Below are 55,384 nucleotides of genomic sequence, written 5' to 3'. Positions count from 1 at the left end.
GGACCCTGCGCCGGTTCACAGATATTGCGCCAGCAGTTGATGCACTGCTGGTCTGGCATACGCACAAACGGCCGCTATCGGTCCTGGTGACGCCCTTTCCCATCGGCACCTGGATCGACCTGCAGATCGGCGCCACCGCGGTCGTTTTCGCCAATGATCCGGAGGTATGCCGACCGCCAGCTGCTGCGGCGCTAGCCGCGCTCTATAGGCTCACCCCGGCCGAGGCACGTCTGCTGGAAGCGCTGTTGCAGGGCGAGCGGGTGTCGGAATTCGCGGAGCGTGTCGGTATCCGCACCGACACGGCCGATGGCCGGGCCGCGCGGGCTGCTGACCACCGTGGGGACGACGCTCGGGATGCGCGGTGCTGGCGTTAGGTCACAATCACGCGAAATCTGACCTCGCGTCTACCAAAACGTAGGCCGCGGAGACATGCGGCGGGCACCTTCGTTGCAGTCGTAGCCGCCTTCGTTGCAGAGAAAGGAATGATCTTGCGTGCCTGTCCGCGGCTGTGAGTCCTTGGTGAGGGACCCCGAGTCCTTGGTGAGGGACCCCGGCGTCCGCCGCTCCTGCGGAGCGTGCCAGAGTAGCAGAGAGAACTCGGCGCCTCTTTCGCGGAAGGTGCACAGAGACCCAGCATTGGACATGGATGCCCAAAGTCACTCGCTGATAGGCAGGCTGATAGGCAGAATAATGTTCTCCTTGCGGTTCGTGCAGATTGCCGCCGAAGCCCCCTAGATCTAGTGCCGTTGCGTAGTCGACACGTAACACAGATATACTTTGTCAACATTTACAGACGGTCGATTGACTAGTGTATCTGTAGTGGAGCCTAATCGCCATTGCTTCAACTATGCGTTTCGTTCGGCAGGGAGCGATTAGGAGGCGCCAAACAGCTCATGGAGGATTGGAGGGGTTCGAGTCAGGACCTGGTTAGAGCGTTGTGCGCAATCCTGGGGCCGACGGTCGAACGCCGCGGTTACCTCAAACCGACGCGGCGCCCGGGATCCTCGTTCTGGCAGGCGTCAGGCAACGTAGACGGTGTTCGTCATAGGCATACCACTTGGACCACTGAGCAAGTGAGTGCAATGAATGCATGCATTGAATGGACGAGGATGCTGTATAAGGGCGAGACAATTCCCCGGCAGCGACACGTCGTGACTTGGACTTTCGTCGCCCTCGCGGAGGCTTACAAAGCCGACCGTGATGTCGGGTTATCGGAAGACGAGGCCAAGCGAGTTAACCGCCTCCTTCACTGGATTCCCAAGGGCAAATCGGCTGATGAGGTGGACGGGAGCTTCCTTACCGAAGTTGTATCCAAGAAGCGGTGGCCTAATGGGACGTCCTCGGCAAGCAGGCATCGCGAGGTCGTCGGCGTCGCGAAAGCAATCCGCTCATTCGGAGCCTCGAAAGGCTGGTGCAAACATCCTTCCGACTATCCCAAGTCACCGCCCTACAAGGGTGAGATTGAGTGGCTGGACCCCGATGAATTCCTGAGGCTGCAGGCGGCAGTTCCCCCTGACCTTGCGAGCTTCATGCTGTTCCTGGTCTCGACGGGTCCGCGGGCCGGTGAAGGCGTTGAGGTGGATCGCGCTAACTTCCGCTACGGCTGGATAACGATTGTGCAGACCAAGATCGGCGGGGAAAAGCGCCTGGTCCAGCTCTTCCCAAGAGCCCGTGAAGTCGTCCTCCGTCAGATCGCGGGCGGTCCGAGGGAGGGGCGCCTCTTCCCGACCGTTGATGGCACAAGGCTGCCGGACGGCACTGAGCAGTCCAAGAAAGTGGTAAACTGCTACCTCAGGCAGGCGGCGGAGAGGTGTAGAATCCGCAAAGCTGTCACGCTGAAGCTCTTCAGGTCCACTTGGACTTCCTGGCATCTGTGTGTCTTCCATGACATCATCTTGACCCAGAACGTCGGTGTCTGGAAAAGCATGCCGGTTGTCCTTCGGCACTATGCTGGCCTGATGCCGCCGGAGATGGCTCCCGACATCGCAAAAATCTGGGGCCTGGACCTCAGCGACTTAACGCGCTGGCGAACCCCCGGGAAGTTCGCGCCGGTCCCCCTCGGGGGGCAGCGTCCAGCCCATGGGGGAGGGCACCGATCGAGTTGAGGCGGGGGGCCCTTCGTGAGGGCTAGTCTTCCTCGGGCTGTGCGCTCTCGCGGCAAGGAAGGCGGTCTGCTCCCGTGTGTGCCCGGACGCGGTGGCGAGCTCTCCGGAAGGGGACGCTGTCACATTCCTGCCACAGAGGTCGGAGAGGACGTGGCCTTCAACGGGTTAAGCGGCTGAAAAATATGGTGTTGCACGACAGGATTGAACTGTCGATCTCTCCCTTACCAAGGGAGTGCTCTACCACTGAGCTACAGCAGCGCCGGGTGCGGGAAAGCGCGGCCTACCTAGACTCTCAGGGGCGCGGGTGCAACCCCCGTTTGGCGCATGCCGATGCAAACGAATGCAGAACGGGCGGGTTGGGCCGACGCCGTCCGGTGTTGCCTCAACCACGCCGCCGGCGGAAATAGCCGTAGAGGTCATCGAAGACCGCACCACCGCGTTCAAGCCGCCGGTTGTCCTCCCGGTTGGCGATGGCGATGCCCTCGATGAGCCGGGCGATTCCGCCGGCCTCCTCGCGGCCGAACTTGCCGTCCTTCAGGTCGATGTCGTGGACGATCTCGCCGATGGCGGTCAGGCCCGGGTCCGTCAGCCCGGTACGGGCCTGCAGCACCTCGAACGTGCAACGGTCGCCCTCATGGGTGAACTCGGCGTCGAACATGTCGAAGCGCAATTCACCCGCCTGGGGCGCATAGCCTTTGGCGGGGACGAACTTGAACCGGGCGTCCGGGTCGATGAAACGGCGGATGAGCCAGGCAGTGGCGATGCGGTCCACGTAGACGCCCTGCCGGGTGACCCATACGCGTCCCTTCAGGATTTCGGTATCGGCATCTGCCGGTGCGGCGTCCCGGTCGGGCGTGCTGGCGGTTTCCTCTTTCCGCAGTCGCTCCTCCAAAGCCCCGAGCAGGCCCTCCGCCGTCTCGCGCCCGACGGCGTCGAAGAAGTCGATGGCGACGATCCGGGCCAGGTTGGACCTGAGCCGCGCGAGCTTCGCCCGGATCTCGCCGCCGGCGGACGACGTATCACTCAGTTCCCGCGCCTCCTTCGCGAGATCGTCGTAATCGGCCTCGCGGGCGGCGTTGAACAAGGCGCGGGCCTCGTCGTCGGACAGGCCGTCGATCAGCCGTGCTTCGCAGATCAGGCCCTCCCCGCCGCCTTCGACGATTTCCTTGAGGAGCCATTCCAGGTCTTCCTGCGTCTGTTCGGTGGCAGGCAGCGCGTAGACCGAGTTCTTCACCGTCACGGCGCCCAGGCCCTGGAGCCGCCGCCAGATCTTCACCCGCAGATAAGCCGGCTTGGCCGGAAGCTGGTGCATCAGCAGCAGCCATCTCTCGGGTCGTCCAAGGGTGGAGGGCGTGGTTGCTGCCATTCCTCGTCTTCATCACATAAGCGACAGATTGGATGAAACGCTCGTATCATCGTTTATGAAAGATATAAAGTCCGTATCATTCGTCTACCAGCAAGGGCCTCATGCCCAGGACGCCGCCTCGCCGCCGTTCCGGCCGAGTGGCGCCGCTTACCGCAACATCGCCACGGAGAAGCCACATGACCAGGTGGGTTACTCGTGAACACCCCAAGATCGACCGGATCGCCTGCCCCTGGCTGATCCGGCGCTTCATCGATGCCGATGCCGAGTTCATCTACGTGCCGGCGGACAAGGTCTTCGCGACCGCGACCGAAACCGGCGCGACGCCTTACGACATTGCAGGGGCGGTGCCGTTCTCGCATGTGGGCGAGCTCTGCTCTTTCGATGCCTTCCTGAACCATTACGAGCTGAAGGATCCGGCTCTTCAGAAGCTTGCGGCCATCGTGCGCGGCGCCGACACCGCCCGGCCTGATCTGGCGCCGCAGGCAGCGGGGTTGCACGCGATCTCGCTCGGCCTGTCGAAGAACTATCCCGACGACCATGCCATGCTGGAGCAGGGCATGGTCATCTATGACGCCCTCTACACCTGGTGCCGGGATCTGCAGGCCGGCGCGCACGGGGCCAGGCCCGCAGAGCCTCCAGCACCCGTTGCGTCGTGAGGAAGATGGCCGCATGACCCAGGCGGTTCCCTCCTCCGGAACCCACGTTGCGGCGCCGTCGCGGCCGATGGAGATGGATACCGCGCACGGTGTCGGTCTTGCGGAGGCGTTCAAGGTCTGGGTGCGCGTGGCACTGCTCAGCTTCGGCGGACCGGTCGGGCAGATTGCGATCATGCATCGAATCATTGTCGAGGAGCTGCGCTGGGTGTCGGAGGCGCGGTTCCTCCACGCGCTCAACTACTGCCACCTGCTTCCTGGGCCCGAGGCGCAACAACTGGCGATCTACATCGGTTGGCTCATGCATCGCACCCTGGGCGGGCTGATCGCCGGCGTGCTGTTCGTGGTGCCGGGAGTGGTCGCGCTGATGGCGCTCAGCCTGGTCTACGTGACCTGGGGAAATGTGGACGTCGTCGCCGGATTGCTCTTCGGCCTCAAGGCAGCCGTTCTGGCCGTGGTGGTCGAGGCAGTGCTGAGAGTGGGCCGAAGGGCGCTGAAGTCCCGAGTTGCGGTGGCCATCGCGGCCGCGGCCTTCGCCGCACTGTTCTTTTTCGCCGTTCCGTTCCCGGTCGTCGTCCTGGCAGCCGCGGCAGCGGGCTTCGTTGCGGATCGGTCCGGCTACACGGTGGGATCAACCCATTCGCGCGGTGAGCATGGCGATGACCTGCTGGGCGAGACGATGCCCGCACACGCGCAGCCATCCACCAGCCGGGCACTGCGCGTTGCATCCGTGTGGCTGCCGCTGTGGCTCGGCCCCGTGGTCCTCCTGCTCGCGTTGCTTGGGCCCGGGAACGTGTTCACGCAGCTGGCCCTGTTCTTCAGCGCGGTCGCCGTGGTGAGTTTCGGCGGCGCGTACGCGGTGCTCGCCTATGTCGCCCAGGAAGCCGTCCAGACGTATCACTGGCTTGCCCCGGGCGAGATGCTGACCGGATTGGGCTTGGCCGAGACGACGCCGGGCCCCTTGATCATGGTCGTCCAGCATGTCGGATTCCTGGCGGGGTATCGTGCCCCTGGCGCGCTGCCGCCGTTGCCAGCTGGCGTGCTGGCGGGTCTGCTTGTGACCTGGGTCACGTTCACGCCGTGCTTCCTCTGGGTCTTTCTGGGTGCGCCGTATGTCGAGGCGCTGCGCGGCGTACGCGCACTTGGCGCCGCCTTGTCGGCCGTGACCGCTGCCGTGGTCGGCGTGATCGTCAATCTTGCCGTCTGGTTCGGCGTCCATGTCATCTTCCAACGAACGGTCAGCTGGCACGGCTACGGCCTGGCGCTGGACATACCGGTACTGGGTAGCCTGGACCCGTTCGCAAGCGTGCTGGCGGTCGCCGCCGCCTTGGCGCTGCTGCGCTTCAGGATCGGCGTCATTCCGACATTGCTCGGCTGTTCGATCGCCGGAGTGGCATTTCAGCTCGCATTCGGGGGTGTCCGATGATTCGGCGCCGGCCCACCATCGCCCATTTCCTGCCGCAGGGAGATATGCCATGCGCACGCTGTTCGCGATCGCAATTGCTGGCCTGTTGCTGACCGGCGCACCCGCGACCGGCGCCGAAGTGGAGTGGAGCAAGGTTGACCGGGCGCTCGGCAAGGTGGGCACGGATCAGCCAGGCGGCGTGCATAAGTATGGGCTGCCGCGGTCCGACCTGCATGTCACCGTCGATGGCGTCGTCATCAAACCCGCCTTCGCGCTCGGCGGCTGGCTCGCTTTCAAAGCGATGGGCACTGGCGGCATGGTTATGGGCGACCTTGTCCTGACCGAGGACGAAGTCAATCCGGTGATGGCGAGGCTGCTCGCGGATGGCATCACGGTGACGGCCGTTCACAACCACCTTCTGCGCGCCCAGCCCGCGACCTTCTACATGCACGTCGCCGCGCAAGGAGATCCGCTGAAACTCGCAACGGCACTGCATGACAGCCTGGCGGCCGCCAGCAAGACGCCGTTCGGGGCTTCGGTCGCCGCGGCTCAGCCGGTGCCGGCGACGCAAACGGATCTCGACACCGCAAAGCTGGAGCAGACGCTGCGCTACAAGGGAACTGCCAATGGCGACGTGTACCAGTTCGGCATCCCCCGCAACGACATCGTGGCGGACAAGGGCATGCCAGTGCCGCCGGCGATGGGTACCGCCATTGCCATCAACTTCCAGCCGACAGGCGGGGGCAAGGCCGCGATCACCGGCGACTTCGTGCTGCTGGCCGAGGAGGTCAACCCCGTTCTTCTCGCCTTGCGCGAACACGGCATCGAGGTGACGGCCTTGCACAACCACATGCTCAACGACCAGCCACGGGCGTTCTTCGTTCATTTCTGGGCCAACGGCGACGCTACGAAGCTGGCAGAGGGTCTGCGTGCCGCCTTGGATAAGGTCAATGTCGTGAAGAGCTAGAATACGACGTTGCCGAGAAGCTGAACTGACGCTCGCCTGACCTGCGACTTTCGGGAGATGCATTATGGAACACACGCTCGGGAGCATCGCGCTGATCTCCGGCCTGGCCGCCTGCTGCCTCGCCGCGGCCCCCCGCGGCGGCCACGCGGCCGGGTCCGATGCATCACTCGCGCTCGAAGCAACCATCCCGCTGCCCGATACCGGCGGGCGCATCGATCACATGGCGGTCGATTCCGGCCGGAACCGATTGCTTGTCGCGGAGCTGGGGAACAACACCGTCGACGTTGTCGATCTGTCCGTGGGCAAGGTCGCACACCGCATCCAGGGACTGCGTGAACCCCAGGGCGTCGGCTATGCGCAGAAGGGCGACCTCGTGCTTGTCGCCAACGCCGGCGACGGCTCCGTCCGGTTGTTCCGGGGAGAAGACCTGATGCCGATCGGGTCGATCCCTCTGGGCGACGACGCCGACAATGTCCGGATCGATCCTCGCACGGGCGCGGCCGTCGTCGGCTACGGCAGTGGCGGCCTGGCCATCATCGATCCCGTGAGCCGGACGAAGACGGCGGACATCAAGCTGCCGGCGCATCCCGAAGGCTTCCAGATCGACCCGGACAAGGGCCTGGCCTTCGTCAACCTGCCGGATGCGCACCAGATCGCCGTCGTCGACCTGCGCGCGGGCCATGTGTCGGGCACCTGGAGACTTTCCGCCGCCAGAGAGAACTTCCCGATGGCGCTGGACCGCGACGCGGGATTGCTCGCAACCGCATTTCGCCGCCCGCCCGGGCTCGCACTGCTTGCGCGCGACACCGGCGCGACGCGCAACGAGATCACGATCTGCGGCGACGCGGACGACGTGTTCTTCGACGGCAAGCGCCAGAGACTCTATATCAGCTGCGGCAGCGGCGAGGTTGCCGTTCTGCGGCGGGATGGCGACACCCTCCGTCCCCTGCCGTCCGTCGAGACCGCTTCCGGCGCGCGGACGTCGTTGTTCGTGCCGGAGCTGGACCGCCTGTTCGTGGCGCGGCGCGCCGGCCTGCTCGGCCACGATGCGGCCATCCTGATCTACCGGCCAGTGCCTTGATGCAACCCAGCGCCGCCGCAACGGACAGGCCTTCCGCCGGGCACGACGCGCATCACGACCCTGCCGGCATCCGCCGCATCATGGCGGCACGCGGGACCCGGGCCTTCGGCGACGGGCTCGTCGCCATCCTGCTGCCGGTCCATCTCGCGCGGCTCGGGTACGGCGCGGTCGAGATCGGGCTGATCGCGACCAGCACGCTGCTCGGCTCCGCGCTGTTGACCCTGGCCTTCGGTCTCGTCTCGCACCGTTTGCGCCTGCGCCGCTGTCTGCTCGCCGCCGCCTTGCTGATGGCCGGCACCGGTGTCGGCTTCGCGTCCCTGGAAGCGTTCTGGCCGCTGCTGCTGATCGCCTTCGTCGGTACGCTCAACCCGTCGGGCGGCGATGTGAGCGTCTTCCTGCCGATCGAACATTCGCTCATCGCCCGGTTCGTCCCGGCCGATGCGCGCACGGCCGCCTATGCCCGCTACGGCTTCATCGGCTCCATCGGCGTGGCCCTGGGGTCGCTGGCGACCGGCGCCCTTGACTGGCTCGAACGGATCCTGCCAGCCGGCACCGCGGTCGACGCCCTGTTCCTGCTCTATGGCGCCCTCGGGCTGGCCACGCTGTTCGTCTATGCCGGCCTGGAAGAGGTCCGGGCTGAGGGGCCGCAGCCGACGGCCGGCCTCGGCCCTTCGCGCCGGCGCGTCTATAGCCTGGCGGCCCTGTTCTCGCTCGATGCGTTCGGCGGCGGCTTCATCGTGAACTCCCTGCTTGCGCTGTGGCTGTTCGAGCGGTTCGGCCTGTCTGTCGCCACCGCGGCAACGATCTTCTTCGCGACCGGGGTTTGTTCGTCGTTCTCGTATTTCGTTGCGGTGCGGCTGGCGGCGCGCTTTGGGCTCGTCAACACCATGGTGTTCACGCATCTGCCTTCCAGCGTCTTCCTGATCCTGGCCGCCGTCGCGCCGACGCTGCCGCTTGCCGTGGCGCTGCTGGTGCTGCGCAGCCTGCTATCGCAGATGGATGTTCCGACGCGCTCCTCCTACGTCATGGCAGTGGTTGAGCCGGCGGAACGCCCCGCCGCCGCCAGCCTGACCGCGGTGCCGCGCAGCCTCGCATCGGCGCTCTCGCCTGCGCTCGCCGGGTGGGCCCTGTCCGTCAGCCCGTTCGGCTGGCCGCTCGTTTGCGCCGGCGTGCTCAAGATCGTCTACGACCTTGCGCTGCTGCGGCAGTTCCAGGCCGTTCGCCCTCCCGAGGAAGCACGGCGCGAGCCTGCAACCTAGCCCGCGGGAATAGGCGGGGCTCCATCCCGATGGTCACTGTGCCGCGGCGGCGACACCAGGTTGCCGCTCGGTCCCAGAGGCCGGTGCGTCCTCCTGCTCTCCCATGACCGGCAGCCGGCGCACTTCGGTGATGTAGGACAGGATCAGCGACACCCAGACGATGCCGTAGAGGAACATGAAGCAGCTTGAATAGACGCCGAAGAGGTCGAGCAGGATGCCGTAGATGATCGGCAGCAGGAACCCGCCCAGGCCGCCGGCAAGGCCGACGATGCCGGAAACCGGGCCCATGTTGTCGGGAAAGTCGTCGGCAACGTATTTGAAGGTCGAGGCCATGCCGCAGGCAAACGAGACACCGAGGATGAACAGCAATCCGGCGAAGGCCCAGGCGGGCAGCCCGATATGGAACGACACCGGGCCGCGTATGGTCTGAACGATGAGGTCGGTCTGCGGATAGGAGAGGATGAACAGGCAGATCCAGGCCGCCCACAGCACCCACCACGTCACGCTATGGGCACCGTAGCGGTCGGAGAGCCAGCCGCCGAAGGCGCGCAGCACGCCGCCGGGAAGCGCGAAGCAGGCGGCCATCAGGGCCGCCTGCGCGATCGGGAAATGGTACTCGTTGACGAAATACTGCGTCATCCAGATCGACAGCGACGTGAAGCCGCCGAACACGATCGAGTAGTACTGGCAGTATTTCCAGACTCGCGGGTCCTTCAACACGGCAAGCTGCTCGCGGATCGGCACCGCGTTGCCGGTCCTGCCCGGGTCCGGCAGCGACAGCACCCAGAACAGCCCGGCCGTCACCAGCAAGACGACCGCATACACGCGCGGCACGGCCTGCCAGCCGAACTGCGAGATCAGCACGGGCGCCACGAACATGTTGATGGCGGCACCCGTCGTGCCGGCGCCGAACACGCCCATGGCGAAGCCCCGGTTCTTCGGGAAGAACCGCGCCACATAGGGCGTGCCGACCGCGAAGGAGGCACCCACCAGGCCGAGCGCCAGGCCGAGCACCAGGAATTGCCAGAACTGCGTTGCATATGAAGAAAGCCACAGCGGCACGGCACAGACGACGAGCAGCACGAACATCACGATCCGGCCGCCGAACCGGTCGGTCCAGATGCCCAGCGGCAGCCGCAGGACCGCGCCGGTCAGCACCGGGGTCGCCGTCAGCAGGCCGAACTCCGAGGCGTTCAGGTCGAGCTGCGTGCGGATCGGGATGCCGGTGACGCCGAACATCATCCAGGCGGCGAAGCAGACCGCGAAGGCGAAGGTGGTGACGAACAGCACAGTCAAGGCCCGGGCCTGCGAGGTCTCGCGGGACGTCGGCATGGTCAGCTCCTGTTCTGCGGAAGTGGGGCGATCGGTTCGGGGCCGTCGATCAGTGGGTCGAGCGGAAAGCGCGCCCGTGCGGCGCCGGCGTCCTCGACCTGCAGCATGTCGCCGGAGATGCGCAGCCCATGGCGGGCCATCGCCGCGAGCGCGCGGGAGAACGTCTCGCGGGTCATGCCGAGCTGGGAGGCGATGAGGCGCTTTTCCATCGGCAGCCGGACGGCTTCGGCGGTCCCGGCGCCGTCGATCAGCGCCACCAGCCAGGCGCCGACGCGCTCCTCGGCGGAGCGCAGCTTGACGTTCTTGGCGTGCTTCACCTGGCGGCGGAACTGGGCCGCCTGACAGCTCAGGACGGCCAGGCACAGCGCGTGGTCGGCAACGATTGCGCTGCGGAAGGCTTCGGCCTGGATGAGGAGAAGCTGCGCCTCCTCATGCACCCGGGCCCGCATCAGGTACGGCTGGCGGTTGAGCACGGCCGCGGGGACGACCAGATCCACCGGCCGCAGCAACTCGATGAGCGTCTCGTCCTTCCCCCGCACGCCCAGCAGCTCGATGCTGCCGGCAAGCAGGAATTGCGCGAAGGACGGCGTCTCGGCCTGCTCGAACAGCAGGCTTCCCGGCGGGACGCGATGGAGGACGGATTGGCGGGCAAGCCCGTCGAGCGTCGCGCCGGGCACCCCCTGAAGCCACCCAACGGCGGCCAGTCCCTGCCGCGGATGGGACATCCGGGCCGTTTCGGGCGTTGCGGGCGACGTGGTCGACGGGTCCGCTTTCATTCGCTCCCGCTCCCCGCGGCGGCCCCGGTCGCGTGCCGGGGCCGCGCGCATCATGTGATTCATGTCACGCAGATAAAGCGCCTGGGTCACGGCGATCATTGATCCAGATCAATGCGACCGACCTGCCGCGTGCGAATAGTGCGGGCAGCGCCCTTCGGGGAGCGATGCCCGGGATCGCCGCTAAACCGCAGGAATTCAACGATGAGCCACTTCCTCGACCGGCTGACCTTCTTCAAGAAGCAGGTCGGCACCTTTGCCGACGGGCATGGGATCGTGACCAACGAGCCCCGCGCGTGGGAGGACGGCTATCGGAAGCGCTGGCAGCACGACAAGATCGTGCGCTCGACCCACGGCGTGAACTGCACCGGGTCCTGCTCGTGGAAGATCTACGTCAAGGGCGGCATCGTCACCTGGGAGACGCAGCAGACCGACTATCCCCGCACCCGCCCCGATCTGCCCAACCACGAGCCGCGCGGCTGCTCGCGCGGCGCCAGCTATTCCTGGTACCTGTATTCGGCGAACCGGGTGAAGCACCCGATGGTGCGCGGCCGCCTGCTGAAGCTGTGGCGGGAGGCGCGGGCGATCCGCACGCCGGTTGCGGCCTGGGCGTCGATCGTCGAGGACCCCGACAAGCGGGCCAGCTACACCAGCAAGCGCGGGCTCGGCGGCCTAGTCCGCGCGAGCTGGGACGAAGTGAACGAGATCATCGCCGCGGCCAACGCCTATACGGTGAAAACCCATGGTCCGGACCGCGTCATCGGCTTCTCGCCGATCCCGGCCATGTCGATGGTGAGCTATGCCGCGGGCGCGCGCTACCTCTCGCTGCTCGGCGGCGTGAGCCTGTCGTTCTACGACTGGTATTGCGACCTGCCGCCCGCGAGCCCGATGACCTGGGGCGAGCAGACCGACGTGCCGGAAAGCGCCGACTGGTACAACGCGGGCTTCCTCCTGCTGTGGGGCTCCAACGTTCCGCAGACCCGCACGCCGGACGCGCATTTCTACACCGAGGTCCGTTACAAGGGCACCAAGAGCGTCGTCGTGTCGCCCGACTATGCGGAGGCGACGAAGTTCGCGGATCTCTGGCTCCACCCCAAGCAGGGCACCGATGCGGCGCTCGCCATGGCGATGGGCCACGTCATCCTGCGCGAGTTCCATCTGAACCGCCGGGTCCCCTATTTCGACGACTACGTCCGCCGCTATACGGACCTGCCGATGCTGGTGCGCCTGGTGCGGCAGGGCGACCATTACGTCCCCGAACGGCAGCTGCGCGCCGACGATTTCGCCGACGCCTTGGGCGAGACGAACAATCCGCAATGGAAGACCGTGGCGCTGGACGCGGGCGGCAAGCCGGTCGCGCCGCTCGGCTCGGTCGGCTTCCGCTGGGGCGAGCAGGGCAAGTGGAATCTGGAGGCGAAAGAGGGCGCGGGGCGCGACGTTTCGCTCACGCTCACGCTTGCCGGCGACAACCCGACGGCGCGCGTCGCCTTCCCCTATTTCGGCGGCACGGCGCCGCATGATTTCGTGGCGACCGATCATCCCGACATCCTCACCCGGAATGTCCCGGTGCGTTGCCTGGAACTCAAGGACGGCAGCACGCCGGTCGCCACGGTGTTCGACCTGCTCTGCGCCAATTACGGCCTCGACCGCGGCCTGGGCGGCGACAACGTCGCCATGGACTACGACGAGGACAAGCCGTTCACCCCAGCCTGGGCCGAACGCGTGACCGGCGTGCCGCGCAATCACATCATCCACGTCGCCCGCGAATTCGCCTCCAACGCGGAGAAGACCAACGGCCGGTCCATGGTCATCCTCGGCGCCGGGTTGAACCACTGGTACCACATGGACATGGCCTATCGGGGGATCATCAACCTGCTGGTGCTGTGCGGCTGCGTCGGCCAGTCCGGCGGTGGCTGGTCGCATTATGTGGGCCAGGAGAAGCTGCGGCCGCAGACCGGCTGGCTGCCGGTCGCCTTCGCGCTGGACTGGAGCCGCCCGCCGCGCCAGCAGAACGGAACGTCGTTCTTCTACGCGCACACGGACCAGTGGCGCTACGAGACGCTGAACGTTGCCGAGATCCTGTCGCCGACGGCGCCGGCGGGCGACTGGAGCGGGTCGCTGATCGACTACAACGTGCGCGCTGAGCGCATGGGCTGGCTGCCGTCAGCGCCGCAGCTGAAGCAGAATCCGCTGACGATCGCCGCCCGCGCCAAGGCGGCGGGGCTGGAGCCCAAGGACTACGTCGCTGGGGCCGTGCGCTCCGGCGAGCTCGAACTGTCCTGCCACGACCCGGACGATCCCGCGAACTGGCCGCGCAACATGTTCGTCTGGCGTTCGAACCTGTTGGGCTCGTCCGGCAAGGGCCATGAATATTTCCTCAAGCACTTGCTGGGAACGAAGAACGGCGTGCTGGGGAAGGACCTTGGCGCCGAGGGGCGCACGCGGCCGCAGGACGTCGCCTGGCACGAGCAGGCGCCGGAGGGCAAGCTCGACCTGCTGGTGACGCTCGACTTCCGCATGTCGACGACCTGCGTCTACTCGGACATCGTGCTGCCGACGGCGACCTGGTACGAGAAGAACGACCTCAACACCTCCGACATGCATCCCTTCATCCATCCGCTCACCGCGGCGGTGGACCCGGCCTGGGAGGCGCGGTCGGACTGGGAGATCTACAAGGGCATCGCCAAGGCTTTCTCCGATGTCGCGCCGGAGGTGCTCGGCCGCGAAACGGACGTGGTGCTGACACCCATCCTGCACGACACGGCGGGCGAGCTCGCGCAACCCTACGACGTGCGCGACTGGAAGCGCGGCGAGACCGACCCGTTGCCGGGCCGGACCATGCCTGCGGTGACCGTGGTGGAACGCGACTACCCGAACCTGTATGCCCGCTTCACCTCGCTCGGGCCGCTGATGGAAAAGCTTGGCAACGGCGGCAAGGGGATCGGCTGGAACACCGAACACGAGGTGGCGTTCCTGCGGGCGTTGAACGGAACGGCGTCAACCGGCGGTCCCAAGTTGGAGAGCGACGTCAACGCCATCGAGACGATCCTGAGCCTCGCGCCCGAAACCAACGGCGAAGTCGCGGTCAAGGCCTGGGAGGCGATCAGTCGCGCCACCGGCCGTGACCACACGCATCTGGCGGTGCACAAGGAAGACGAGAAGATCCGCTTCCACGACGTCGTCGCGCAGCCGCGCAAGATCATCTCCTCGCCGACCTGGTCGGGCATCGAGAGCGAGAGCGTCTGCTACAACGCGGGCTACACCAACGTGCACGAGCTGATTCCCTGGCGCACGCTGAGCGGCCGCCAGCAGCTCTACCAGGACCACCTGTGGATGCGGGCGTTCGGCGAAGCCCTGGTGACCTGGCGGCCACCGGTGGACACCAAGGGGATCGCGCCGGTGCAGGGACGCTACGGCAACGGCAATCCGGAGATCGTGCTGAATTTCATCACCCCACACCAGAAATGGGGCATCCACAGCACCTATACCGACAACCTGCTGATGCTGACGCTGAACCGCGGCGGCCCGGTGATCTGGATCAGCGAGGACGACGCCCGCCGCGTGGGCATCGCCGACAATGACTGGGTGGAGGCCTACAACACCAACGGCGCGCTGGTGGCGCGCGCGGTGGTCTCGCAGCGGGTCAATCCGGGCATGGTCCTGATGTACCACGCGCAGGAGAAGGTCGTGAACGTGCCGGGCAGCGAGGTCACGGGGCAGCGCGGCGGCATCCACAATTCGGTCACGCGCGCGGTGCTCAAGCCCACGCACATGATCGGCGGCTACGCGCAACTCGCCTACGGTTTCAACTACTACGGCACGGTCGGCTCCAATCGCGACGAATTCATCGTGATCCGGCGCATGAACAAGGTCGACTGGCTTGATGAGCCCGAACCCGCCGCCCCGATGGAGGCCGCCCAATGAAAATCCGCGCCCAGGTTGCAATGGTGCTGAACCTCGACAAGTGCATCGGCTGCCATACCTGCTCCGTCACCTGCAAGAACGTGTGGACCAGCCGCGAAGGCGTCGAATACGCCTGGTTCAACAATGTCGAAACGAAGCCGGGCATCGGCTACCCCAAGGACTGGGAGAACCAGAAGCGCTGGAAGGGCGGCTGGAAGCGCAAGCGCGACGGCTCGATCGAGCCGCGCATCGGCGCCAAGTGGCGCGTGCTGTCGAAGATCTTCGCCAACCCCGACCTGCCGGAGATCGACGACTACTACGAGCCCTTCACCTTCGATTACGCGCATCTGCAGAATGCCCCTGAGTCGAAGGCGATGCCCACCGCGCGCCCCCGCTCGCTGATCAGCGGCGAGCGGATGGAAAAGATCGAATGGGGGCCGAACTGGGAGGAGATCCTGGGCGGCGAGTTCGCCAAGCGCTCCAAGGACGTGAATTTCGAGGGTGTGCAGAAGGAGATCTACGGCGCCTTCGAGAACACCTTCATGATGTACCTGCCGCGGCTGTGCGAGCATTGCCTGAACCCGACCTGCGCCGCGGCCTGCCCGTCCGGCGCCATCTACAAGCGCGAGGAGGACGGCATCGTCCTGATCGACCAGGACAAGTGCCGGGGCTGGCGCATGTGCGTCTCCGGCTGCCCCTACAAGAAGATCTACTACAACTGGTCGTCGGGAAAATCCGAGAAGTGCACCTTCTGCTTCCCGCGCATCGAGGCGGGCCTGCCGACCGTGTGCTCGGAAACCTGCGTCGGCCGCATCCGCTATCTGGGCGTCATCCTCTACGACGCCGACCGCATCGCCGAGGCGGCCTCGGTTCCCGACGAGGGCGACCTGTACGAGGCGCAACTGAAGGTGTTCCTCGATCCGTTCGACCCCGCGATCCAGGCGCAGGCGCGGCTTGACGGGATCTCGAACGCCTGGCTGGAAGCGGCGAAGCGCTCGCCGGTGTGGCGCATGGCGATGGACTGGAAGATCGCCTTCCCGCTGCATCCGGAATACCGCACGCTGCCGATGGTCTGGTACGTGCCGCCGCTGTCGCCGATCCAGTCCGCGGCCGCGAAGGGGGATCTCGGCGTCCTGGGCGGCATGCCGGACGTGAAGTCGTTGCGCATTCCGGTGCAGTATCTTGCCAATCTGCTGACCGCCGGCCGCACCCAGCCAGTGGAGCGGGCGCTGGAGCGGATGCTGGCCATGCGCAGCTATATGCGCGCCAAGACGGTGGACGGCGTCATCGTCGACAGCATCGCCGAGCGCGTCGGCCTGTCGGGCAAAGATATCGAGGAGATGTACCAGCTGATGGCGATCGCCAACTACGAGGACCGCTTCGTCATCCCGACCGCCCACCGCGAGACCGGCGAAGACGCCTACGCGCTGCGCGGGTCCTGCGGCTTCTCCTTCGGCGAGGGCTGCAGCGGCAAGACCGGCTTCAGCCTGTTCGGCGCCGGCAAGTCCAAGCCGAAGACGCCGATGGAGGTGGAGTGATGGCCCGCACCTACCGGGCCCTCGCGGCCCTGCTCTCCTACCCCACCGAGGCGCTGCAGGCAGCGACCGGCGAAATCGCCGTCACGCTGGCCGAAGAAGGGCTGGTGCCCGCACCGCAGCGCGCCGCCATCGACGCGCTGCTGCGCGAGCTGGCCGCCACCGACATCTATGAACTCCAGGAGCGGTATTTTGGGCTGTTCGACCGCAGCCGCACCTTGTCGCTGCATCTGTTCGAGCACATACACGGCGAGAGTCGCGACCGCGGCCAGGCGATGGCCGACCTGATCGAGCTCTACCAAAGCCACGGCCTGGAAATGGCGCCGGGCGAACTGCCGGACTTCCTGCCGCTGTTCCTCGAGTTCCTGTCGCTGCTGCCGCAGGATGAGGCGCGGGCAATGCTGGCCGAACCCGCGGGCATCCTGCGCGCGCTGGCCGACCGGCTCGCCGCCCGGAACACCGCCTACGCCGCGACCATGGAAGCGCTGGCCCACCTTGCCGCGGCGCCCGACATCGGCGTGTCGGACATTCCCGACGAGGATCCCGACGACCTCGCCGCGCTGGACGTGGCCTGGGAGGAGGCAGCCGTGCACTTCGGCCCGGGCGAGCAGGCGGATGGCTGCAGTACCGACCGGTTGAGGACCCGCCTGCGCGCGGCCGCGCGGGATGCCTCCCGCCCGCCCGCACACGACGTGGCTTCGGCCTGAGGAGACGTCATCATGAACACCTGGCTGAACAATGCCCTCTTCGGCTGGTATCCGTATGTGGCGCTGACCGTGTTCCTGCTCGGCAGCCTGCTGCGCTTCGACCATGCGCAATACACGTGGCGCACCGGCTCCAGCCAGCTGCTGCGCCGCAAGCAGCTGATATGGGGCTCGAACCTGTTCCATGTCGGCATCCTGATCATCTTCGCCGGCCACGTCGGCGGCCTGCTCACGCCGGTCGCCGTGTTCGATCTGCTGGGGATCAGCCATTCCTTCAAGCAGGGGCTGGCGATGGCGGTGGGCGGGGTGGCCGGCATCGCCTGCTTCGCCGGCACCACCATGCTGGTGCACCGTCGCCTGTTCGATCCGCGCATCCTGGCCACGTCGAGCTTCGGCGACATCGCCGTCCTGCTGATGCTGTATGCGCAGTTGACGCTGGGCCTGCTCAGCATCCCGGTTTCGGCACAGCACATGGACGGCACGGAGATGATCAAGTTCATGAACTGGGCGCAGGGCATCGTGACGCTGCATCCGGGGGCCGCGGCGCTGGTCGCCGACGTGAACCCCATCTTCAAGCTGCACCTGCTCCTGGGCATGACCATCTTCCTGGTCTTCCCGTTCACCCGGCTGGTGCATGTCTGGAGCGTGCCGGTCTGGTATCTCGGCCGCACCGGCTATCAGGTGGTGCGCACGATGCGGCCCGTGGCCGCCCGCACCGGGGTCTCCACCGCGGCGACAGGCAACCGGCCGCAGCCGGCTGGCGCCGCGCAGCCGCAACCCGTCGTCGGGAACGATTGAGCCATGCAGACCATCACCGTCAACGACATCGTCATCGCCAACGCCGCCATCGCGCGGGAAGTGCAATACCAGGACGCGCCCTCGCCCCGGGCCGCCTGGGATGCGGCGACCCGCGCGCTGATCGTTCGCGAATTGTTGCTGCAACGTGCCCGCAAGCTCGCTCTCACAGCCGATCCGCAAACGCAGGACGGCGCCCGGGAAACGGACGAGGAGGCGCTGATCCGGGCGCTGCTGGAGGCGGAGGTCCGCACCCCGACAGCCGACGACGCCGCGTGCCGCCGGTATTACCAGGCGAATCCGGCACGGTTCCGCAGCCCCGACCTGTTCGAGCCGGTCCATCTCCTGTTCAAGGCGCCACGCGACGAGCAAGCGGCTTATGGCCGCGCGGTGGAGCGGGCCGAGGCCGTGCTGGCCGAGGTGCAGGCCCATCCCGACCGGTTCGAAAGCCTCGCGCGCAGCCTGTCCGATTGCCCCAGTGCGAGCGAGGGCGGTCGTCTCGGGCAGATCGTGCGGGGCGAAACCACGCCGGAGTTCGAGGCGGTCCTGCTCTCCCTGCAGCCCGGCCAGATCGCCCCGGCACCGGTGCGCACCCGCTACGGGGTTCACGTGCTGCGGCTGGAGCGGAAAGTGGCCGGAGCGGTGCTGCCGTTCGAGCAGGTGCGGGACCGCATCGCCGCGTATCTGGAAGAGAACGCCTGGCGCCGCGCCGTGGCGCAGTACGTGGCGCTGCTCGCCGGTCAGGCGCGGATCGAGGGCTTCGACATGCCGGGCGCCACGTCGCCATTGGTGCAATAGGAGATGGCCATGCTCGGCGACATCCTGCGCGGCCTCACCGACTCCGCCGAGGCCGAGGCCGTTCTCGCCGCGGTCGGCGACCAGGGCATGCTCGAACGGATCCGGCAGGAGGCTGCGGCGAAGGGCGTGACCGCCGGTGCGTGGGTGGCCGCAGCGATCCGCCATTTGCTCGACCACGGCGGCGAGGAGGTCTGGCTGGACCTGCTCGGCAAGATGTCCGGCTCGCCGCAACCCGGCGCCGCCGCCGTGCAGGCAGTGCTTGCCCATGCATTCCCCGACCCGGCGAAGGCCCGCGTTGCACGGCCGGCGCCAACGCAGGAGAGACGAGGATGACCACTCGACAGGACGCCAAGGGCGACGGAGGCGACCTTCCCGCGGGCGCGGGGCGCTTCGCCGCGCGATATCCGGCGATCTGGCAGGCCTACGGCCAGCTTGGCGAGCGCTGCGCCATGGAGGGGACGCTGGACGCCAGGACACGGCGCCTGGTCAAGCTGGCGCTGGCCATCGGGGCCGGGCTGGAAGGGGCCGTCCATTCCCATGTCCGGCGCGCGCTGCGGGAAGGGATCGCGAAAGCGGAGCTCGAACAGGTGATGCTGCTCGCCGTCCCATCTCTCGGGCTCCCCGCCGCCGTCCGCGCCATGACCTGGATCGACGACCTGACCGGCGAGACGGATACGGAGCGTTGAGCCTCGCCGCATCGCCCGCCCGCGACAATCACCACGCGAACAGATTGACGCCGTAGCTGCCGGCGACGGCACCGGCGACGGTGACGAGGCTCAGGATCAGCAGAACCCGGTGCAGCCATTCCACCAGCCGGTAGGTGGCCTCCGGCGCCGCCGCGGCACGGCGGGCGAGCAGCCGCTCCAGGAACAGCGGCTCGACCACGAACAGCATCAGCGTGAACACCAGCCACGTCAGCACCATGGCGTGCATCCACCAGAAGCCCGGCGACTCGAAGCGGTCCCAGGCGCCCAGCCGCCACGTCATGTAGAACCCGCTGGCGCCGGCAACGAGGGTGGTCACGCGCGCCTGGCGGGCGAAGCGCTGCTCCAGGACATGGAACAGCGCGAACCGCTGCTCGGGAGCCTGCGAGCGCCGGATCGCGGGCAGCAGGACCATGGTGACCATGCCGACGCCGCCGATCCAGAGGACGACGGCGAGGACATGCAAGGCACGGGCAAGGGCGATGTCGGGCATAGCGAATGCCTCCGTCCTCGCCCACCGGCCCCGCCGCGGCGGAGGCTGGCAGGCTGGCCTTCCGGTCCGGAATCGGTGGGCCGTCAGCCGGTGAAGCGGGGGAACAGCACGTTGTTCTCGGTGTGGATGTGCTCCACCAGATCGTCGGCAAACTTATGGGCGCCGAGGTAGAGCGCGCGCCAGGTCGCGCAGGCCTCGTCCGGAATCGCGAAGTCGTTGGTGAGCGTTTCGAGCGCGCGCAGATGCGCGCCATGATCGTCGTGATCGGCCAGCATCGCCGCGATCGGCTGCGCGACCATGGGACCGCCGCCGCGGCGCATCAGCGGGAACAGGATCTGTTCCTCCTTGCGCATGTGGTCTTCGAGCTCCTCGGCCATGCGTTCGAGCAGGTCGGCAAGGCCGTGCGGGGCCACGGGGTGGGCCTTGTGGACGACCTCGACCCGCCGCGCGAGTTCGATGAGTTCCGGAAGCTCACGGCGATGCACGGCGTGGTAGCGCGCAACGATCAGGTCGATCAGGTCCGCGGTGGCGACGGGCAACGGCGCGGGCAGCGCCAGCGCGGCGATGGCGCCAAGCTCCGCTTCCAGTTCCGGCACGTCGAGGCCCTTGGCGATGGCCGCCTCCCCCAGCGGCACGCGGCCGCCGCAACAGAAGTCCAGCTTGCGCCGGCGGAACACTTCGGTCGCTCCCGGCAGCGTGGCGGCGATGTCGGAGAGGGTGCGATCGGCGAACCGGGGTTCGGCGGCAGGGGAGAGGGTCGCGCTCATGATGACGGTCTCCTGGCCCGCTCGTGGCGGGGCTTCACCCGCGCGGCGCGGCGGGCTGGCGGCGATCGCCGTAAAGTGGCATCGGCGATACCAGTTAATTGCGCCGAAAAATGTGGTATCGTCAATACCAGATTTGGAATCAGACCGTGCGCGTGCTCGCATCCACCGACATCGCCATTCGCGTCCTTATGCTGCTCGGCCACGAGCCGCCCGGCCGCCACTTGAGCGTGGACACGCTCGCCCGCCAACTCGGCGGCCTGTCGCGCAACCATCTGCACAAGATCATCCGGGAGCTGGCGGCGTTGGGCGTCGTTCGCACGGTGCGTGGCGCCGGCGGCGGCGCGTTGCTCGCCGTCTCGCCCGAGGAGGTGCGGCTCGGCGCGCTGGTGCGGCGATTGGAGGCCGACCAGGCCCTGGTCGAATGCTGCCGGGCCGACGGCGGCCACTGCGTCCTGACGCCGGGCTGCCGGCTGCGCGGAATGCTGTGCGACGCCCAGGACAGTTTCTACGACAGCCTGGATCAGCACACCCTGGCCGATTGCCTGCCGCTGGCGGCGGCAGGCTTGACGTCCGAGCGGCCATCACCAATGAGCAAGCCATGCCCGACACCCCTCCCCGCCCCCGCCCGGCGCTGACGCCGCGGGCCCAGGCCGAGAAGCAGGCCCGGACCGAGCGCGCCGCCGCCGCCCTGCGCGCCAACCTGCACAAGCGCAAGCAGCAGGCCCGGGCGCGGCAGGACGGCCAGGGCGACGCGGCGGCACCGGACGGCGTGGACAAACCGGACGCAGCGGGCTGAGATCGCGGTGCCGAAAGTCCTGACCTGCGAAGAGGGGCCACCCGCGATGTCCGCCATCCAGCCCACCGTTCTGTTCGTCTCGCAATGGGCCGAGCCCGGCACCTACGATCCCCGGACCTGGTGCCGCATGCCCGGCGGCGACGACGAGACCGCCTGGTTCCGTGCCTGCCTCGATTCGCTCGGCCTGCTGGGGCGCGTCGCCTATCGCGCCGTGCGCACCAACCTGGGCGAGGCGTTGCCGCAGGATCTCGACGCGATCGACGCGGTCATCCTCGGCGGCAGCATCGCCTCGGTGCATGACGGCTACGAGTGGCAGGCGCGCATCCTCGACTGGCTGGGGCGCTGGCGGGCCACCGGGCGGCCGTTCCTGGGCATCTGCGGCGGCCACCAGCTCGCGGCGCTGGCGCTGGGCGGCAGCGTCGGGCGCAACCCCGCCGGGGTCACCGCCGGGTCGCTGCCCGTTACCCGCACCGCGGCCGGCGACGCGCATTTCCTGTTCGACGGCTTCGCCCCCGACGCGCCCTTCTATTTCGGCAATTACGACCGCGTGGAGACCATCCCGCCTGGCGCGACGGTGCTCGCCACCCGCCCCGGCTTGCCCGCCGCGGCGCTGGACCATGGCGGCAACTGGCTGAGCGTGCAGTTCCATCCGGAGCTGACCGCCGACGCCTTCGCCACCTTCTGGGCGCGCGAGGACCCGGCCAAGGCGGCGCTGTATCCGCCCATCCCGTTCTGCGAGCGCATGGTGCAGAACTTTCTCGCCGGCACCGGAGTCATGCAGTAGGCAATGGCGTGCCGCCTGCCGACGGCGGTGGCATGCGCGCGCCCGATCAGCTATCCAGCGCGCTTCGACACCCCGCCGGATCGTCACCGCCAGCGCGCCGACCGGCGCGGCGCGTGGCGCCTGCCAGCATGGCTGGACTCAACCGCAATGCCCTTCCCCGCGATCAACCCCGCCCTCGCGCGCGCCCTCGCCGCGCGCGACTACGCCGAGCCCACCCCGGTGCAGGAAGCCGTGCTGCAGACGCACGCCGCCGGCCAGGACCTGCTGGTTTCCGCCCAGACCGGCTCCGGCAAGACCGTCGCCTATGGCCTGGCCTTCGCCGACACCCTGCTGGGCGAGGCCGAGCGGCTGCAACGCGCCGCCGAGCCGCTCGCTTTGGTGATCGCCCCCACCCGCGAGCTGGCCATGCAGGTGCATGCCGAACTGAGCTGGCTCTACGACCAGGCCGGCGGCACCGTGATCGCCTGCGTCGGCGGCATGGACGCGCGGCGGGAGCAGCGGGCGCTCGCCGCGGGCTGCCACATCGTCGTCGGCACCCCCGGCCGCCTGCGCGACCATCTGGAGCGCGGCCAGCTCGACACCTCGAAGTTGCGCGTGGTGGTGCTGGACGAAGCCGACGAGATGCTCGACCTCGGCTTCCGCGAGGACCTGACCTTCATCCTCGACGCCACGCCGGCCGAACGCCGTACCCTGCTGTTCTCGGCCACCATCGCCCGCGACATCGCCGCGCTGGCGCGCCAGTACCAGCGCCACGCCGTGCGCATCGACACGCTGGTGCAGAACCAGCCGCATGGCGACATCGAGTATCGCGCCCTGCGCATCGCGCCGAACGAGATCGAGCACGCCGTGGTCAACGTGCTGCGCTTCTACGAGGTGCCGGCCACGCTGGTGTTCTGCGCCACCCGCGACGGCGTGCGCCACCTGCACGCCAGCCTGCAGGAGCGCGGTTTCGCCGCCGTCGCCCTGTCCGGCGAGCTGAGCCAGACCGACCGCACTCATGCCCTGCAGGCCATCCGCGACGGCCGCGCCCGGGTGTGCGTGGCCACCGACGTGGCGGCGCGCGGGCTCGATCTGCCGGATCTCGGCCTGGTCGTTCACGCCGACCTGCCCACCGACCGCGAGGCGCTGCTGCATCGCAGCGGCCGCACCGGGCGGGCCGGGCGCAAGGGCATCAGCGTGCTGCTGGTGCCCTACACCCGCCGCCGCCGCGCCGAGCAGTTGCTGGCCTCCGCCCATGTGAAGGCCGAGTGGGCCGGCCCGCCGGCCGCCGAGCAGATCCGCGCCCGCGACCAGGACCGCCTGCTGCAGGACCCGCTGCTGACCGAATCCCCGAGCGAGGAGGACCTGGTGCTGGCCCGCACCCTGCTGGCCGGCCGCACCGCCGAGGAGATCGCCGCCGCCCTGATCCGCCTGCACCGCGCCCGGCTGCCGGCGCCGGAGGACGTGTTCGACAGCGCCGGCATGCGCCCGCACGCCGAACGGCCCGCGGCCGCCCCGCGCGAGCGGCGCCCGAATGCGGAGAACATGGTGCGCTTCCGCCTCAGCATCGGCCGGCGCAACAACGCCGACCCGAAATGGCTGCTGCCGCTGATCTGCCGCCTGGGCCACGTGACCAAGAAGGATATCGGCGCGATCCGCATCTTCGACCGCGACACGCTGTTCGAGATCACCGAGGAAGCCGCCGCCCGCTTCGCCGCCGCCGTGGAGCATTCGCGCAGCCAGGAGGGCAGCGACCAGGACATCCGCATCGAGCCCGCCGGCGCCGGCGCCCCGATGCCGAAGCCCGACACCCGCCCCAGCCGCTACCAGGACCAGCGCCCGGCGCACCGGCCGCACATCCAGCGGCCCGGGAATGGACGACCGGCGAAGAAGCCGCACCGGAAAACCCCGCGCAGTTGAGGCCACCATGTCCGTCGCCCTGATCCCCCATGCCAGCCTGGCCGTCATCCCCTGGCGCAACGGCGCCGGCCGCAAGGCCGACATCGCCACCGGCCCGGGCTGGCAGGTCGGCTATGCCTGGCTCGATCAGGACGCCCCGTTCTCCGACTATGCCGGCCATGACCGCATCATCACCCTGATCGACGGGCGGGGATTCGAGCTGCGCTTTCCCACCCACACGCTGGCCGTGCGCCAGCTGCACCGCCCGGCGGCGTTCGATGGCGGCTGGCCGACGCAATGCCGCATCCTCGGTGGCCCCTGCATGGTGCTCAACGCCATGACCGAGCGCGCCCGCCACACCGGCGGCGTGCGCGTGATCGAGGCCGCAGACATGCAAGGCGTCGATGCGGCGGATACGGAGGCATTGTTCCTCGTAGTGCTGCGGGGCCAACTCGGCGTCACCGCGGGCGGCGCCACCGTGGCGGCCGGGCCGCGCGATGCGCTGCGCATCACCGGCCCCGCGACGCTCACCGGCGACGCCACGCTGGCGGTGATCCGCATCGCCCCCGCCTAGGCGGCCCGCGAACTGGCCGCTATCGTCCCCGCGACCAACGGGGGAATCGACGATGAAGCTGGCGTATTTCGACGAGTTCAGGCTGGGCGTGCTGACATCCGCGGACACCGTAGCAGACGTGTCGGCCGCGGTGCAGGATATCCCCCATACAGGCCCGCACAACCTCATCAGCGGCCTGATCGAGCGCTTCGAGGCCTATCGCCCGCGCCTGCAGGCCGCCGCCGCTGCCGCTGCCCTCATTCCGCTCGCCAGCGTCACCCTGCGCCCGCCGCTGCCCAAGCCCGGCAACATCGTCTGCATGGCGGTGAACTACATGGAGGACGGCACCCGCAGCGCGCCCGCCCCCATCAACGGCTTCCACAAGGCCCCCACCGCCATCATCGGCCCCGGTGACACCATGGTGCTGCCCGACGTGCCCGCCACGATCTTCGAAGGCGAGGCGGAAATGGCCGTGGTGATCGGCAAGCGTGCCACCCGCGTGCCCGCCGCCCGGGCGATGGACCACGTGTTCGGCTACATCAACTTCATCGACGGCTCCGCCCGCGGCCTGCTGCCCAGCGGCAACTCGTTCTTCCAGATGAAGTCGCGCGACAGCTTCGCCCCGATCGGCCCGTATCTGGTCACCGCCGACGAGATCGCCGACCCGCACGCCCTGCAAATCCGCCTGTGGGTGAACGGCGTGCTGAAGCAGGATTTCAACACCAGCGACATGGCCCACAAGATTCCGCGCTGCATCGAATGGGCCAGCTCCATCCATACGCTGGAGCCCGGCGACATCCTGGCCACCGGCACCAACCACCGCGGCCTGAGCAGCTTCCAGGACGGCGACCTGATCGAGCTGGAAACGCAGGGGCTCGGGCGGCTGTCGATCCGCGTGCGCGACGACCTGAAGCGGACCTGGGCCCGCGAGACGCGGCTGGACCGCCAGCAGGCCGGGCACGCGAGCGACATCACGCCGCAACTGACCGGCAAATACGCCCCCTGACTCCCCTCCCCTTGCGGGCTTGGGCCTCGGAGCGGACCAAGGCTGGGGGAGGGGTGGAAACCGGCGTCATACCAGCGGCCATGAAGAATGACCGCTGGTACGAGTCGATTTTGCGCGCCGCCGCCCACCAACCCGGCGCGCGATACCAGCGGCCCTTGACGATGGAAGGGTCATCGTCAAGGGCTGTTGGTATCACACCAGCGTAACCCGCCCTGTCGCGAGGTCGTAATAGCTGGCGACGACGGTGAGCCGGCCCTGCTTGACCATCTCCGCAATCACCGGCGAGGAATCGCGCAGCAACGCCGCCTGGATCCGGGCATTCGCCTTCACCGCCTCCGTGAGGTCACCGCCGGCGCGGTCCACCGCGGGACGAAGGGAGCGGTAGAGCGTGCTGATCTGCCCGGGCACGGGCTTGGCGTCGATCGCGGCCTTCACTGCGCCGCAGCCGCCATGGCCCATGACCACGATCGCACGGGTGCCCAGCACGGCGGCGCCGTATTCCAGACTGGCGATGATCTCCGCGCTGGCAATGTTGCCGGCCACGCGGGCGACGAAGACCTGGCCGATGCTCTGGTCGAATACCAGCTCAACCGGCACCCGGGAATCGGCGCAGGAGAGCACCGCGGCGAAGGGTTCCTGTTTCTCGGCGGTCTTCTGCTTGAGGATGTCGAGATCCTCCTGGAACGAGGCCATCCGCTTCTCGACGAAGCGCCGGTTGCCGTCCATCAGCCCTGCCAGCGCGGCCTCGGGGCTGAGCGTCGTCTGCGCGCGGGCGGCACCGCGTGACCCGAATCCGGCCAGAAGCCCGCCGCCTGCCACGGCGCGCAGCACTGCGCGGCGGGCCAATGGCGCGGCCCTGCCGGCGTGGCAACAGGCGGCCGTTTCCGCGCCGCAACCGCAGCCGCCGATCGAGGATGCCGGGACATGGTGCGTGAATTGCATGAACACCCCTTGCGTACTCCCACATGTAACAGCAAAGCGTCAAAGCGGATCGCCCGCATGGGCGCACACGGGTCTGTATAGCGAGGTGCCGGCGCTGTGGGTTGAATTTTTCTGCGCGCCATCGGGCCCGCCTGCCGTCATCCCGCAAGCGATGCTCCGCGACGGCAGGCAACCGCGGCGCAGGGCACATGCGCCGCGGTTGCCGATGGCAGCGGAAAGCGACCGTCCGGGCTATTCCGGCTCGATCACGATCTGCCCCTTCATGTTGGGATGGAACCGGCAATAGTATTCGAAGCTGCCGGCTTTCTTCAGAACCAGAGTCGCCGACTTCTTGGCCGCAATCATTACATCCCAGTCGCCGCGCACTGTCGCCGTATGCGCAAGAATGTCCCCGTTAACCCACTCGATGGTATCGCCAACCTTTGCGTTGACCTGCGTCGGCGAGAACACGAGCTTGTCGATGACAACCTGAATCGTTTTCGCATGCACCGGGGCGGAATTCACTCCCCCTACGATGACCAGGAAAGCGAAGGCATAACGCCCCAGTGACACGTGATCCTCCTTACTTCATCGCCGCGGCGACGTGCTCGGCGTGCTGCTCGTGGCCCTGGAAGATCTTCAGGCCCGTCTCCAGCAGGCTCTTGAGCTCGGCGTTGTTCGCCGAGGGGATGAGGAGGGTGCCGAGTGCGCCATTCACTGCCTTATGAAAGGCAACCTCGTTGGCAACATAGGCCTTGTCGTATGCGGCCCCATTGAGCTTGGCCAGTTCGGCCTGCTTGTCGGCGGCCTGCTTGGCCAATGACCGGCTGGTGTTGTTGTCCTCAGGCGTGACGTTCAGCTTCTTGACCAGATCCAGGGCCTGTTTGTTCACCGCCTCATGGTCGCGCACCATGTCTTCGGCGAACGCAAGAACCTCCTTGTTCTTGGATTTCGCGATCGCCTGCTTCGCCGCCGTGATATCGATCTGCCCGGCGGTGTAGGCGATGTGAGCGATCTGGGGATCGGTGGGCTTGGCCGCATCTTGCGCGAAAGCGCCGCCGCTCAGCAGGAAAGCGGCCGCAATCGCCGTACTCAAGCGAACTCGCATGACATACTCCTTTGGCCGGCACCGCAGCGGCGCCGGAGGTTGCTGTCTTGTTGACGGCCGTTAGATGGTTCGCGGACAGAAAGGTTCCCGGGAAATCACACCGGGGACGAAAAAGGATGATTGATCGCTTGGGTCCTGGTCTTGCGCACTGCTGCCCGCCAGGCACCGCGAGAGGCATGCGCTTGCGGGCTGCAAGCGGCTGGGCGCGCGCTATCGGCAGTCCTTGATGACGGGCCGGCTATCGTCAAGCAGAGCCGGTGTCAGTCCGAAAGGCCGAGCCGTGCCATTACGGCATCGGTCATGCGCTCGCAGCGCTTGCCGGCAAACGGAAACGCCTCCAGCAGGATGGGGCCAATCCGCTTGTCCAAATGTTCGCGCACCAGCCGCCGGGCGCGATGCAGCCTTGTCTTGACCGTCTCCGGACGCAGGCCGAGAAGCTCCGCAGTGTCCTCGACGCTCATGCCCTCGATCACGCGCGCGATGAAGACGACCCGATAGACTTCGGGCAGATTGTCGGTGGCCTGCTCGACAAGCTGCATGATTTCGCGTTGCGCCATCGTTCGCTCCGGATCTTCGGATTTCGCCGTGAGCGGGAATTGAATGATCTCGGCGTCCGTTCCTTGGGCTTCGACTGCCGTCAGTTCTACAGACGGACGCTGGGTCCGCAACCGTAACCGCCCCAATGCCTCGTTCATGGTGATGCGGCCAAGCCACGTCGCCAGACCGGCGTCGCCGCGAAAACTCTCCAGATGGGTAAAGGCGCGAACATAGGCTTCCTGAACGACGTCTTCCGCGTCGCCGTCGTTGCGAAGGATACTGCGTGCGATGCGGTAAAGCCGTTGATTGTATTTCTGCATGATGGTGCGGAAGGCATCGCCGTCGCGGGCCAGCGCCCGCCGCACCAGTTCGGCGTCCTCCGCCGCGGCGGCAAGGTCAGGCGCATATCCGCGCCCCTGCAATTGTCTCATGGCTGATCTCCCTGCTGCCGCTGTGGAGGCTGTTCCGGAACGCCATCGGAATGTGGGCCGGGTGGCCACGACAGGGCCTCGTTCCGGCACGGTGTCGAGACTGGAATGGATGTCCACCCCGATGTCAATCGCCCGGCGTGTGCAGCATGGGCACCCCGGCAAGGCCCCGATGCCCCCGGGCGCCCAGGTTTGCCCCCTGGCGCCGCGTAGGTTAAATCCCCGCCCCGTCGCCTCCCCGCAAAGGTCCCTATAGCATGACCGTGATGTCCGACCGCTGGATCCGCCGCATGGCGACCGAGCACGGCATGATCGATCCCTTCGTCGAGACGCAGAAGCGCGACGGGGTGATCAGCTATGGCCTGTCCAGCTATGGCTACGACGCCCGGGTGGCCGACGAGTTCAAGGTGTTCACCAATGTCGACTCCGCCATCGTCGACCCCAAGGCGTTCAGCCCGGCCAGCTTCGTGGACCGCAAGGGGCCGGTCTGCATCATCCCGCCCAACAGCTTCGCGCTGACCCACACCATCGAGTATTTCCGCATCCCCCGCGACATCCTGGTGATCTGCCTGGGCAAGTCCACCTACGCCCGCTGCGGCATCATCGTGAACGTGACGCCGCTGGAGCCGGAATGGGAGGGGCAGGTGACGATCGAGATCAGCAATACCACCCCCCTGCCCGCCAAGATCCATGCCTTCGAGGGCATCTGCCAGTTCCTTTTCCTGCAGGGCAACGAGCCCTGCGAAACCAGCTATGCCGACAAGGCCGGGAAATATATGCGCCAGCGCGGCGTGGCACTTCCGCGGCTCGGTTGAAGTCAGGTATCAAGTACACATGGACCGTATTCGCATCCGGGGCGGCCTGCCGCTCAACGGCGAGATCACCATCGGCGGGGCCAAGAACGCCGGCCTGCCATTGATGGCCGCGGGGCTGCTGACGGATGAGCGGCTGGTGCTCACCAACGTCCCCCTGCTGGCCGACATCCACACCATGGCCGTCCTGCTGGCCCAGCACGGCGTGGCCGTGGACAAGCCCACGAATGACGGGCGAACCCTGTCGATCGGCGGCAAGATCACCAATACCGAGGCGCCGTACGACATCGTGCGCAAGATGCGCGCCTCCGTGCTGGTGCTCGGCCCGCTGGTGGCGCGCATGGGCGAGGCGAAGGTGTCGCTGCCCGGCGGCTGCGCCATCGGCACGCGGCCGGTCGATCTGCACCTGAAGGGGCTGGAGCAGATGGGCGCCGCCATCCGCCTGGATGCCGGCTACGTGCACGCCATGGCGCCGAAGGGGCTCAAGGGGGCCACCATCGTCATGCCCTTCCCCAGCGTCGGCGCCACCGAGAACCTGCTGATGGCAGCCTCGCTCGCGGACGGCCAGACCGTGCTGGCCAATGCCGCGCGCGAGCCGGAGATCACCGACCTGTGCGACTGCCTGGTGGCGATGGGGGCCAGGATCGACGGCATCGGCACCGACCGGCTGACCATCGAGGGCGTGCGCGCCCTGCACGGCGCCACCCATCCGATCATCCCCGACCGGATCGAGACCGGCACCTATGCCTGTGCCGCCGCCATCACCGGCGGCGCGGTGCATCTACGCCATGGCCGCATCGACCATCTGGGCGCCGTGGTGCGCACGCTGAACGACGCCGGCGTGGAGGTGACGCAGCAGGAAGACGGCATCACCGTCAAGCGCCTGAACGGCCTGCACGGCGTCGATGTGATGACCGAGCCCTATCCGGGCTTCCCCACGGACATGCAGGCCCAGTTCATGGTGCTGATGTCGGTGGCCCAGGGGGCGGCGATGGTCACTGAGACCATCTTCGAGAACCGGTTCATGCACGTACCCGAGCTGAACCGCATGGGGGCGCGCATCAACGTGCACGGCGCCTCGGCCATCGTGCGCGGCGTGCCCTGCCTGTCCGGCGCGCCGGTGATGGCAACCGACCTGCGCGCTTCGGTCAGCCTGGTGCTGGCGGGGCTCGCGGCGAAGGGGGAGACGGTGGTGAGCCGCGTCTACCACCTCGACCGCGGCTACGAGGCGGTGGAACAGAAGCTCGCGGCCTGCGGTGCCGACATAGAACGTCTGCCCGGCTGAGCCTTCCGCCCGGCGGCGTGCAGGTGTAGGTGCGCTGCACGCCGGAGTGGGATGTTGATGACCGCCGAATTCAAGACCACCGCGCTGGAGCCGGAGAATGCCGGCCCGCTGATCCTGGCACTGCCGAAGGGCCGCATCCTGTCGGAATGCGCGCCCCTGCTCGCCCGCGCCGGCATCCATCCCGCCCCCGACTATGCCAACGAGGACAGCCGCGAGCTGCGCTTCCCCACCTCCGAGCCCGGGCTGGACGTGGTGCGCGTGCGCAGCTTCGACGTCGCCACGTTCGTGGCCTTTGGCGCCGCACAGATCGGCATCTGCGGCGCGGACGTGCTGATGGAGTTCGACTATCCCGAGATCTACGCCCCGCTGGACCTGGGCATCGGCGCCTGCCGCGTCTCCGTGGCAGAGCCGCGCGAGACCGCCGGGACCGACGACCCCGGCACCTGGTCGCGGGTGCGGGTGGCCACGAAATACCCGAACATCGCCCGTCGCCACTACGCCGCGCGCGGCATCCAGGCCGACGTGGTGCATCTGAACGGGGCGATGGAGCTGGCGCCGGGCCTGGGGCTGACCCGCGTCATCGTCGATCTGGTGGCCACCGGCTCCACGCTGAAGGCCAATGGGCTGGTGGAGACGGAGGTGATCTCGCGCGTCACCAGCCGGCTGATCGTCAACCGCACCGCGCTGAAGACCCGGCCCGAGCAGATCGGCGGCTGGATCGCCCGGTTCCGCGCCGCCCTGGCCGCGGCATGAAGCGCCTGTCCACCGCGGATGCGGGCTTTGAGGCCGCCTTCATCGCGCTGCTCGCCGAGGCGCGAGAGACGGCGGAGAGCGTGGACGCGGTGGTGGCGGCCATCATCGCCGACATCCGCGCCCGTGGTGACGCGGCTTTGTGCGAATACACCGCCCGCTTCGACCGCATGGAGGTCGCGCCGGCCTCGCTGCGCATCACGGCGGCCGAGATCGACGCCGCGGTGGCCGCCATTCCCGCCGAATTGAACGCGGCGCTGGACCTCGCGGCCGAGCGCATCGAAAAATTCCACCGCGCCCAGTTGCCGCAGGATCTGCGGCTGGAGGACGTGCCGGGCATCACGCTGGGCATGCGCTGGACGCCGCTGGATGCCGTGGGGATCTACGTGCCCGGGGGCAAGGCCGCCTATCCGTCCTCGGTGCTGATGAATGCCATCCCGGCACGGGCGGCCGGCGTGTCGCGCATCGCCATGTGCGTGCCCACCCCCGGCGGCGTGCTGAACCCGCTGGTGCTGGCCGCGGCCCGGCGCGCGGGCGTGACCGAGATCTACCGCGTCGGCGGCGCGCAGGCGGTGGCCGCACTCGCCTGGGGCACCGCCAGCATCGCCCCGGTGGACCGCATCGTCGGCCCCGGCAACGCCTATGTGGCGGAGGCCAAGCGCCAGGTGTTCGGCCGCGTCGGCATCGACAGCATCGCCGGCCCGTCCGAGGTGGTGATCATCGCCGACGCGTCGAACGATCCCCGTCACGTGGCCGTGGACCTGCTGGCCCAGGCCGAGCATGACGAGGCGGCGCAATCCATCCTGATCACCGACAGCCCGGACTTCGCCACCGCCGTGGCCGCCGCCGTGGCCCGCGAACTGCCCACGCTGCCCCGGGCCGCCATCGCCGGCGCGAGTTGGCGCGACCATGGCGCCATCATCATCGTGCGCGACTTCGCCGAGGCGGCGGCGCTCGCCGACCGGCTGGCGCCCGAGCATCTGCAGCTTATGGTGCCGGAGCCGGAGGCGCTGTTCGCGCGCATCCGCCATGCCGGCGCCGCCTTCCTCGGCCGGTTCTGCCCGGAAGCGATCGGCGACTACGTAGCGGGGCCGAATCACGTGCTGCCAACCGGCCGCTCAGCGCGGTTCGCCTCCGGCCTGTCGGTTTACGATTTCCTGAAGCGGACGACCTGGGTGGCCCAGGACCAGGCGGGAATGGCGCGGATCGGCGCCGCCGCCGTGGCCCTGGCCGAGGCCGAGGGCCTGCACGCGCATGGGCGCAGTGTCGCCCTGCGCTTGACCTGAGGGTACGCGACCATCATGTTCCGGGCCAATTCATCACACGGTAACGAGGCCTGATGTCAAAAGAAGATATGATCGAGTTCAGCGGCACGGTCATGGAGTTGCTTCCCAACGCCATGTTCCGCGTGAAGCTCGACAACGAACACGTCATCCTCGCGCATACCAGCGGCAAGATGCGCAAGAACCGTATCCGCGTGCTCGCCGGCGACCGCGTGAATGTGGAAATGACGCCGTACGACCTGTCCAAGGGCCGGATCACCTTCCGATTCAAGTGACGGGCCGATTCAAGTGACGAGTCCCGGGCTGGTCCTGGCCTCCGCCAGCCCGCGCCGGGCCGCGCTGCTGGCCCAGATCGGCGTGATCCCTGATGCCATCACGCCCACCCACATCGACGAGACGCCGCTGAAGGACGAACTGCCCCGGCAGCTCGCCCAGAGGCTTGCGCGCGCCAAGGCGGATGCCGCCGCGGCGCCGGACGCGTATACGCTGGCCGCCGACACCGTGGTGTGCTGCGGCCGCCGCGTCCTGCCCAAGGCGGAAACGCCGGAGCAGGCGCGCGCCTGCCTCGATCTGCTGTCCGGCCGCCGCCATCACGTCCTGACTGCCGTTGTGCTGGCGGGGCCCGACGGCCGCCGGGCCGAGCGGCTCAGTGACAGCGTGGTCGGATTCGCCCGGCTGAGCGCGGCGCAAATGCAGGCCTATCTCGACAGCGGGGAATGGCAGGGCAAGGCCGGCGGCTACGCCATCCAGGGCCGGGCCGCAGCCCATATCCGCTTCCTGTCCGGCAGCTATTCCAACGTCGTCGGCCTGCCGCTGTTCGAGACGGCGCAGCTGCTGCGTGGCCTGGGCTATCCGCTGCCGTGAAAATTCTCGCCAGCGCCAGCCCCGGCGAGGTCCGCGTGGCCGCCTGGGGCGCGGGCGGGCTGGTGGATTACGCGCTCTGGCGCCCGGGCGCCCCGGATGGGGTCGGCGACGTCCATCGCGGCCGGATCACCGCCCGCGTGCCGGCCATGGCCGGCGCCTTCGTGGCGATCGAGGGCGCCACCGGCTTCCTGCCCGACAGCGAGGGCGGCGCCGGCGCCAGCGAGGGCACCATCCTGGCCGTGCGCATCACCCGCGCCGCCCAGGGCGGCAAGGGCCCCCGCCTGACCGCCCGCGTGGACATGCCGGCCGGCAGCGGCCCGCCTGCCCTGCTGCAGCGCGGCCCTGGCGCCGTGGAGCGGCTGGCTTCCCTGCACCCGGACGCCCCAGTGATCGTGGACGAAGCGGCCCTGGCAGCCCTTCTGCGCCCCCTCCTGGGCCCCCGCCTGTCCCAGGGCCGGGGCTTCACCGACGAGGTCGAGTCCGCCGTCGAGGCGCTCACGGAGCCGGTAGCCGCCCTGCCCAGCGGCGCCCGCCTGTCCGTGCATCCCACGCCGGCGCTGACCGCGATCGACATCGACCTCGGCGCGGCCACCGCCGACCGGCGTTCCAAGACCGCATCGCAATCGGGGCTCAACCGCGCCCTGCTGCCGGCCATCGCTCGGCAGATCCGGCTGCGCAACCTGGCGGGCGCCATCCTGGTGGACCTCGCCGGGCTGTCGCCGCGGCGGCGCGCGGCGCTGGGGCCGGATTTCGCCGCCGCCCTGGCCGGCGACCCGCTGCGGCCGCGCTTCCTCGGGTTCAGCGCGCTGGGCCTGGCGGAGATCCTGCGGCCACGCGTCCATCCGCCGCTGCACGAGCTGCTGGCCGGCCCGCACAGCGCGGGCCTGGCCGCCCTGCGCCGCGCCGCCAGGGAGGTGGCCGCCCACCCCGAACGCGCCCTGGCCTTGCGCGCGTCACCGGCGGTAATGGAGGCGCTGCAGGCCGACCCGGTCGCCTTGCCTGAATACGCGCATCGCGCCGGCCGTGCCTTGCGGCTACGTACCGACCCGGCGCTGCCGCCGTCGGGCTGGGTCCTGGAGGATGACCGGCCGTGACCGAGACCGTGAAGAAGCTGTGCCCGATCTGCCGCAAGCCGACGGACCCCAAATTCCGGCCGTTCTGCAGCGCCCGCTGCGCCGATATCGACCTCGGCCGCTGGTTCACCGAGACCTATGCGGTTCCCGCCGCCAGCCCGCCGGACACAGAGCCCGATCCGTCCGATGACGGGGAACGCGGCTGAAACCGGAGGGCTGCCGCGTGCTGCCGGTTCGCGCGATTTGGTGGGTTGATCACCGCCGCAGCCTGGGCTATTCCCGCCGCCTCCAACACGAGCGCGTCGAAGTGCTCGGCGATGTGCCCAGGTAGCTCAGTTGGTAGAGCATGCGACTGAAAATCGCAGTGTCGGTGGTTCGATTCCGCCCCTGGGCACCATTTTCCAAGGAAATTTCAAAAGTTTACCAATGACTCCCGTTTCGCTCGTCTAGCGAGAGGTGCGTGGTCTGCATTGCGGACTCGCGGCGGACTCATTTAGTGCCGATACAATCGTTCTTTATTCGTTCACTATCATTCCCTACCGTCCGGCCATGCCCGACGATCGCCCCCTCCGCCCCGTTACCGTTGACGAAATCAGCGCGTCGCTCGCCTTCGCCTTGCGTTACGACCGCCGCCAGCGGGTGCTGCATGGCGATGAATTCATGGCGCGCATCACCGCTGAGAGGTTGGTGGAGCACCTGGAGGCGTCAGGGTTCGTGCTGATGAAGCGACCGCCAGCGGGGGCAACTCGGGCGAGGTGAGCGAGCGGTGCCCCGCTGCTAGGCGCGGTCGTGCGGCGCCCACGGTAGCACACGCGCAGCGAACCGCCCCCGGGCATCGAGCGGTCGGACGTAGCCGAGGGGGTGGCCAGCTTACCGGTCGTGGTCACGGATCTGCAGAGGACAGCGGTGCCGCGACCTCCTCCAGTGGCCGCCGCTCGGCGCGTTCGCCCAGCCACAAGACCAGTGCGGCCGCCAGGGCCATCAGCACGCAGGCCAGCAGGTAGCCCAGTAGCACGCGGTCGCGCGAGCCGCTCTCGATCAGCACGCCGAACAGCCAGGGTGCGGCGATGCCGCCGAGACCGGTGCCGAGCGCGTAGAACACGGCGATCGCCAGGGCTCGCACCTCCAGCGGGAAATTCTCGCCCACCGTGAGGTTGGCGGCGGAGGCAGCGGCGGAGGCGAAGAAGAATGTGGCGCTCCAGCCCATCGTCTGGGTTGTGGCAGTCAGCGCGCCGGCGCGGAACAGCAGCCCGGTTACCAGCAGCAACGCGGCCGAGGCGGCGTAGGTAAAGGCGATCATCGGCCGGCGGCCGATCGTGTCGAACAGCGGGCCGAGCAGCAGCGGGCCGAGAACGTTGCCGACCGCGAAGGGCAGCACGTACCAGCCGACATCGCTCGCCTTCACGCCGTAGAAATCGGTCAGCAGTAGCGCATAGGTGAAGAAGATCGCGTTGTAGAAGAATGCCTGCGAAATCATCAGGCCAAGACACAGGACTGTGCGGCGCGGATACAGGCGCAGCAGTGCGTCGATCACGTCCGCGAACGGGGTGAACGCGCGGTCGTGCAGCCGCACGCGGGTGCGTGCGGGCACCAGCGCATGGCCCGCCTGCGTGAACCGTGCCTCGATCTCCTCGACCACCGCCTCGGCCTCGCCGGCGCGGCCATGCAGCATCAGCCAGCGCGGGCTTTCCGGAATGAAACGGCGCAGCGGCAGGATCGGCACGCCGATCGCAGCCCCGATGAAGAACGCCAGCCGCCAGCCAAGCTCCGGATCGATCCGGTGCGGATCGAGCAGCACGAGGGAGCCGGCTCCGGCAATCGCGGCCCCTACCCAGAAGCTGCCGTTGATCGAGATGTCTGTGCGGCCGCGAAAGCGCGGCGGGATCAGCTCCTGGATGGCCGAGTTGATGGCGCTGTATTCGCCACCGATGCCGGCACCGGTGAGGAAGCGCATCAGGGCGAAGCCCGGCAGGTTCCAGGTGAACGCGGTGCCGGCCGCGGCCAGCAGGTACAGCAGCAGGGTGATGCTGAACAGGCGCTTGCGGCCTAGCCGATCGGTCAGCCAGCCGAAGAGCAATGCCCCCGCCACGGCACCGGTCACATAGGCGCTATTGGCGAGCCCAACATCGGCTGCAGAAAATTGCAGCGTGGGGCTCTGCCGCAGCGTGCCGCCCACCGCTCCCGCCAGCGTCACCTCCAGGCCGTCGAGGATCCAGGTGATGCCGAGGGCAACCACCACGAGCCAGTGGAACCGCCCCCAGGGCAGCCGGTCCAATCGGGCCGGCACGTCGGTCTCGACGGTCGCACCTCGTGCGGCGCTGGCGCGGAACGCTCGCGGCGGAGGTGGCATGCGACCTTTTCCTTTCGGCTCCCTGGGGTGTGGAGTGACCCCCGCGGGGTGGACAGGCTCGGAATGGAGTTTTGATCAGCTGGCGGGCTCAATGTGCCTGCCTGACCGCCAACTGAAAATCTCGGTGGCCGGCACGGGGCGGGTCGGCGTCAGGGGCTTCAACCAATGATCTTCGCCGAGAAGGCGTCGCCTTACGCCGATGCCCCCATCTGATCACCGCTCTGCCCGAAAAGCGGCCCTCGATCCACCGTTTGGTAGCCATCCAGCGTGGGCGTCTCTGGTATCCCTGTCGCTCAGTGGCGTGTGGCTTAAATCCGGATTTGGGTGGGGTCCGGGGCCTGCTCTCGAATAGATATGGCGGCCAGAATGGGCGAGGAGATCGTCAATCGCGTCCCGCGCCTTTCAGCGCCAGTGGACTACCGGCCGATCACCACGGACGGGCACGTGATCTCAAAGTCAAAGGCGTGGCTTGACTTCGGGCCGTAACGAACCGTCGTTTTACCTCGTAGCATTCCTGGTAGCACAGGCGGCGCATTACACAATGCCGGCTCATTGGTAGCGATGCCAGGTGGGCGGCGGCCGATGGCGCGAGTGATCGCCTAGAGGCGGGCCAACCCACACGCTAGGCCAGCGCGGCTTTCGCCATAACCGCCGCGTCCGGCTGCGGCACTTCGGGAGTCTTCGTAGCCTCGGCGAACTGCTTCCGGATCTCGTCCAGAAGCGACGCGGCGATGCGGTAGGGCAGATGGGTCAGCCCTTCCGCGACGACGTTCCAAGCTTGCGGCGGGAGGGTGATGGAGACGGGTTGTTCGGGTTCATGCGCCAATGAGTCCATGAGGGGTGAGATGGCGGGAATCAATCGCCGACAGCGGACCCGCGGGCCCTGCGGGCGTGCGAGCTGAACACCGATAACTGTTACGCGAAAAGCTCCGGCGCGATTCCGCAGAAAGTAATGATTTCGTTGTATCCACGATGGTTCGGATGAATCCCATCGTTGGTCCACGCACCCATCGGCGCCACCATCGGCGGGTAAGTATAGCCGGCACCGCCATTCGATACGGTGTAGCTCGTCACTAGTCCGGAACCATTGACATTCCCCGTGACGACTGCGCCGGAACCGCCTGTTCCGGGATATGTGCGGACGACGCAAGGAACGCTCGTGCTAGCCGGGTAGCCGGAACCACCTGCATTCCCAAGGGCATTGAACGACCCCATGGTAGCGGACGATATAGAGCCGCCGGCAAGGACCGAGGTGCCCGCCGCGTTGTTGCCGAAAACGCCATCGGCGCTCCGAAAACCAGTGTCGTTCGGATCTACCGCCCAAGCCCAATCCCATAACCCGCTTAGACCAAGGCTCTGCCAACTCGCGCGTAGCCAGTTGTTGTAGGCGATCCGGCCCGGCTCTCTATCTAATATGGGTGCGTCGAAATACTGATTCGCGCGGGTCGCCCAGTTGTCTGACGATCGCGTGTACGGCGTGATCGTATTGCCGTAGACTTTCACGCCCCTTTTGAGCCACAGATCGTATATTTTGGCGACATTACTTTTAGGCGCGGAGACATCTGACGAAACGATATCGTTGCGACCGTAGCCAATGAAGACATGGGTGCAAGCGTCGCGCAGTGCGATGTCGCGGCCTTCGTGTCGCGACAAATAAAAGCTGGCCTGGTCGCTACTCCTGGCTAGATTCATTATGGGGATCTGTCCGCGCATTGCGCGCTCAAGGAACGACGACCCGGTTGAAGGCTCGCCCCACTCCACCGCCGTCTGCGTGATGCTGTCCCCGATCAGGCCAAGGACCGCCGTGGGACTCGTCAATCGGGCGTAGACGAAAGGCGCGAAACCGTCAGCGGATGTGGTGGTGCGCGCTCCTGCAACAAGCGTCTCATCGGTCAGACCCGTTCCGCGAACGGTCCAATCCCCGACGATCCATGCCGCGGTGTGGCGAGACAGCCAGAACGTGCCGACCGTCCATGTCGCGTACGTCTTGACCCAAAACTGCGCGCCGGCAGGGATCGAGATGCACGCCGGCTGGAACCGCGGCAGCGTCCTGCCGGCTGCGACCGTGAGGGTGCGGCTTCCATCCGCGCCGTAGACCGGCGTGAATACGCCTGCTGGATACTCGATAGAGGCGGTGACACTGTAGCCCTGCGGCAGATCCGCTTCCGGGTTGTTCACGCCCCAACCCGGAAAAGCAAGCACGATGTCGGTCAGGCCGGCCCGCGCTGGCGCGAAACAGGTCATCCGACTGTTGAGAGAATTGCTTGTCGTGTCGGTCGTATTCGTGTCCGGAACAGACCTTTGCCGGCACGCTACCATGTAGGATGACGCTTTGGCGGATGGCGACGAAGTTGCGGTCAGTACATTCCGCAGCGGAGTCGCTGGAAAACTGTGGAACACGTCGCAACGATTGCCGACGAAGTTAGTCACCGCACCCTTGTTACTGCTCGAATAGACAGTCGTGCGGGCCAGCGTGTTGCCGGCGCCAAACGTGCCGAGGCCGATCTCGTAGTCGCCCTTCCCTGCGTCCACAATACAGTAATACACTGTGTCACCAACCGCGCAAACCGACGCGAAGGTGGCAAACCCCAGCACGGGCCCGCCCAAGGTGAGCGGGCCCGTGCCATTGACGACAAGGCTTTCGCGGATGCGGTCAGCGACGATCAGCGCCATTTCAGACGACTATCCATACGCAGGGACAGGGGGGCGCGTGCTGCGCGGCGGCGGAGATGGTCATCGACCATCGCTCGGATCTGAGGCGACAGAGCCGGGATGCGGCGGCGCGCTGACGGGAGGCTGTGGCCAAGCGCCTTGGGCGCAATCCGCTTCGGCGGGGAAGCCGCCGGCCGAGCTGTCTTGGCGGGGGGCTTGGCGCTGGCCGCCGGCAAAACGACACGCGCGCGGGACCGGATTTGCTCCATCCGGGCCTTCAGCGCCGCGGTTGCGCGGTCCATCCTGCGGTCCTCGGCCTCTCGTTTCAGCCGATCGTTGATGTCTTGTGCCATCACGCTTTCCTCCAACCTTGCGGGATCTGGGTCGCATCGAAGTGACCGCACTCCGCGGCCCAGCCGAGCAGCTGACGGAACTCCGAATACTGCTCTGCGGGATCTCCAAGAGAGGAGAGCTGAATCGGCCGGATGAAGCTCCACGCTGCATCGCGGACAGTGTCCACGAAGGCCTCGTGTTCGCGGGTCGCCTCGCCGAGTTCGATGAGGGCTGCGCAGAACCGTCCGACAATCCGGCGGTATTCGGGCGTGCGGGCCTCGCAAAGCGCGGCGCTACCCTCCAGCTTCGCTCTCGCCAGTTCTGGCCGCAGTAACTCGATCGCCCCGCGCACGTCCTGCAACTCGGTCGAGAGGGCGCGCAGCCTTCCCGACAAGGGGTGCTCGTACGGGATGAGTGGCTCCGGCTTCGGGGGCTGCGGCGATGGCTGCGGGTCGATCATGCCGTCCAGGAGTGCCAACGCCCCTTTACGAGGTTCGGGCGGCGCCTTGGGCGGGGGCGGGGGCGCCGGGTCCGTCTTCGACCAATGATTCAGACCGTCGCGGGACGCCTGCTCGTTTAGGGGTAGTAGCTCGGTGATGATTTCATCTTCGCGGCGGCACAGTTCGGCGAGCCGATCTGACAAAGCGGCCCACCGCGAGGATATCTCACGCAGCGTCGGCCGTGGCAATTCTTCGGTAGGCGGCGTGTTCGAAATCCCAGTTGTAGAGCTGGCTTTTCGGAATAATGAGGGTGCGTTCATAAGGCGAATCGTACGCCTCACCCGCATAACGTCGCCACGGATTTAAGTGGTTTTGTGCGGAGGTTTCTGCCGGCGAAACTTGCGGGCGAGGCGTGTTGCAGCTGCATCTTGCGAGTGCTCGCCATCGAGCGTCCGCGCAACGTACCGGGCGGCGGCTTCGACCGATGTTGCGGCGCCGGATTCGATGAGCCACGCCACCTGACAGAGCGCATCAGCATCATCGGCGGGCGGGCGGCCACCAGGCTTGCCAAGCGAAGCCGCGACGCGTGCGAGGTGCGGATTGCGCGTCACCGATGCCAGTTGGCGGACGAACTCGGCGACGTCGGCGCGGGGCGCGTCACTCCGCAGCACGATCGGCTTCAGGTGGAACGGAGGTGCTGGCAGATCACGGGCGGGTCGGTGGGGTGTCGGGGGCGGTCGATCGGTCATGGCAGGTCAGGTTTTTCCTACAGATTCGCGGCGTTGTGCGTGGACGGCCTGTTCGGTCGCGGGGGAATGGCGGCCCCGACTCTCGATCCCCCTGGCGCGCGGAGCGGAGGATTTGCCCGGTGGTCGGGTCGACGTTTGAAAAGAAATCAAACAGGGACCAAAATCTCTGGATGAGCTTGGCGTGGTGCCGGGGGTAGCTATTCCGCTGAAGATGCGAGGCCCCCGGGGTCTGTAACTTGGGCGCCACTGCCCGCTGGACCGCCCAGTCGTCAGACGCACGTTTCCGCAAAATGAGACTTTGGGCGATCGGCCTGGAATTTTTATCTGGACGTGGGAAATTTGCGGGCAAGTGCGGTCCCTGGCGAGGCGAGGCGCCGACTTGTCGACCCCGTGGGGCATCATCGCGGCCACCGGCTTGCGACCAATAGCCCGGCCACGGTGGCGGCTTGGCGCGCGTCCAGGCGGATGCGTTCGAGGGTGCCAGGTGCTGGCAGTTCAGGCTCAGCGGCGATGGCCTCGCGTTCCTCTTCGTCGCCGTCACCAGGCGGTGCGGCCAGGGCAGCGGCAGCGCGGGCCATGCAGGCGGCTATCGAGCTGTGGGGCGCTGTGCCGGTGCGTTGTGAAGGATTGTGATGGTCTTTCGCATTAACACCGTCACGCGCGCGTGGACGCCGATATACAGGAGACCCATCACAATCCCTCACAAACCGGATCACGCCCATTCCGGAGGCTCCCGGTCTGGCTTAAGTCCAATGCCCTCGAACCCGGAACGCCCGGTTCCACCCTCTCGTTTGGCGAGGAGGCCCCGGGACTGAAGCGACTGGACGAAGCGCTTCTGCGATCCGACAAACTCGCCAGTGCGTTCGGCCCACGCCTTCCATGACGCGAACAGCGCGCCCGACGTGGCGTATAGGTGCCGGGCTTGGATGCAGCACTCGTCCAGCCACTGCCCCGTGGCGTCCTCCGCCTCAAGGTATTCCTCGGTGGCGTTGATGACGGTCTCGGGGGCAGCGAGGCCACGCTCCTGCCAGAGCATGCACCCATCGACCGCCCACTGGAGGATGCCAGGCCATTCCTTCTCCAGCTTGTCCGGCAGGTCGGGATCACGCTCCGCCGCCGAGATTTTCACGTCGAAGGGGATCAGGTGGAACCGGCGCCGGATGGCTTCATCGACGTTGCGGAGGCCGGGACGATGGTTCCCGGCGATAATCAATTTGAACTGCGGAGTGAACGTGAAGAAGTCCTGCCTCATGAACCGCGCCGTGATGGGATCGCCACCCGTCATGGCCTTGATGCGGGACTCAGCCCAGCGCCGGCCCTCTTCGGTTTCCTGGGCCGTCACCAAGCGGGCGCCACGAAGCATGGCCAGGTCGGTTGGGTGTCGGTCACTGGGGCTGCTCGTGAACGTCTCCATCGAGGCGACGGCGGCATAGCTGTTCAGGATGCGGGTGATGGTGTTCAAGGCCACCCCCTTGCCGTTGCCGCCGAGCCCGTAGACGAAAAACAGAGCATGGGCCTTGGTGCTTCCGGTCAGGGCATACCCGGCCATCCGCTGCAGGAACAGTTGAAGCTCGACGTTGCCGTTCGTCACACGGGCGAGGAAAGCGCGCCAGAGCGGGCAGTCGCCAGATGCGGGGACTGCGGTGATCTTCGTCAGATAGTCGTCCGGCCGGTGCGGGCGCTGCTGGCCGGTGCGCAGGTCCAGGACACCGTCCGGCGTGTTCAGCAGCCATGGGTCGGCGTCCCACTGGTCGACGGTCGCTGCAAGGCGGCGGTCGGCCTTGGCTAGGCGCTCGACCGCTGCCACGGTCCGAGCCGCAGCGATATTGGCGGCGTCGTCGGGGTCGTTGCACTCGGCGCTGGCCTGCCGGCAGATGGCGCGGGCGAAGTCGAATGCTTGCATGGTTTCATCAGCGCGCCAGGTGGTGCCGTCCCAGATGAACCAGCGCCCCCATGCCGCGACGTAGCGAAGGCGGTTCTCGTGGGTGGTAGCGAAGCGTAGGGCTAGTGCCTCGTCGGTGAATTCGGGCGGCCGGGCCTCCGCGTCGTCTGGTGTGACGTTCTCAGGGTAGCCGCGGGCCTTGCGCACCTCCTCGTCCAGGACGGACACACGGACGCCGAGACGTTCGGCTTCGGCGTTGCGCTCCCGGTCGTAGTCCAGTGGGGAGAGGGCTGCCAGGCGGGCGAGTTCCAAGGCGTCGGCGGCTCGCGTGCTGGCGGGGGTGGCGGCGTGGGCCAGATCGTTGAACGCGTCCATCAACGTCCGATCCCCGCCGGCAACGGCCGGTTTGATGGGTGCGCGATCGCCCAGGCGACGATTTGCTCGCACTCTTCACCAGGCTTTCCGACATGCTCGCCCGCGCCCCGCAGGGTCTCCGCTACTTCGCTTTCGGTCAGAAGCCCGGCTGCGACGAACCGAGCCAGGCCGATTGCCTCGGATAGCAACGTGTCGTGCCGCCGGCCTTCGGCTGCACGGTAGACGCGGGCTGCAGCGTTGGTCAGTGCGACGCTGGCGTAGCGGTTGGCAGAAGGGGCGCGTGGAGATGGTAACGGGGCGGGTGGTCGGCGCGGGGGCGCCAGCGCCGCGGCTGAGGGCGCAGTGACCGTGCTTGAGGCGCCGGACACGGCCACCATGCGCGCCGACAGGGGATTGTCAGCGGCCCGGTCGAAGATCGGCGCGGCGGTGTAGATCACCTGTGCCGGCCGGAACACGGCGGGGTCGACCGGGACTCCCCGGAACCACCGCTTAAGCTCCGGGCCTGTGAGAGGGCGGCTCAACCAGTACCACAACCGCAACCGGAGCCCTGGCTTTAGCCCGTGACTGCCGCTTGCCTGGACGATGCACGATGCGTCGTGAAATGCCTTAGGGAGCCCCCTGATTGCCGCCGCAGCGCAGCCGGGCAGATCATGCGCTGGCACGGCCTCCGGCCGCTCAGCGCTGTCCACGTCCAGCGCTAGCCATAGGCGCGGCGCCTCCCGCAACGTCGGGCACTCGCCTGTGCTGGGATCGGGATGGACACGCCGCCTGACGCCTTGCGTCCTGGCGGGATCGATGATGGCGCCACGGACCACGGCGCAGTCGGGGCGGGCGAGAAGCCGATCCAGCAGCGTCGCCAGTGCGGCGAGATCGGCGATCGGCGCGGTAAACAGGTCGTAGGTCCGCGCGCTGTCGTACGCGTCGATCGTGCCGTCAGAGCGGACCCGCTTAGCGAGGCGGCGACCGCGGGCGCGCAAGACGGTGATGTTGTCGTCCGTCACTGCCGCACCTCCCGCACCAGCCGGCCGTGGCAAGTCAAGGCATCGGCGAGATTGGCGAACTTGAGCGCAACGGGATAACCGGCGCTGAGGGCCGTCTCAGCGATTGCGACGCCACGCGGGTCCGGCCAGGACAGCCCAGCGTCATGCGTCAGCAGCGCAGACAACCCACGGGGGCGGCGGAGTAGTGACAGGTCCGCTTTGAGCGGTGCCGGCGCGACTATGACGAAAGCGACCGCGCCACTCCCGAGATCGGGCAGTATGGCCAGTCGGATGTCGACATTATTCGGAATCTTCATTTCGCGTCCTCAATCGGACGCGACGCGTGCTTGAATGGGCAACCGGCTTGCGCTATGTGTCAGATGCCGCCGACAACTTCGCAAACTGATCTGCCCCCGCACGCACCGCGTCGCGGGGGCTTTCGTTACGCGGCGACCTGCTTGGCAAGTTCGGCAGCACGATGTCGGAAGGTGCGGCCGGTAGCCCACTTCTCGATCTCGTCGGCGTCGTACACAATGCGGCGCAGTCCCATGCGGCAATAGGGGATGCCCCAACCTTCATGACGCATGCGCTGCAAAGTGCGCGGCGACAGCCCCACAATCTGGGCTGCCACAATCTCGTTCAGATACCGTTTCGTCTGGGGTGCCATGGATCGCTCCTTTAGTTGCGGCCTAGAGCCGCCCGGAGCAATCCAATTGCCGCCAAAAGGCGCCGCGGTCCTTTCTAATTGCGTTTAGAGAACTCCGAATCGTTTCCAAGGGCGATTAGAACACTGCCTGCGAGCTGCGCCCGTTCCACGTGATCGTAACCTCGGGAATGGAGAGATTGGCCGGAACGGCCCAAGTCGTCTCGGGGTCCAGAAGCGTTCCGGCATATTGGCGCGGATGGTGGCCCTCTCCGTTCAAACGCAGTTTCTCAGACAGCGCCAGGAAATCTGGCAATTCATCAAGTCGACATGGAAACGCGTGCGGTTGCGATGCAGCAATATGCTGTTGTGCGAGCATAAAAGATGCGGCGTACAAATGAGATACCGGCCGATAGATGCGCCAAATGGAATTTTCGATCGTGCTGAGGGATAGTCGCTCGAAATGTTCCTTGCCTTGTAGACCTTCAGCAATTTTGGATTTGATCGCGGTTATGCCGGCCTCCGCCCCCGAATGGCGCTCGGTTAGCGCCAGGCGTAAGATTTCACCAGCGACAAACCCGCGGGCACACGCCGCTTTTGCCGATTCCTGGACTTCGGGCAGGGGGCGCGCATTCGCGAGGAAGTTCATCGTCAACAGAGCGTCGCGAGCATCCACTGGCACGGGAGATTCAGTTCGCGGGGCAGCTTTGGCCAGCGTCTCCAGCAAGTGCGCGCCATAGGCGGTATCCCACGCACTCTTACGGGCCGCCTCATCATGGGGCCAAAGCATCACGCCTTCGATGTACGTCAGGCTGAGTCGGGTCCGCTTCGGACCAATCATTTCATCTGTCAGGTCAAGATAGGGCATTTCACGTCCGTCCGATGGCGCATTGCCGGGTTGCCGCCCCTTAGGGCGTGCAGGTGCCATGAATTTGCGTCTCATGCACCCCCCAACCAGCGCCGTCCAGCGCCATCGTGACCTGTATCCATGCAATCCGCAGCCGCAGCCAAGTGAGACGCAGCACGAGGCGGGCGAGGTGCAGGCGACGCCAGCGGATCGGCCCGCGCGCCGGTGCCGACCAGTCTCGGATCGGGGCAGCCCTCATGGCGCGTCCCTCAGGAGATCGTTCACCAGCGACCACATCACGCCATCGGCGACGCTCCCGCCGGGCGGATCGGGGGCGTAGAATGCATAAACTGCGGCGGCCTTCGCCCGGAGTCCTTCCAAGGTGTGCGCTGGCTGTTCCGCAATCCGGTCCAGCAGGGCCAGGTAGTCATCGCGACCGGCCTCGGACTTGGCGCGCAACAAGAGCATCTTGGTCCGATCGCCTCGTTCCTCGGCTGCGCACTCCATGTCAAAGAGACGTCGCTTGCGGGCCTCCAGTTTTAGAAAGCGATTCGACAGGGCCAGCAGTTCGGCATCCGGCGCCTCCCTTGTCGTCGTGACGGGGAGCACAGGCGCTATGTGGTGGAGTTGGGCGGCGAGGTCGACTGTACGGGCGCTCACAATTCGACCCTCCCCGCCAGCAGGCGCGCAGCGTCTTGCAGAACGTCGAACGCGAGATCCTCGTGGATATCTGATTCAAAATCCGGGCTGCGGGGCCATGAAGCCAGGGCGACGCGGATTTTATAAAGGACAGCCTCCAGCGTCATGGCTGGAGCCGCAAACATGGCGTCTATGATCCGCGCGCTCTCTTCGGAGCAACTATCGCATCGGTCGTTCAGATCTCGCAGCGCGACGTAATCTGGGTCGTGCGCCCAGAGCGTATAGGCCGGTTGCTGCTGTGTGGGGTGGCCCCAGCGTAGAACGAGACTGGTCCTCAACGCCATTGCCGAGGCAGAAAGGGCCTCGCCTCGCTGCTCGGCGTCTACAAACTGGCGATACAACGCCGCCATCGGATCGGTGACACCACTCGCTCCAGCGCTGGGGAGAAAGGCGGCAGCCAGTGGTAGTGCAGCAGCAGCGCCGAGCAGGATGCGGCGGGATGTGGCAACCGGCGCGGTGCCGGGTGTGGTAGGCTGTTGAGTAGCCTTGGGCATGGACTCAATCTCCGTGCTTAGGGTTAGGCCGGGCGGGGTGTTGGCGCACTCCGTTCGGCCGTCTTGTCCAACTGGACAACTTGCACAACATATTAACTTTGGCGCGATGTCAACCAACTTGTGCAACTTGCCATGTTGGGCTACTGTCATACGATGAAGGATGAACCAAAGGACCAGCGCGTCCCGGTGATGATGACTGCGTCCGAGCTGAAGGCGCTCGACGACTGGTCATTTGCAAACCGGATACGCAGCCGCGGGGAGGCTATCCGCCGGCTGATTGAGCGCGGGCTTGCTGCGGAGGGTGAGCCGCCCTCACCGCAGCCCAAAGGCCGCAGGCCAGCAAGCACGGACTGAATCACCGTTTTGCAGCCTGCGCCCCCGGTCGAAAAACGGACAGAGGTGCTCGATGTACGAGGCTGGACCTGAAGAAGCCGCTGTCGCTAAGCGACAGGCTAGCAACCGAGTGACCACTATTCATGTGCAAGGCCTGTTGGGCGCAATAGGTGCTGCTTGTTACGTCGCGGGCGAATATTTCGGTTCAGCTCTCGCGTGCGTAGTAGTTGCACTGCTGGCGCTGGAGAACCGGACCCGGGAGCGCCGAGAAAGGATCGCAGCTCTGGAGCAGGACGCGCGGCTACGGAGAGGTGAACAATAGCGCGGCTGACGACCCGAAGCGGTCCTTGGCTTCACATGGTCGATCGGGCAATGGCGGCTCCGCATGCCACGAGCTTGCCCGCCATCCGATCATAACCACGATCGAGGTGGTCCAACCCATCCACGACGGTTTCGCCGCTAGCACTCAGACCTGCCAGGACAAGCGCTGCAGCAGCACGGACGTCCGTTGCCGTTACACGGGCACCGGTCAGATGCTCCACACCACGCACCCAGGCAGTTCGTCCACGAATGGCAATGTTGGCGCCCATCTTTCTGAGCTCGTCGACATGTCTGAAGCGCTGCTCAAAGATGGTTTCGGTGATGGCGCTGGCACCCCGTGCCGTCGTCAGCATCGCCATCACCGGCGATTGCAGGTCGGTGGCGAAGCCCGGGTAGGGCCGGGTTTGCATGTCAGTGCCGGTCAGTCCTTCCGCCGCGCGACGGGCGATCAAGCCAGTTTCCGTCGGTTCCAGCATGACTCCTGCCGCCGCAAAGATGGCAGCGGCCGCGCCGAGCAGATCGGCCCGGGCATGCTCCAGCCTCATCTCTCCGTCCGTCATCGCGGCGGCGCAGGCCATGGTTCCCAGTTCGATGCGGTCCGGCATCACCGTATGCACGGCTCCCGTGAGCGGCGCATCTCCGTTGATGGTCAGCACGTCGCTGCCCACACCCTCGATCGACGTGCCCATCGCCGTTAGGCAATAGGCCAAGTCGGTTACCTCCGGCTCACGCGCGGCGTTGCGAATAACGGTTCGGCCTTTCGCCAACACGGCCGCGAGCAGCAGGTTCTCCGTCGCGCCGACCGAGGGCTGCGGCAGCACGATCTCCGCTCCACGCAGGCCGCGTGGAGCACTGGCATGAATCACGCCCCCGGCGAGGTCTACCTCGGCCCCCATCGCGCGGAAGCCTGCGACGTGGAAGTCGATGCCGCGCAGGCCAATGGCATCCCCGCCGGGCATTGGCAGGCTGGCCTTCCTGCAACGGCCCAGCAATGCGCCGAGCAAAAGGACAGACGCACGCATCCGCTCCACGAGGACGCCGTCCACCTGCGCCGGATGCACGTGATCGGCACAGAGCGTCAACGAGAGTGACGTATGACCGGCGGACCAATTCAAGCCGACACCGAGGCCGTGGAGCAGGTTTGACAGCACCGCGACGTCAAGGCTGGCCGGGACGTTGTGCAGGGTCACTAGGTGCGGCGTGAGCAGGGCCGAGACCATCAGCGGCAGCACGGCATTCTTTGCACCGCTGATCGGATAGGTCCCGACCAGCGGACGCCCGCCCTGGATCAGGAGACTTGTCCCCGGTTCGGGACACCACCAGGGAGAAGCCGCGAGCAAAGACCGGTCAGCAGCGTTGTGCATCAAGAGGCATCCCTGGCATCCGCTCCCAACGTAACCGGAGAGGCACTATCCGGCCAAGTCGACATCAAGAGTCCGCTGCCCACCCCCTGCACACGTAGGAGAACCGGGCGGCTAGCGCCGCCGTGACCCAAAGCGTTCCTACCGTAGACTCGGGTTCCCCGCTGGCACTGACGCAGACGCACTCTGGGCCTCCAGGACCTATGGTCGATTTCGGTTATAGGTTTCGAAAAGCGCAACCCCTTGATCGGGTTGGCGCCAGCCGAGTTTCCGAAACTCTTGAATTATGCATCGTGATGCCTCTGGACGGCCTTGGCAATATATTGTCGTCAGCAAGCAAGCGGACACCACCACGCCATGACGATTGATGACCTTGGACCACGCATTTGCATCATGGGGCCGTCGAACAGCGGCAAGTCCACGCTGGCCGAGGCCATCGGACGGGCGCGCGACCTACCGTCAGTTCATCTCGATCAGCTTTACCATTTGCCAAACACGCAGTGGGAGCCGCGCCCGGAAGCGGAGTTCATCGCATTGCATGACGAGGCGATCCTGAGGCCGCGCTGGGTCATGGACGGCAACTATTCGCGGTGTCTGCCGCAGCGAGTTGAAAGGGCAACAGGCTTCATTCTTCTAGATATTCCGACGCTGACCGGCCTTCTACGATATCTGCGGCGTTCATGGTTCGAGCGCGATCGGCCCGGGGCGCTAGCAGGTGGTAGGGATAGTGTGAAATGGGAGATGATCCACCATATCGCTGTTGTCACGCGCGTAAACCGTAAACGCTATAAGGAAATGTTCGACCATATCACCTTGCCCAAGGTAAAGCTGGCGACGACACGAGAACTGACTCGCTTCTATCATTCAGCGGGGCTGGGCCGATGATAATATCCTAATTTGCAACGAGTGTCGGCAATATGACGGGCAAAGCCCGATTCAGAAGTCTTGATTTTTGGCGGCTGTGGTCTCGACTGGGACCCTCTTTGGACTCGATATAGCCCGATCAGGTGCTGGCGTCGGTGCTGTTTGGGTTGTGGATGATTTCCCACATGTGTCCGTCGAGGTCGCGGAAGTAGCCGGAGTAGATGCCCCAGGGGCGGTCGTGTAGGGCGGTGACGGGCGCCCCCGCCGCCTTGGCTTTGGCCAAAAGCGCGTCTACCTCGTCGCGAGTCGCGACAACGTGACCGAGACTGAACTCGCCGCTCTACGCTGGCCCCTGCGGGATGCCCGCGTCTTTCGCGAGTTCGCTGCGCGGATAGAGGGCGAGGATCTGCCCCCCGTTGAGGCAGAACATGACTAATGCGCCCGCGGGGTGGGTGTCGTCGCCAGCGAATTCGGTTGCTGTCACACCGGGCGACTTGAGCCCAAGCGCCCGATAGAAGGCAAGCGCCCGCTCTAAGTTTTTCACGGCCAGCGTGATCACGCCGATCTGAGGTTTCATTGGTCCTCCATTCGCGGATCTCGTATGTTCGCATGATGGCACGGCCGCTAGTAGTCTTCGGCCCGGTCGTGAGCATGCGGGAATCCGGCCGCGGCGAATTTTTAGGATAGGCAACCCGATCGCCGCCTGGCCCTCGCGCTGAGTGAGCTCGCTACGTCAATGTTCCGGTCATACCTTCCGGCAATTTCAAAATTTTTGAGTTCTGGAGCGTCCGTCGCAGTGTGGGCGGAATGACTGCTTTCCACCCCCTGCACACATAGGGGAACCGGGCGGCTAGCGCCGCCGTCGACCAAACCCCGCCGTAGGTCGGCCTGCCAGGCCATCCAGGAACCGGACATTTCGCAGCCTGGTTCGTAGCGCTTCTTGCGCTCGATTTCGGATCTGCATGTGAGGCGTTGGAGGTTGCTGGGATCGGCCAGCCGAAGCGCGCGCCCGGGCGGTCAAGGTCCGCCTGATCGCCGTCCACCCACGGGCCAAGCCATCAGCAAGCTACGTCTGGGCTGGCGCTCGTCTTCGCTTCGGCGAGAGGCCTAACGGCAAGCTGTCGAACAGCGTGGGCGTGTTGCCGGTCAGCGCCTGCTCGATATTCAACATCCGCAGCTTCGTCGCGACGCCGCCCCGAGCAGAGAACCCGCCCATCTTACCATTCGCCGCCACAACCCGGTGGCACGGAACAATGATTGGGAACGGGTTCTTGCCCATTGCCTCGCCGGCATCTCGTGCTGTGCACCCATCGCCGATCCGCAGCGCGAGATCGCCATAGGTGATCGTGCTGCCCGCGGGGATGTTGCGCAGCGCCGAATAGAGCTGCTGGCGGAACGCCGGGATGCCTCCCATGTCCAGCACGACGTGCGACAGGTCCCGTGACTCACCGCGCAACAACGCGATGATGGCATCGATCGCCCGCTGCACTTTCGGCGGCGGGGAAGCTTCCGGCACATCGGGATAGCGTCGCTGCAAGCGCTCGCGCGTCGCCGTGGCGTGCCGTTCGGGCAATTGCACACCGACGATGCCGCACGGGCTCCAGGCGATGCCGCACGCGCCAATGGCAGTATCGAACAATGTGAATCCTGTGGCTGGCATACGCACACCATAGCACAAACAGCCGGGCCGAGCTCGGCGTTTCTTGCTCTTGCATGAGCAGCCTGGTGACGGCGTGCCGTCAGCAGGCCGCTGGCGTTACGATCCCTCCGGAGATGCCATGACTGCCTTCGACCCTTCTCGGACCTTCGCGTCCGGACCTGCGAGGTCCGGTCTTGGAGGCGCAGCTGCCATAAAGTTGCAGATGGCAAGATCGGCTGCTTCGCGCCCATCTGGGTCATTCGGTCGATCAATGCCAGTACCCCGAACCGCACATCCGACCTCAAGTCGTTATCGACTGGGATGGGGCGAAATCGGCCGCCTGTGGTGGCTTGCAATCACCTTCCGGCGGCCTACCATGGATCGCGTAGCTCACCCTGCAGGAGCGTACCCATGGACCTCACCGTGGTGCCCATCGTCAAGCCGGACGCTGCCAACTTCATCTTCGGACAGTCGCATTTCATCAAGACCGTGGAAGACATCCACGAGGCGCTGGTCGGCGCGGTTCCGGGCATCCGCTTCGGGCTGGCCTTCTGCGAGGCCTCCGGTAAACGGCTAGTGCGCTGGTCGGGTAATGACGAGGCCGCCCTCGCCCTTGCACGCGACAACGCATTGGCCATCGGCGCCGGCCACACTTTCCTCATCTTCCTGGGTGACGGGTTCTTCCCCGTCAACGTGCTGGCTGCAGTGCGCGCGGTGCCTGAGGTCTGCCACATCTATTGCGCGACGGCCAACCCGACACAGGTGATTGTCGCGCAAACAGAGCAGGGCCGCGGCGTGCTCGGCGTGGTGGATGGCGCCTCGCCGCTGGGTGTCGAAGCCGACGCCGACATTGCGTGGCGCAAAGACCTGCTGCGAAAGATCGGCTACAAGCTGTAGTGGCTGGATGAAGCCAAGTCGGTCATCCGGCAGCAGTCGAAGAAATCCCGAAAGCGGGCATGGGCCTGCGCGGGACCGAATGGCTGACATGGGTGGATTTGCGACCGTCGGCTTTCGGGCAGTGCGAAGTGAAAACAGACGTTGGTGCTATGCCTCTGTCGGCTCAGGCCGAGCCAGGTAGCTGTTGAGGCGCTGGCCGCGCTGGATTTTGGCCTCGAAGAGGTCTTTCCAGGCGAGCCTACCAAGATCGCGGGGCAGCGCTTCAAGGCTGATCCGGGTGCCTTGCAGGCGATACTCTCCCAACGGGTTCACCCGGTCGCCTGAGCGACACACACAAGGGAGATAACATGAAACTCGCTCTTGCCGCCACAATGGCACTTATCGGATGCCTTGTCGGCTTCAATTCCGCAAACGCACAAGGAGTCGCTACGAAATCGACGCCGACAACCAAAATTCTCGCCATCGGGACCATCAATCCCGGTTTTGAACAATCGCAGGTCTTTGCCGTCCTGCCGGAGGAGGTTCGGGAAACTGTCGGCCTCTACCTCGATGGCAAGATCGAGCAGTGGTACTCGCTACAGGGAAAGCCGGGCGTCGCGTTCATCATCAACGTCACCGATCCGGCGGTCGCTCACGAAATGCTCGAAAAGCTGCCTCTGGGAAAAGCACATATGATGAGCTTCGAACTGATCCCCATTGGTCCGCTCAACCCGCTTCGCTTTTTGCAGGGCATGCAGCCGAAACCTTGAGATATGCAGGGCCTTACTTGGACGTCATGCGCGGGCGCTAGCGCGCCTGCCGCTGTAAGCCGCTGTAAGCCGCTAGAGTGTCAGATTATTTGATTTACGAGCCATCCTGATCGTCTGCTCTTCGGAGGTGGCAAGCGGCCTTGGAACGACCTACGTGGGTCGTGTGCGGCGGTTCCAACCGCCGCCACAGCTACCGCCGCTGTGGGTGGTGGAGAACGGACATTTAGCGCAGGAGCACTGTATCCGCCCGGTGAGGGCCGCCTGGGCGTGAGTCGCTCGCCACCTTAAAGCTGTGGTTAAGGCGGCTGTTGGGGTGGTGGAATGGACGGGGTGGTGGAGATCATCACCGGGCGGGAGCGGCGTCGGCGCTGGAGCCTGGAGGCCAAGCTGCGGATCGTGGCCGAGACGCAGGAGCCCGGCTCCCTGGTCCGTGCTGTAGCTGCTCGCCACGGTGTCTGCGAGAGCCTGGTGTTCACTTGGCGGCGGCAGGTACGCGACGGACTGCTGACGGCGTCCGAGATGCCGGTGTTCATGCCAGTACAAGTCTTCGAGGCCCCACTGTCGGGCGCCGGTCCGGGACGCTCGGAGCAGCCGTCAGTTCCGGCGCCAGCTCCCACGCCATCTCGGCCGCAAGCGGGCCTGATCGAGATCGAGCTGGGCGGCGGCCGCCAGGTGCGAGTGGGCAGTGACGTAAACCTAGCCGCGCTGCGGCGCGTGCTGGCGGCCTTGCGCGGGTGATCCCCGTCCCGTCGGGTGTGCGGGTCTGGGTGGCGACCGGTGTCACCGACATGCGCAAGGGCATGAGCGGGCTGGCGCTGCTGGTCGAGCAAGGCTTGCAGCGCGATCCGCACGGCGGTGACCTTTACGTGTTCAGAGGCCGCCAAGCAGGGCTGGTCAAGGTTCTCTGGCACGACGGGCTCGGCATGTCGCTATACGCCAAGCGGCTGGAGCGGGGCGGGTTCACCTGGCCGCAGGCCAAGGAGGGCGTGGTCTCACTCACACCTGCGATGCTGTCCATGCTGCTGGAGGGCATCGACTGGCGGGCACCGCAGCGCACGTGGCGTCCGGAGGCAGCGGGCTGAGGGGTACACAGGTCCGTCCAGGTATGGTTCACTGTCGGGCGTGATCCCTGGCGCTGACACGATCCCGGACGACCTAGCCGCTTTGCGCGCCGCGCTGGCCGCCGAGCAACTGGCCCGACGCGAGGCTGAGGCCCGCGCGTCCGGCGCCGAAGCCATGGTGGCGCACCTCAAGCTGCTGATTGCCAAGCTGCGACACGAGCAGTTCGGCGCCTCGTCCGAGCGGGGCCGCAAGCTGCTGGACCAACTGGAGCTGCAACTTGAGGAGTTGGAGGCCGGTGCTGCCGAGGACGATGCGGCCCTTGGCACTGATCCCGCGGGTGGCGGCGCTGGCCCGGGACGGCGCCGCCGCAAGCCGGTCCGCGGTCCCTTGCCCGCACACCTGCCACGTGAGCGGGTGGTGATCCCGGGCCCGACCACTTGCCCATGCTGCCAGGCCACGCTGTCCAAGCTGGGTGAGGACGTGACGGAGACGCTCGAACTGGTGCCGCGGCGGTGGAAGGTCGTGCAGACCGTGCGCGAGAAGTTCGTCTGTCGGGTATGCGAGACGATCCGCCAGGCTCCGGCGCCGTTCCACCCCATTGCCCGCGGCCGTGCCGGTCCCGAGCTGCTGGCTACCATCCTGGACGCGAAGTTCGCCCAGCACCTGCCGCTGAACCGGCAAAGCGAGACGTTCGCCCGCGAGGGCATCGAGCTCGACACCTCGACCCTCGCCGACTGGGTTGGTGCCTGCACGGCCACGCTGTCACCCCTCGTGACCTTGATCCGCCAACATGTGATGTCGGCCGAACGGCTGCACGGCGACGATACGACCGTGCCGGTGCTGGCCAAGGGCAAGACGAGTACCGGGCGATTGTGGACCTATCTATGGACGGTCCCCGCTCCGCAAGGACATTCGTGTTGATCCGACGAGTCGTCGGTGCAGCTATCTATCCGGCCTCTTTGGCCTTGCGGCCGCGGGCCTCGATGAGATCCGCGG

Annotated in this window: 59 protein-coding genes, 2 tRNA genes and 2 pseudogenes; 36 read left to right on the top strand and 27 right to left on the bottom strand. The window is 66.7% G+C overall.

The features are described 5' to 3' along the window. Positions 1–86: 86 nt before the first annotated feature. Entirely contained in the window at positions 87–374 is a 288-nt protein-coding gene (locus OL599_RS17565; RefSeq protein ID WP_264715163.1) for a hypothetical protein, read from the top strand. A 735-nt stretch (positions 375–1,109) separates the two neighbouring features. Next, on the top strand, positions 1,110–2,105 hold the full coding sequence (locus OL599_RS17560) for a tyrosine-type recombinase/integrase (RefSeq protein WP_264715162.1): 996 nt from the start codon (positions 1,110–1,112) through the stop codon (positions 2,103–2,105). Between the two features lie 183 nt (positions 2,106–2,288). Here OL599_RS17560 and OL599_RS17555 read toward each other — a convergent pair. Both OL599_RS17555 and OL599_RS17550 read right to left on the bottom strand, forming a co-directional pair. Continuing rightward, positions 2,289–2,363: transfer RNA gene (locus tag OL599_RS17555), tRNA-Thr, on the bottom strand. 124 nt (positions 2,364–2,487) lie between these two features. After that, positions 2,488–3,381 carry a chromate resistance protein gene (locus OL599_RS17550; RefSeq protein WP_264715161.1) on the bottom strand — a complete coding sequence of 298 codons (894 nt, stop codon included), beginning with the start codon at positions 3,379–3,381 and terminating at the stop codon, positions 2,488–2,490. Positions 3,382–3,647: 266 nt separating this feature from the next. Between OL599_RS17550 and OL599_RS17545 the strand changes: the two genes are divergently transcribed. The 5 genes from OL599_RS17545 to OL599_RS17525 all read left to right on the top strand — a co-directional run bounded on the left by OL599_RS17545 (position 3,648) and on the right by OL599_RS17525 (position 8,836). Beyond that, on the top strand, positions 3,648–4,127 hold the full coding sequence (locus OL599_RS17545; RefSeq protein WP_264715160.1) for a chromate resistance protein: 480 nt from the start codon (positions 3,648–3,650) through the stop codon (positions 4,125–4,127). A 13-nt stretch (positions 4,128–4,140) separates the two neighbouring features. After that, positions 4,141–5,550: a chromate efflux transporter gene (gene chrA / locus OL599_RS17540; RefSeq protein WP_264715159.1), complete on the top strand. Its 1,410-nt coding sequence runs from the start codon at positions 4,141–4,143 to the stop codon at positions 5,548–5,550. A 49-nt stretch (positions 5,551–5,599) separates the two neighbouring features. Further along, positions 5,600–6,496, top strand: a complete 897-nt coding sequence (locus OL599_RS17535) for a DUF1259 domain-containing protein (RefSeq protein ID WP_264715157.1) — start codon at positions 5,600–5,602, stop codon at positions 6,494–6,496. A gap of 64 nt (positions 6,497–6,560) precedes the next feature. Further along, positions 6,561–7,577: a YncE family protein gene (locus OL599_RS17530; RefSeq protein WP_264715155.1), complete on the top strand. Its 1,017-nt coding sequence runs from the start codon at positions 6,561–6,563 to the stop codon at positions 7,575–7,577. Positions 7,578–7,657: 80 nt separating this feature from the next. Further along, complete coding sequence (locus OL599_RS17525; protein WP_264715154.1) at positions 7,658–8,836, top strand: MFS transporter; 1,179 nt, start codon at positions 7,658–7,660, stop codon at positions 8,834–8,836. 33 nt (positions 8,837–8,869) lie between these two features. On the opposite strand, the gene OL599_RS17520 is transcribed toward OL599_RS17525, so the two are convergent. Then, positions 8,870–10,168: an MFS transporter gene (locus OL599_RS17520; protein WP_264715153.1), complete on the bottom strand. Its 1,299-nt coding sequence runs from the start codon at positions 10,166–10,168 to the stop codon at positions 8,870–8,872. 2 nt (positions 10,169–10,170) lie between these two features. Further along, the gene (locus OL599_RS17515; protein ID WP_264715152.1) at positions 10,171–11,043 is read right to left on the bottom strand and encodes a helix-turn-helix domain-containing protein; all 873 of its coding nucleotides are present in this window, start codon (positions 11,041–11,043) and stop codon (positions 10,171–10,173) included. Between the two features lie 102 nt (positions 11,044–11,145). Here OL599_RS17515 and OL599_RS17510 point away from each other — a divergent pair, with 102 nt between their 5' ends. Genes OL599_RS17510 through OL599_RS17480 form a run of 7 tightly spaced genes read left to right on the top strand, consistent with a single transcriptional unit; the run spans position 11,146 to position 19,362 of the window. After that, positions 11,146–14,865, top strand: a complete 3,720-nt coding sequence (locus OL599_RS17510) for a nitrate reductase subunit alpha (protein WP_264715151.1) — start codon at positions 11,146–11,148, stop codon at positions 14,863–14,865. After that, on the top strand, positions 14,862–16,382 hold the full coding sequence (gene narH / locus OL599_RS17505; RefSeq protein WP_264715149.1) for a nitrate reductase subunit beta: 1,521 nt from the start codon (positions 14,862–14,864) through the stop codon (positions 16,380–16,382). Before OL599_RS17510 ends, narH begins: the two co-directional genes overlap by 4 nt. Further along, positions 16,382–17,086: a nitrate reductase molybdenum cofactor assembly chaperone gene (narJ, locus tag OL599_RS17500; protein ID WP_264715148.1), complete on the top strand. Its 705-nt coding sequence runs from the start codon at positions 16,382–16,384 to the stop codon at positions 17,084–17,086. The genes narH and narJ overlap by 1 nt, the downstream gene beginning before the upstream one ends. Positions 17,087–17,098: 12 nt before the next feature. Continuing rightward, positions 17,099–17,881 carry a respiratory nitrate reductase subunit gamma gene (narI, locus tag OL599_RS17495; protein ID WP_264715146.1) on the top strand — a complete coding sequence of 261 codons (783 nt, stop codon included), beginning with the start codon at positions 17,099–17,101 and terminating at the stop codon, positions 17,879–17,881. Between the two features lie 3 nt (positions 17,882–17,884). Then, complete coding sequence (locus tag OL599_RS17490; RefSeq protein ID WP_264715145.1) at positions 17,885–18,676, top strand: peptidylprolyl isomerase; 792 nt, start codon at positions 17,885–17,887, stop codon at positions 18,674–18,676. Positions 18,677–18,685: 9 nt separating this feature from the next. Beyond that, positions 18,686–19,009, top strand: coding sequence for a hypothetical protein (locus tag OL599_RS17485; RefSeq protein ID WP_264715144.1), 324 nt, complete (start codon positions 18,686–18,688; stop codon positions 19,007–19,009). After that, complete coding sequence (locus OL599_RS17480; RefSeq protein ID WP_264715143.1) at positions 19,006–19,362, top strand: carboxymuconolactone decarboxylase family protein; 357 nt, start codon at positions 19,006–19,008, stop codon at positions 19,360–19,362. Before OL599_RS17485 ends, OL599_RS17480 begins: the two co-directional genes overlap by 4 nt. Before the next feature lie 28 nt (positions 19,363–19,390). On the opposite strand, the gene OL599_RS17475 is transcribed toward OL599_RS17480, so the two are convergent. Beyond that, on the bottom strand, positions 19,391–19,873 hold the full coding sequence (locus OL599_RS17475; protein WP_264715141.1) for a hypothetical protein: 483 nt from the start codon (positions 19,871–19,873) through the stop codon (positions 19,391–19,393). A gap of 83 nt (positions 19,874–19,956) precedes the next feature. Then, positions 19,957–20,802: an iron-sulfur cluster repair protein YtfE gene (gene ytfE / locus OL599_RS17470; protein WP_264715139.1), complete on the bottom strand. Its 846-nt coding sequence runs from the start codon at positions 20,800–20,802 to the stop codon at positions 19,957–19,959. Between ytfE and OL599_RS17465 the strand changes: the two genes are divergently transcribed. The 6 genes from OL599_RS17465 to OL599_RS17440 all read left to right on the top strand — a co-directional run bounded on the left by OL599_RS17465 (position 20,787) and on the right by OL599_RS17440 (position 25,657). Continuing rightward, a complete protein-coding gene (locus tag OL599_RS17465) occupies positions 20,787–21,275 on the top strand; it encodes an RrF2 family transcriptional regulator (RefSeq protein ID WP_264715137.1) in 489 nt (162 codons plus the stop codon). The two genes, ytfE and OL599_RS17465, sit on opposite strands and share 16 nt — an antisense overlap. Continuing rightward, entirely contained in the window at positions 21,239–21,436 is a 198-nt protein-coding gene (locus tag OL599_RS17460; protein ID WP_264715136.1) for a hypothetical protein, read from the top strand. Before OL599_RS17465 ends, OL599_RS17460 begins: the two co-directional genes overlap by 37 nt. A 46-nt stretch (positions 21,437–21,482) precedes the next feature. Further along, positions 21,483–22,220 (top strand): type 1 glutamine amidotransferase, encoded by a 738-nt coding sequence (locus OL599_RS17455; RefSeq protein ID WP_264715135.1) that lies wholly within the window; start codon positions 21,483–21,485, stop codon positions 22,218–22,220. Positions 22,221–22,367: 147 nt separating this feature from the next. Next, positions 22,368–24,119 (top strand): DEAD/DEAH box helicase, encoded by a 1,752-nt coding sequence (locus OL599_RS17450; protein WP_264715134.1) that lies wholly within the window; start codon positions 22,368–22,370, stop codon positions 24,117–24,119. 7 nt (positions 24,120–24,126) lie between these two features. Beyond that, on the top strand, positions 24,127–24,672 hold the full coding sequence (locus OL599_RS17445) for a HutD/Ves family protein (RefSeq protein ID WP_264715133.1): 546 nt from the start codon (positions 24,127–24,129) through the stop codon (positions 24,670–24,672). Between the two features lie 52 nt (positions 24,673–24,724). Further along, positions 24,725–25,657: a fumarylacetoacetate hydrolase family protein gene (locus tag OL599_RS17440; protein WP_264715132.1), complete on the top strand. Its 933-nt coding sequence runs from the start codon at positions 24,725–24,727 to the stop codon at positions 25,655–25,657. Between the two features lie 192 nt (positions 25,658–25,849). On the opposite strand, the gene OL599_RS17435 is transcribed toward OL599_RS17440, so the two are convergent. From OL599_RS17435 to OL599_RS17420, 4 genes are all read right to left on the bottom strand, one after another. Continuing rightward, complete coding sequence (locus OL599_RS17435) at positions 25,850–26,503, bottom strand: carbonic anhydrase (RefSeq protein ID WP_264715131.1); 654 nt, start codon at positions 26,501–26,503, stop codon at positions 25,850–25,852. A gap of 327 nt (positions 26,504–26,830) precedes the next feature. Beyond that, positions 26,831–27,151, bottom strand: a complete 321-nt coding sequence (locus tag OL599_RS17430; RefSeq protein WP_264715130.1) for a cupredoxin domain-containing protein — start codon at positions 27,149–27,151, stop codon at positions 26,831–26,833. Positions 27,152–27,161: 10 nt separating this feature from the next. Beyond that, positions 27,162–27,686: a DUF4142 domain-containing protein gene (locus OL599_RS17425; protein WP_264715129.1), complete on the bottom strand. Its 525-nt coding sequence runs from the start codon at positions 27,684–27,686 to the stop codon at positions 27,162–27,164. A gap of 260 nt (positions 27,687–27,946) precedes the next feature. Next, positions 27,947–28,654 carry an RNA polymerase sigma factor gene (locus OL599_RS17420; protein WP_264715128.1) on the bottom strand — a complete coding sequence of 236 codons (708 nt, stop codon included), beginning with the start codon at positions 28,652–28,654 and terminating at the stop codon, positions 27,947–27,949. Between the two features lie 254 nt (positions 28,655–28,908). Here OL599_RS17420 and dcd point away from each other — a divergent pair, with 254 nt between their 5' ends. From dcd to OL599_RS17370, 10 genes are all read left to right on the top strand, one after another. After that, a complete protein-coding gene (dcd, locus tag OL599_RS17415) occupies positions 28,909–29,466 on the top strand; it encodes a dCTP deaminase (protein WP_264715127.1) in 558 nt (185 codons plus the stop codon). A gap of 19 nt (positions 29,467–29,485) precedes the next feature. Then, positions 29,486–30,748, top strand: a complete 1,263-nt coding sequence (murA, locus tag OL599_RS17410) for a UDP-N-acetylglucosamine 1-carboxyvinyltransferase (RefSeq protein ID WP_264715126.1) — start codon at positions 29,486–29,488, stop codon at positions 30,746–30,748. 57 nt (positions 30,749–30,805) lie between these two features. After that, entirely contained in the window at positions 30,806–31,501 is a 696-nt protein-coding gene (gene hisG / locus OL599_RS17405) for an ATP phosphoribosyltransferase (protein WP_264715125.1), read from the top strand. Continuing rightward, positions 31,498–32,784: a histidinol dehydrogenase gene (gene hisD / locus OL599_RS17400; protein WP_264715124.1), complete on the top strand. Its 1,287-nt coding sequence runs from the start codon at positions 31,498–31,500 to the stop codon at positions 32,782–32,784. The genes hisG and hisD overlap by 4 nt, the downstream gene beginning before the upstream one ends. 53 nt (positions 32,785–32,837) lie before the next feature. Next, entirely contained in the window at positions 32,838–33,056 is a 219-nt protein-coding gene (infA, locus tag OL599_RS17395; protein WP_264715123.1) for a translation initiation factor IF-1, read from the top strand. A 13-nt stretch (positions 33,057–33,069) separates the two neighbouring features. Next, positions 33,070–33,645: a Maf family protein gene (locus OL599_RS17390; RefSeq protein ID WP_264715122.1), complete on the top strand. Its 576-nt coding sequence runs from the start codon at positions 33,070–33,072 to the stop codon at positions 33,643–33,645. Further along, complete coding sequence (locus OL599_RS17385) at positions 33,642–34,739, top strand: ribonuclease E/G (protein WP_264715121.1); 1,098 nt, start codon at positions 33,642–33,644, stop codon at positions 34,737–34,739. Before OL599_RS17390 ends, OL599_RS17385 begins: the two co-directional genes overlap by 4 nt. After that, positions 34,736–34,924: a DNA gyrase inhibitor YacG gene (locus OL599_RS17380; protein WP_264715120.1), complete on the top strand. Its 189-nt coding sequence runs from the start codon at positions 34,736–34,738 to the stop codon at positions 34,922–34,924. Before OL599_RS17385 ends, OL599_RS17380 begins: the two co-directional genes overlap by 4 nt. A 115-nt stretch (positions 34,925–35,039) precedes the next feature. Beyond that, positions 35,040–35,115: transfer RNA gene (locus tag OL599_RS17375), tRNA-Phe, on the top strand. A 152-nt stretch (positions 35,116–35,267) separates the two neighbouring features. Continuing rightward, a complete protein-coding gene (locus OL599_RS17370; protein ID WP_264715119.1) occupies positions 35,268–35,477 on the top strand; it encodes a hypothetical protein in 210 nt (69 codons plus the stop codon). 124 nt (positions 35,478–35,601) lie between these two features. On the opposite strand, the gene OL599_RS17365 is transcribed toward OL599_RS17370, so the two are convergent. From OL599_RS17365 to murA (OL599_RS17300), 14 genes are all read right to left on the bottom strand, one after another. Continuing rightward, on the bottom strand, positions 35,602–37,068 hold the full coding sequence (locus OL599_RS17365; protein WP_264715118.1) for an MFS transporter: 1,467 nt from the start codon (positions 37,066–37,068) through the stop codon (positions 35,602–35,604). A 622-nt stretch (positions 37,069–37,690) separates the two neighbouring features. After that, positions 37,691–37,903 (bottom strand): hypothetical protein, encoded by a 213-nt coding sequence (locus OL599_RS17360; RefSeq protein WP_264715117.1) that lies wholly within the window; start codon positions 37,901–37,903, stop codon positions 37,691–37,693. A gap of 80 nt (positions 37,904–37,983) precedes the next feature. Further along, positions 37,984–39,741: an SGNH/GDSL hydrolase family protein gene (locus OL599_RS17355; RefSeq protein ID WP_264715116.1), complete on the bottom strand. Its 1,758-nt coding sequence runs from the start codon at positions 39,739–39,741 to the stop codon at positions 37,984–37,986. Further along, entirely contained in the window at positions 39,732–40,073 is a 342-nt protein-coding gene (locus tag OL599_RS17350) for a hypothetical protein (RefSeq protein WP_264715114.1), read from the bottom strand. The genes OL599_RS17355 and OL599_RS17350 overlap by 10 nt, the downstream gene beginning before the upstream one ends. Next, positions 40,073–40,513 carry a hypothetical protein gene (locus OL599_RS17345; RefSeq protein WP_264715113.1) on the bottom strand — a complete coding sequence of 147 codons (441 nt, stop codon included), beginning with the start codon at positions 40,511–40,513 and terminating at the stop codon, positions 40,073–40,075. The genes OL599_RS17350 and OL599_RS17345 overlap by 1 nt, the downstream gene beginning before the upstream one ends. Positions 40,514–40,855: 342 nt before the next feature. Beyond that, complete coding sequence (locus OL599_RS17340; RefSeq protein ID WP_264715112.1) at positions 40,856–41,242, bottom strand: hypothetical protein; 387 nt, start codon at positions 41,240–41,242, stop codon at positions 40,856–40,858. Positions 41,243–41,954: 712 nt separating this feature from the next. After that, positions 41,955–43,499 (bottom strand): phage/plasmid primase, P4 family, encoded by a 1,545-nt coding sequence (locus OL599_RS17335; RefSeq protein WP_264715111.1) that lies wholly within the window; start codon positions 43,497–43,499, stop codon positions 41,955–41,957. After that, positions 43,499–44,500: a hypothetical protein gene (locus OL599_RS17330; RefSeq protein ID WP_264715110.1), complete on the bottom strand. Its 1,002-nt coding sequence runs from the start codon at positions 44,498–44,500 to the stop codon at positions 43,499–43,501. The genes OL599_RS17335 and OL599_RS17330 overlap by 1 nt, the downstream gene beginning before the upstream one ends. After that, complete coding sequence (locus OL599_RS17325) at positions 44,497–44,796, bottom strand: hypothetical protein (protein ID WP_264715109.1); 300 nt, start codon at positions 44,794–44,796, stop codon at positions 44,497–44,499. The genes OL599_RS17330 and OL599_RS17325 overlap by 4 nt, the downstream gene beginning before the upstream one ends. A gap of 125 nt (positions 44,797–44,921) precedes the next feature. Then, a complete protein-coding gene (locus tag OL599_RS17320) occupies positions 44,922–45,146 on the bottom strand; it encodes a helix-turn-helix transcriptional regulator (RefSeq protein ID WP_264715108.1) in 225 nt (74 codons plus the stop codon). 115 nt (positions 45,147–45,261) lie between these two features. Beyond that, the gene (locus OL599_RS17315; protein WP_264715107.1) at positions 45,262–45,990 is read right to left on the bottom strand and encodes a hypothetical protein; all 729 of its coding nucleotides are present in this window, start codon (positions 45,988–45,990) and stop codon (positions 45,262–45,264) included. 234 nt (positions 45,991–46,224) lie between these two features. After that, the gene (locus OL599_RS17310) at positions 46,225–46,629 is read right to left on the bottom strand and encodes a hypothetical protein (protein WP_264715106.1); all 405 of its coding nucleotides are present in this window, start codon (positions 46,627–46,629) and stop codon (positions 46,225–46,227) included. After that, positions 46,626–47,162: a hypothetical protein gene (locus tag OL599_RS17305; protein ID WP_264715105.1), complete on the bottom strand. Its 537-nt coding sequence runs from the start codon at positions 47,160–47,162 to the stop codon at positions 46,626–46,628. Before OL599_RS17305 ends, OL599_RS17310 begins: the two co-directional genes overlap by 4 nt. A gap of 686 nt (positions 47,163–47,848) precedes the next feature. Continuing rightward, entirely contained in the window at positions 47,849–49,180 is a 1,332-nt protein-coding gene (gene murA / locus OL599_RS17300; RefSeq protein WP_264715104.1) for a UDP-N-acetylglucosamine 1-carboxyvinyltransferase, read from the bottom strand. 354 nt (positions 49,181–49,534) lie between these two features. On the opposite strand from murA (OL599_RS17300), the gene OL599_RS17295 reads away from it, so the two are divergent. Next, positions 49,535–50,062, top strand: a complete 528-nt coding sequence (locus OL599_RS17295; RefSeq protein WP_264715103.1) for a P-loop NTPase family protein — start codon at positions 49,535–49,537, stop codon at positions 50,060–50,062. A gap of 118 nt (positions 50,063–50,180) precedes the next feature. Here OL599_RS17295 and OL599_RS17290 read toward each other — a convergent pair. From OL599_RS17290 to OL599_RS17280, 3 genes and pseudogenes are all read right to left on the bottom strand, one after another. Then, positions 50,181–50,357, bottom strand: a pseudogene (locus OL599_RS17290) (VOC family protein); the annotation flags it as partial. Between the two features lie 24 nt (positions 50,358–50,381). Further along, positions 50,382–50,618, bottom strand: coding sequence for a VOC family protein (locus tag OL599_RS17285; RefSeq protein ID WP_264715102.1), 237 nt, complete (start codon positions 50,616–50,618; stop codon positions 50,382–50,384). A 489-nt stretch (positions 50,619–51,107) separates the two neighbouring features. Beyond that, entirely contained in the window at positions 51,108–51,680 is a 573-nt protein-coding gene (locus tag OL599_RS17280) for a methylated-DNA--[protein]-cysteine S-methyltransferase (RefSeq protein WP_264715101.1), read from the bottom strand. A 411-nt stretch (positions 51,681–52,091) separates the two neighbouring features. On the opposite strand from OL599_RS17280, the gene OL599_RS17275 reads away from it, so the two are divergent. The 5 genes and pseudogenes from OL599_RS17275 to tnpC form a co-directional block, all read left to right on the top strand. Then, on the top strand, positions 52,092–52,577 hold the full coding sequence (locus OL599_RS17275) for an adenosine-specific kinase (RefSeq protein WP_264715100.1): 486 nt from the start codon (positions 52,092–52,094) through the stop codon (positions 52,575–52,577). Between the two features lie 347 nt (positions 52,578–52,924). After that, the gene (locus tag OL599_RS17270) at positions 52,925–53,326 is read left to right on the top strand and encodes a hypothetical protein (RefSeq protein ID WP_264715099.1); all 402 of its coding nucleotides are present in this window, start codon (positions 52,925–52,927) and stop codon (positions 53,324–53,326) included. Positions 53,327–53,647: 321 nt separating this feature from the next. Continuing rightward, the gene (gene tnpA / locus OL599_RS17265) at positions 53,648–54,064 is read left to right on the top strand and encodes an IS66-like element accessory protein TnpA (protein WP_264715098.1); all 417 of its coding nucleotides are present in this window, start codon (positions 53,648–53,650) and stop codon (positions 54,062–54,064) included. Then, positions 54,061–54,408 (top strand): IS66 family insertion sequence element accessory protein TnpB, encoded by a 348-nt coding sequence (tnpB, locus tag OL599_RS17260; RefSeq protein ID WP_264715097.1) that lies wholly within the window; start codon positions 54,061–54,063, stop codon positions 54,406–54,408. The genes tnpA and tnpB overlap by 4 nt, the downstream gene beginning before the upstream one ends. 40 nt (positions 54,409–54,448) lie before the next feature. Further along, positions 54,449–55,273, top strand: a pseudogene (gene tnpC, locus OL599_RS17255) (IS66 family transposase); the annotation flags it as partial. Positions 55,274–55,384: the final 111 nt, after the last annotated feature.

Origin of the sequence: Limobrevibacterium gyesilva (assembly GCF_025989185.1) — a bacterium.
GTDB classification, from domain to species: Bacteria; Pseudomonadota; Alphaproteobacteria; order Acetobacterales; family Acetobacteraceae; genus Limobrevibacterium; species Limobrevibacterium gyesilva.
This window is presented reverse-complemented; position numbering and strand designations above follow the sequence as displayed.

What these genes read in the sequence shown, in the direction of transcription:
- OL599_RS17530 (WP_264715155.1), top strand. Translation starts at nt 6,561, where the DNA reads ATGGAACACACGCTCGGGAGCATCGCGCTGATCTCCGGCCTGGCCGCC.
- OL599_RS17340 (WP_264715112.1), bottom strand. Translation starts at nt 41,242, where the DNA reads ATGACCGATCGACCGCCCCCGACACCCCACCGACCCGCCCGTGATCTG.
- OL599_RS17360 (WP_264715117.1), bottom strand. Translation starts at nt 37,903, where the DNA reads ATGGACTCATTGGCGCATGAACCCGAACAACCCGTCTCCATCACCCTC.
- hisD (WP_264715124.1), top strand. Translation starts at nt 31,498, where the DNA reads ATGAAGCGCCTGTCCACCGCGGATGCGGGCTTTGAGGCCGCCTTCATC.
- OL599_RS17365 (WP_264715118.1), bottom strand. Translation starts at nt 37,068, where the DNA reads ATGCCACCTCCGCCGCGAGCGTTCCGCGCCAGCGCCGCACGAGGTGCG.
- OL599_RS17350 (WP_264715114.1), bottom strand. Translation starts at nt 40,073, where the DNA reads ATGGCACAAGACATCAACGATCGGCTGAAACGAGAGGCCGAGGACCGC.
- OL599_RS17325 (WP_264715109.1), bottom strand. Translation starts at nt 44,796, where the DNA reads ATGAAGATTCCGAATAATGTCGACATCCGACTGGCCATACTGCCCGAT.
- OL599_RS17485 (WP_264715144.1), top strand. Translation starts at nt 18,686, where the DNA reads ATGCTCGGCGACATCCTGCGCGGCCTCACCGACTCCGCCGAGGCCGAG.
- OL599_RS17420 (WP_264715128.1), bottom strand. Translation starts at nt 28,654, where the DNA reads ATGAGACAATTGCAGGGGCGCGGATATGCGCCTGACCTTGCCGCCGCG.
- murA (WP_264715126.1), top strand. Translation starts at nt 29,486, where the DNA reads ATGGACCGTATTCGCATCCGGGGCGGCCTGCCGCTCAACGGCGAGATC.
- tnpA (WP_264715098.1), top strand. Translation starts at nt 53,648, where the DNA reads ATGGACGGGGTGGTGGAGATCATCACCGGGCGGGAGCGGCGTCGGCGC.
- OL599_RS17545 (WP_264715160.1), top strand. Translation starts at nt 3,648, where the DNA reads ATGACCAGGTGGGTTACTCGTGAACACCCCAAGATCGACCGGATCGCC.
- hisG (WP_264715125.1), top strand. Translation starts at nt 30,806, where the DNA reads ATGACCGCCGAATTCAAGACCACCGCGCTGGAGCCGGAGAATGCCGGC.
- OL599_RS17560 (WP_264715162.1), top strand. Translation starts at nt 1,110, where the DNA reads ATGCTGTATAAGGGCGAGACAATTCCCCGGCAGCGACACGTCGTGACT.
- OL599_RS17270 (WP_264715099.1), top strand. Translation starts at nt 52,925, where the DNA reads ATGAAACTCGCTCTTGCCGCCACAATGGCACTTATCGGATGCCTTGTC.
- OL599_RS17275 (WP_264715100.1), top strand. Translation starts at nt 52,092, where the DNA reads ATGGACCTCACCGTGGTGCCCATCGTCAAGCCGGACGCTGCCAACTTC.
- narJ (WP_264715148.1), top strand. Translation starts at nt 16,382, where the DNA reads ATGGCCCGCACCTACCGGGCCCTCGCGGCCCTGCTCTCCTACCCCACC.
- infA (WP_264715123.1), top strand. Translation starts at nt 32,838, where the DNA reads ATGTCAAAAGAAGATATGATCGAGTTCAGCGGCACGGTCATGGAGTTG.
- murA (WP_264715104.1), bottom strand. Translation starts at nt 49,180, where the DNA reads ATGCACAACGCTGCTGACCGGTCTTTGCTCGCGGCTTCTCCCTGGTGG.
- OL599_RS17445 (WP_264715133.1), top strand. Translation starts at nt 24,127, where the DNA reads ATGTCCGTCGCCCTGATCCCCCATGCCAGCCTGGCCGTCATCCCCTGG.
- OL599_RS17285 (WP_264715102.1), bottom strand. Translation starts at nt 50,618, where the DNA reads ATGAAACCTCAGATCGGCGTGATCACGCTGGCCGTGAAAAACTTAGAG.
- OL599_RS17450 (WP_264715134.1), top strand. Translation starts at nt 22,368, where the DNA reads ATGCCCTTCCCCGCGATCAACCCCGCCCTCGCGCGCGCCCTCGCCGCG.
- OL599_RS17355 (WP_264715116.1), bottom strand. Translation starts at nt 39,741, where the DNA reads ATGGCGCTGATCGTCGCTGACCGCATCCGCGAAAGCCTTGTCGTCAAT.
- OL599_RS17320 (WP_264715108.1), bottom strand. Translation starts at nt 45,146, where the DNA reads ATGGCACCCCAGACGAAACGGTATCTGAACGAGATTGTGGCAGCCCAG.
- OL599_RS17440 (WP_264715132.1), top strand. Translation starts at nt 24,725, where the DNA reads ATGAAGCTGGCGTATTTCGACGAGTTCAGGCTGGGCGTGCTGACATCC.
- OL599_RS17455 (WP_264715135.1), top strand. Translation starts at nt 21,483, where the DNA reads ATGTCCGCCATCCAGCCCACCGTTCTGTTCGTCTCGCAATGGGCCGAG.
- OL599_RS17535 (WP_264715157.1), top strand. Translation starts at nt 5,600, where the DNA reads ATGCGCACGCTGTTCGCGATCGCAATTGCTGGCCTGTTGCTGACCGGC.
- OL599_RS17490 (WP_264715145.1), top strand. Translation starts at nt 17,885, where the DNA reads ATGCAGACCATCACCGTCAACGACATCGTCATCGCCAACGCCGCCATC.
- ytfE (WP_264715139.1), bottom strand. Translation starts at nt 20,802, where the DNA reads ATGCGAGCACGCGCACGGTCTGATTCCAAATCTGGTATTGACGATACC.
- OL599_RS17295 (WP_264715103.1), top strand. Translation starts at nt 49,535, where the DNA reads ATGACGATTGATGACCTTGGACCACGCATTTGCATCATGGGGCCGTCG.
- OL599_RS17510 (WP_264715151.1), top strand. Translation starts at nt 11,146, where the DNA reads ATGAGCCACTTCCTCGACCGGCTGACCTTCTTCAAGAAGCAGGTCGGC.
- OL599_RS17345 (WP_264715113.1), bottom strand. Translation starts at nt 40,513, where the DNA reads ATGATCGACCCGCAGCCATCGCCGCAGCCCCCGAAGCCGGAGCCACTC.
- OL599_RS17475 (WP_264715141.1), bottom strand. Translation starts at nt 19,873, where the DNA reads ATGCCCGACATCGCCCTTGCCCGTGCCTTGCATGTCCTCGCCGTCGTC.
- narI (WP_264715146.1), top strand. Translation starts at nt 17,099, where the DNA reads ATGAACACCTGGCTGAACAATGCCCTCTTCGGCTGGTATCCGTATGTG.
- OL599_RS17425 (WP_264715129.1), bottom strand. Translation starts at nt 27,686, where the DNA reads ATGCGAGTTCGCTTGAGTACGGCGATTGCGGCCGCTTTCCTGCTGAGC.
- OL599_RS17520 (WP_264715153.1), bottom strand. Translation starts at nt 10,168, where the DNA reads ATGCCGACGTCCCGCGAGACCTCGCAGGCCCGGGCCTTGACTGTGCTG.
- OL599_RS17335 (WP_264715111.1), bottom strand. Translation starts at nt 43,499, where the DNA reads ATGGACGCGTTCAACGATCTGGCCCACGCCGCCACCCCCGCCAGCACG.
- OL599_RS17370 (WP_264715119.1), top strand. Translation starts at nt 35,268, where the DNA reads ATGCCCGACGATCGCCCCCTCCGCCCCGTTACCGTTGACGAAATCAGC.
- OL599_RS17480 (WP_264715143.1), top strand. Translation starts at nt 19,006, where the DNA reads ATGACCACTCGACAGGACGCCAAGGGCGACGGAGGCGACCTTCCCGCG.
- OL599_RS17525 (WP_264715154.1), top strand. Translation starts at nt 7,658, where the DNA reads ATGGCGGCACGCGGGACCCGGGCCTTCGGCGACGGGCTCGTCGCCATC.
- OL599_RS17460 (WP_264715136.1), top strand. Translation starts at nt 21,239, where the DNA reads ATGCCCGACACCCCTCCCCGCCCCCGCCCGGCGCTGACGCCGCGGGCC.
- OL599_RS17515 (WP_264715152.1), bottom strand. Translation starts at nt 11,043, where the DNA reads ATGATCGCCGTGACCCAGGCGCTTTATCTGCGTGACATGAATCACATG.
- dcd (WP_264715127.1), top strand. Translation starts at nt 28,909, where the DNA reads ATGACCGTGATGTCCGACCGCTGGATCCGCCGCATGGCGACCGAGCAC.
- chrA (WP_264715159.1), top strand. Translation starts at nt 4,141, where the DNA reads ATGACCCAGGCGGTTCCCTCCTCCGGAACCCACGTTGCGGCGCCGTCG.
- OL599_RS17315 (WP_264715107.1), bottom strand. Translation starts at nt 45,990, where the DNA reads ATGCCCTATCTTGACCTGACAGATGAAATGATTGGTCCGAAGCGGACC.
- OL599_RS17305 (WP_264715105.1), bottom strand. Translation starts at nt 47,162, where the DNA reads ATGCCCAAGGCTACTCAACAGCCTACCACACCCGGCACCGCGCCGGTT.
- narH (WP_264715149.1), top strand. Translation starts at nt 14,862, where the DNA reads ATGAAAATCCGCGCCCAGGTTGCAATGGTGCTGAACCTCGACAAGTGC.